We start from the raw sequence: 55227 nt of genomic DNA, 5'->3' as shown, positions 1-55227 counted from the left end.
GCCGAGACGTCGACCGTCACGAGGGAGGGGTTGAGGGCCTTCAGGTCGTCGCGGCCGAAACCGAGCCCGGACAGCGCGCCGGGACGGTAGCCCTGGATGAGGACGTCGGCGGTGGCCGCGAGCTCGCGCAGCGCCGCCCGGCCCTCGGCCGAGCGCAGGTCGAGATGGCAGGACCGCTTGCCGAAACCCATGTCGAGGACCAGGCCGGGCACCTCCGGCACGTGCGCGGCGCCGATGCGCAGGACCTGGGCGCCGTGCGCCGCGAGCGTCCGGGTGGCGACCGGGCCCGCGATCACCCGGGTCAGGTCCAGGACCCGCACGCCCTCCAGCGGGCGCGCCGCCGGTGCGAGCGGCACCACGGGGCCCTCGCCCGTCCGCGTGAGCCGGACCAGCGGCCCGTGCGGGAAGCCCGCCCACGGCGACCGGGTCCGCAGCGCGCCGGCCGCGCCGCCCGCGGCGAGCACCGCCTCCTCGACGGCCACCGCGGGCATCAGCCCGCACGCCGCCGCCACCGAGTCGCGGGTGGGCGCCGTCAGCAGGGCCCGCAGGACCGCGTCCCGGTGATGGTCGAAGTTGCAGTGCAGCCGCACCCAGCCGCCGTCGCCGGTCGCGTAGTCGCCGGAGAGGTCCGCCCACAGGTCGAGCTCGCTGCCCGCGACCTTGAACAGCCGCTCGGAGACGAAGGCCATCCCGACGTGGCCGAGGTCGATCGAGGCCCGCGCGGCGGGGCCGCCGCGCGCCTGCCACAGCCGGGCGGCGGCGGCCGTCGCGGCCCCGACACTCGCACCCGCCATGACGTCGACCCGGAAGACCGAGGGCAGCCCCGCCTTCCCGGTGACCTCCAGGGGCACGGCCGCAATCCCGACGTCCCCCAGCAGGCCCGCGACGCTCTCCTCGATCACACTCCCCACTCAACCCCACCGAACCGGGGCAGTCGAGGTGACGTGCGCCACGGCTTCGCCCTTCACCGGGCGCCACGCCCGGAGGGTGCTGTACGCGAGGGGGAACGCTAACTACGGTCCGCACTCGTGGAGACACTCACTGTTGTGCGGCCGAGATCCGCGGAGGCATCGCCGACCCCGGCCGGGACCATGGCCTGGTGGCCCTATCTGCTGGTCGGAGGGCTGCTCGGGCAGTTCCTGCTGAGACTGCTGCTGTCGGCGGGGCGCACGGTCCCGACGATGATCCCCGACGAGACCGGCTATCTGCTCGCGGGCCGGCTGCTGTCGGGGGGCGCCGCGGGCGACCTTTCGGGACGGACCTTCTACCAGGCCGGGTACGGGCTGTTCATCGCGCCCGTCACCTGGTTCACCTCCGAACCCGACGCGGTGTACCGAAGCGTCATCGGGATCAACGCGCTCCTGGGCGGGGTCCTGTTCCTGCTGATGTTCGGGCTGATGCGGCGCATGGGGCTGGCACGGTGGCCCGCCTACGGCATGGCGCACGCGGGCGCGCTCCTGCCGGGGATGGTGTACTGGTCGCAGTTCGCCTTGAGCGACACGCTCCTGACGGTGGTCGTCACCGGATGGCTGCTGGCCGCCCACTCCTGGCTGAGGTCGGGGCGGGCCGGATACGGGGTCGCGGCCGGGCTGGCCGCCGCCTACGCCTCGGCCGTGCACAGCCGGGGGGCCGCGGTGTTCGCCGTGCACATGGCGCTGGTCTCCCTCGTGCTGTGGCGGCGGAGGCCCGCGCTCGGAAGGTGGGGCGCCGCGGCGCTGGCACCGCTCGCGGCGGCGGCGGCCGGCCGGCTGCTCAACCACTGGGTCGAGGGGAAGATCTATCCGGCGGGGGCGTACTCGTTCCTGGGCTTCGTCGGCGACCGGCTGACCTCACTGTCGGGCTACGCCTGGACGGGGTCCCTGGTCGCGGGGAAGCTCTGGTACCTGTCGGTCTCCGGCTGGGGGCTGTGCACGCTGGGGATCCTCGTGCTGGCGGCCGTCGCGGGGCGTCGCGGGGCGGACTGGGCCGACCGCGTGACGGCCGCCGCCGTGCTCGTGACCACCGCGGTGATCGCCGTGGGGATGTCGATGGCGCTGCCGGACGAGGGGACCATGGGCAACTACGCCTACGGGCGCTACCTGCTGCCGCTGATGCCGGTCCTGTTCGCGGCGGGGGCCACCGCCCTGGTCAAGGCGCCGGTGCCCGTCCTGGGCAGGGCCGTGCTGGGGCTGGCCGCCGCGACGGCCGCCGCGCTCGGGATCGTCTGGCTGTACGCGGGGGACGCCCTGGCCACACGGAGCTACAGCACCTACGACTTCCCCGAGATGGCGTTCCTGAGCGGCGAGTGGGACGGGCTGCCGATGTGGCCGGCGACCTGGACGGCGCTCCTGGTGTTCGGGCTGCTGGTCGCCGCCCGGATCGCCTTCGCCCGGCGCGGGACCGTCGCGGTGTGCGCGGGCGGGCTGTGCGTGCTGTCGATCGTGATGACGGCGGTCGTCGACCGGAAGATCACCGAGCCGTGGAACGGAAGGCTCGCGGAGGCGACCTCGCTGCACACGGTAGGGCTCACCGCGCAGGACCGGGTGGCGATGGTCTATCCGGGCATGCCCTGGCGGATCTGGACCTCGCACGCCTTCCAGGCGCGGAACGGGCTGACCCCCTTCGACCCCGGCTATGCGGGGCCGCCCGCCCCCGGCATCTCACTGATCATCATTCCGTGGGACCAGAAGAGCGATCCCCGCGGGACCTGGCCCGCCAGGAGCCCCGGCTGGTATCTGGCGGCGGTCAAGCCGAGCTACCTGGGCGGCTGGGTGGCCTGGCGGCCCGGTACGGCGGGAGCGCCGGCACGCTGACCGGGCTCCGCCCGTCCGGGACCCGCCGTGTTCCGATCTCGCGTCCTGCCCCTTTGACGCTCCCCGCCGGCAGCCCGCGCACGAAGTGGCGCTGCATGGACAGGAAGACGATGACGGGAATGATGATCGAGACGAAGGCGCCGGCGGTCAGGCGCTGCCACTCGTTCCCGCGGGTGGTGAACGGTTCGGCGGGCGTCACGCCCGAGGTGCGGGCCGCGGTGTCCCGGTGGTCGTCTCGGGACGGCCGCTGACCCCCTCGGACCTGCCCTACGTGGACACCGACAACGCCGGCGGGGCGGAGCTCGCGGTCCGGCACCTGCTGTCGCTGGGACGCCGCCGGATCGCCACGATCGCCGGTCCCCAGGACATGGTCGCGGGAATAGACAGGCTGGCCGGTTATAGGCGCGCTTTGAACGATTCAGACCTGCGTTCTCTCATTACCACCGGGGATTTCACCCGCGATTCGGGACTGGACGCGATGCGTCAGCTTCTGCGTGACGATCCGGAAATCGACGCGGTATTCGCGGCGTCCGATCTGATGGCCCTGGGAGCGTTGCAAGCGCTCCGGGCCGCCGGTCGCAGAGTACCCGAGGACGTCGCCGTGATCGGCTTCGACGACGCTCCCGCGGCGGCCTGCTCCGAGCCCCCGCTGAGCACGGTTCGCCAGCCCATCGCCGCCATGGGCCGGGAACCGGCCCGGATGGTGTTGCGCCTGAGCGCCGGTGAGCCGGTGGAGTCCCCCGTGGTCTTCCCGACCGAATTGGTGCTCCGGGATACCGCCTAGAAAAGGAATCGTCGCCATTCACTTCAGGTAAGTCGTTTTCGCGTAGCCAAGCCATTTCGGGAACATTCCTACAAGCCTTGACCCGAATTGTTTTGCTCGGCACACTCGAAAAGACCCTGAAGGGAGGCGAGATGTCGGAAGAAGATCACGCTACCGAACTCTCCTTCCTGACCAGGCGTTATCCGGACTGGACCATCTGGTTCGGGCCCTCGACGAAACACTGGTGGGCGCTCCCGCCGCGCGACCACGACATCGGCGATTTCGTCGAGGCGGAGACCGTCCAGCACCTCGTCGTCCACATCGAATCGATCCGCACCAAGCCCCCGGCGCACCGGGACGACCCGTCGAGCATCCTCCGGCTCGGCGCGCCCCCGATCCGCCGGGTGCCGTTGGCGACCCGGCCGGGTGACCCTGCAAGGTGACCCGCTGTTCCCCAGCCCGGCCCCGCCGCCCTCGGCTACCTACGACCCCGGAAGAGTGACAGGCGTCCGCATTCACCCTCCAGCACCCTCCGTGTGAGAATGCCTTCGCCCTGGCAACCCCGCCGCTCTTCCGGGGTCGTTCTCGATATCCTGCCGGTCTATGACTTTTCTCAGGGCCGCTGCGGCCGCCTCGCTGGCCCTGACGCTCCTCGCCGGATGCAGTGACGACCCCGCTCCGGTCCCCAAGGTCGACCCGGTCCGCACCGCCGGAGCCGGTGAGGGCGCCGTCAGCCTGGTCGCCCCGTCCGGGCTGGTCGAGGGCGGCGGGATCGACCAGTCCATCGACTGGGTGAAGCCGTTCGAGGAGAAGACCGGCTGCCAGGCCACCGTCCGGCTCGCCGGCAGCGGCCAGGAGGCCTACGACCTGATGGCCAGGGGCGGCTACGACGGCGGGCTCGTGCCCCCGGAGTTCGCCGGGCGCCTGTTCGCCGAGAAGCGGATCGCCGCGATCAACACCCGGCTCGTCTCCGGATTCAAGGGCCTGGACGCCCGTTTCCGGGGCCTGGTGAAGAAGGACGACGCGACCTTCGGCGTCCCGTACGTGTGGGGGGCGAACCTGCTCGCCTACGACCCGGCCCGCACCTCCGCGCCCGGCTCGTGGGGCGCGGTCTTCGACCCGGCCGAGAGCAAGGACTACAAGGGCGAGATCCTCTGGCGGGACTCCCCGCTGACGCTCGGCGACGCCGCCCTCTACCTGAAGGCCCGCAAGCGGTCGCTCAAGATCAAGAATCCGTTCGAGCTGACGGCCGTCCAGCTCGAGGCCGCCGCCGAGCTCCTGCGCAAGCAGCGGCCGAACGTCAGGGAGCTGTGGCGGGAGCCGTCGACCGCGATCGAGGTCTTCACCGCCAAGGACGCCGTGGTCGGCCAGGGCTCGGCCTACGAGGTCGACACCCTGACCCGGGCGGGCCGCCCGCTGACCGCCGCCTCGCCCAAGGAGGGCGAGACCGCCTGGCTGGACTCCTGGACGGTCGCCGCCCAGCCCGCCCACCCCAACTGCATGTACCAGTGGCTCGACTGGACCCTCACCGCCGACGTCCAGGCGCAGGTGGCGTCCTGGGCGGGGGTCGCGCCCGTGAACGAGGAGGCGTGCGGCCTGCTGCGGGCGGGCTTCTGCGCCGCCCACCGGGTCGGCGACCGGGGCTATCTGGAGCGCCTGAACTTCGTCACCCCGCCGATGGTGGACTGTGGGGACGGCGGTAAGTGCGCCGGCTGGACGGAGTGGCAGACGGCCTGGACGACCGTCGTCGGGAAATGAGAAGCGGGTCCGACCGCCCCCAGTCAGACCCGCTTCCGGACGCGCAGGGCGAACATCGCCGCTCGCATCCCTTTTGTGGGAGACGGGGCCCTGAACTAACCCCCCGAAAGCTCAGGGCCCCGTCTTATCCTGTGAGGTTCTCTCACCCCCGGAACAACGCTCTCGGTCAAGAGGACCGTGTCGCGGTTCTCCTCCTTTCTACGTCCCGGAGATTGTGGACGGGGTCTGCCGTCGCCCAAGCATCGGCAAAACCCCGGCGCGTCAGCCCCCGAAGGCGTTCTCGAGGAGGTCGAGACCCTCGTTGAGCAGGTGCTCGGGGATGACGAGCGGCGGCAGGAAGCGCAGGACGTTGCCGTAGGTGCCGGCGGTCAGGACCAGCAGGCCCTGGGCGTGGCAGGCCTTGGCCAGCTCGGCGGTCCTGGCGGGGTCGGGCTCGGTGGTGCCGGGCTTCACGAGCTCGATCGCGATCATCGCGCCCCGGCCGCGGACGTCGCCGATCTCCGGGTGCTTCTCGGCCATCCGCCGCAGGCGCGGCAGCATGATGTCACCGATCTGCCGGGCCCGCTCGACGATCTTCTCGGCGTCCAGGGCGTCGAGGACGGCCAGCGCCGCCTCGCAGGCGATCGGGTTGCCGCCGTAGGTGCCGCCGAGGCCGCCGCCGTGAACGGAGTCCATGAGGTCGGCCCGGCCCGTGACGGCCGCCAGCGGCAGGCCGCCCGCGATGCCCTTCGCGGTGGTGATCAGGTCGGGGACGATGCCCTCGTGCTCGCAGGCGAACAGCCGGCCGGTCCGGCCGAAGCCCGTCTGGATCTCGTCGGCGACGAACAGGATGCCGTTGGCCTTGGCGAACTCCGCGATGGCGGGCAGGAAGCCGGGGGAGGGCTCGATGAAACCGCCCTCGCCGAGGATCGGCTCGACGACCACGGCGGCGACGTTGTGCGCGCCGATCTGCTTGGTGATCTGGTCGATGGCCTGGGCGGCGGTGGCGGGGCCGTCGAGCTCGGAGCGGAACGGGTAGGCCATCGGCATCCGGTACACCTCGGGGGCGTACGGGCCGAAGCCCTCCTTGTACGGCATGTTCTTGGCCGTCAGGGTCATCGTGAGGAGCGTGCGGCCGTGGTAGCCGTGGTCGAACACCACGACGGCCGGGCGCCTGGTCGCGTAACGCGCGATCTTGACGGCGTTCTCGACGGCCTCGGCACCGGAGTTCACCAGGATCGTGCGCTTCTCGTGGTCACCGGGCGTGAGGTGGTTCAGCCGCTCGGCGACCTCCACGTACGCCTCGTACGGGGTGACCATGAAGCAGGTGTGGGTGAACGCCGCCACCTGGTCCTGGACCCGCCGGACGACCTCGGGATGGGCGTTGCCCACGTTGGTCACGGCGATGCCGGACCCGAAGTCGATCAGGCTGTTGCCGTCGACGTCGACGACCACGCCGCCGCCGGCCGCGACCGTGTAGACCGGCAGGACCGATCCCACGCCGGGCGGGACGGCCTTCAGCCTGCGCTCCTGGATCTCCCGGGACCTCGGTCCGGGGATCTCGGTGACGACCTTGCGCTCCTGGGGCAGGCCGGGCCCGCCTTTTCCGCTGCTCATGCTCCTGACGATAGGCGGGGCCCGCATACTGTGGAGGGGTCCACCCCGTACAAATGACTCCGCCCCGATAGGACACTCTGGATGGCTCCCTTCCTGGCCTCGGTGGCGGCCCTTCCCCAGCTCGCGCTGCGGGCGCTGACCCCGGCCCCGCTGGACGTCCCGGTCCGCTGGGTGGCCGTCAGCGAGCTGGCCGATCCGACCCCCTTCCTGGAGGGCGGGGAACTGGTCCTGACCACGGGCATGCGGCTGGAGGACCCGGGGCTGTACGTGGAGCGCCTGGTCGGGCGGAAGGTCGCCGGGCTGGGGTTCGGGATCGGGCTCGGCCACGAGCGGGTTCCCGAGGGGCTGGTCGCGGCGGCCGCCGCGCACGGGCTGCCGCTGCTGGAGGTGCCCAGGCCCACCCCGTTCGTGGCGATCGGCAAGGCCGTCTCCCGGATGCTGGCCGCCGAGCAGTACGAGGACGTCACCCGGGCCTTCCAGGCGCAGCGGGAGCTCACCAGGGCCGCGCTGCGCGGGCCGGAGGCGGTCGTGTCCCGGCTGGCCAGGGAGCTGCGCGGCTGGGCGCTGCTGCTGGACACCGCGGGCGAGGTCCGCACGGCCGCCCCCGCGGCGGCCCGCTCCCGCGCCGGGGAGATCGTCTCCGAGCTGCCCCGGCTGGCCAGCGCCGCCAGCCTCGCGCTGCCGGGGCCGGTCGTGGTGCAGCCGGTCGGCCTCGGGAAGCGGCCGCGCGGCTATCTGGCCGTCGGGACGCCCGAGCAGCTCAGGCCGGTCGCCCACACGATCGTCGGCGCGGCGGTGTCGCTGCTGACCCTGCTGACCGAGGCGCCGCGCGGCGAACGGGAACTGCGGGCGGCGCTGGCGGCGGTGCTGGTGGGGGAGGAGCCGCGCCTGCCCGAGCAGCCCGTCCGGGTGATCAGGTGCGCGGCGGCGGCGCTGGAGGCCCTGGAGGCCGACCCGGCGGGAGACCGCTGCCTCGCCCTGCCCACGGACTCCGGCTGCGTGATCATCGCCCCCGAGGCCGTCGCCGAGCGGGTGATCGCCCTCGCCGCCCCGCTGGGCCCGGCGGGGGTGGGCGATCCCGCCCTGCTCACGGACGTCGCCAGGTCACTGGAGGAGGCCGGACGCGCGTACGCGGCGGCCCGGCGCTCCGGCGGGGTCCGCCGGCACGACGAGCTCCCGGCCCAGGGGCTCCTGGCGCTTCTCGACCAGCCGGCGGCGGCCGACCTCGCGGAGCGGCTGCTGGAACCTCTGGATCCCACCCTGCGTTCCTCACTGCGGGCTTATCTCGAGGCCAATGGTCTCGGCGATCCGGCCGCCCGCGCGCTGGGCGTCCACCGGCACACCCTGAGGCACCGGATGAAGCGCGTCGCGGAGCTCCTGGACCGTGACCTGGACGCCCCCGCCACCCGCGCCGAGCTCTGGATCGCGCTGTCGCTCAGCGCCGGATGAGATTTGTAAAGATCCGTCACGGTTGAGTGTCCGTAGTGTTCGAAATCTTTCGTTCGCGTGACCGTCGCAAGACAATCTTCGCCTGATGTCCGCTTTATTCCGGACCCAAGGGGAGCAAGTGAAGAAACTCGTTGTCCTGACGGCCGTCGCTGGGCTGGGCCTCACCGCCCTGTCGCCCGCCGCCGCCCAGGCACAGTCAAAACCGGCTTCGATCAAGTGGCACGCGTGTGCGGCCGGTACCGGCCTGCCCGACTACAAGGCCGCGTTCCCGACGCTCGCCAAGGTCACCCTCCAGTGCGCGACCATCAAGGTCCCGGTCGACTTCCGGCACCCGCGGGGCAAGAAGCTGACGCTCGCGCTGTCCCGCCTCAAGCACACCGGCAAGGGCAAGGCCCGCCACATGCTGGTCAACCCCGGCGGCCCAGGTGGCACCGGCACCGACTTCGCGATCGCGGTCGCCGGACGCGCCTCGGCCAAGCTCATGGCGAAGTACGACATCGTCGGCTTCGACCCCCGCGGCACCGGCGGCAGCGGGGCGCTGAGCTGCGACTCCCACTACTTCGACCCGGTCCGCCCGGACTACAACCCCAAGACCAAGGCCGACATCCGGTTCTGGCTCTCCAAGAGCAAGGCCTACGCGAAGGCCTGCGGCAAGAAGTACGGCAAGCTGCTCAACCACATCAAGACCGTCGACAACGTCCACGACATGGACGCCATCCGCGGCCGCCTCGGTGACCGGAAGCTCGACTTCTACGGCGCCTCCTACGGCACCTACCTCGGCGCGGTCTACGCGAGCCTCTTCCCGCGCAAGGTCGGCCGGTTCACCCTCGACAGCAACGTCGACCCGCGCGGCGTCTGGTACGACGCCAACCTCGAGCAGGACAAGGCGTTCGACCGCAACCTCAACATCCTGTGGGGCTGGATCGCCAAGCACGACGCCGACTTCCACCTGGGCACGTCCCAGAAGGCCGTCAAGGACCTGTACTACAAGACCCGCACCGAGCTGATCACCAAGCCGGTCGACGTCAAGATCGACGGCGAGCAGGTCAAGGTCGGCCCGGACGAGCTCGACGACACCTGGCTCGGCGCCGGCTACCGCGCCTCCAGCATCCGCTGGACGGACCTGGCCCGCGCCCTCGCCGCCCGCAGCAAGGGCGACGACACCGGCATCGCCACGACCTTCCTGACCTACGGCGCCTCCTCCGAGGACGGCTACCCGGTCTACACCGGCACCCAGTGCACCGACGTGCAGTGGCCCACGAGCTGGAAGAAGTGGCAGGCCGACAACACCAGGCTCGCCAAGAAGTACCCGTTCGAGACCTGGAACAACGCCTGGTACAACGCCCCGTGCCTGTACTGGCCCGCCAAGGCCGGACGCCCCGTCAAGATCACGGCCAAGCGCGGCCTGCCGAAGATCCTGCTCTTCCAGGCCACGCTCGACGCCGCCACCCCGTTCGCCGGCGGCCCGCAGCTGCAGAAGCAGCTCAACGCCAAGCTGATCATCGAGGACGGCGGCCTGACCCACGGCATCGTCCAGCGCGGCAACGCCCCGATCGACGCGGCCTTCGAGGCCTTCATGCTGACCGGCAAGCTGCCCAAGAAGCGCACCACCCACGTCCCGAGCCTCGGCGAGCCCGCCGTCGCCCCGGCCGCGACCGCCCGCACCCAGGGCACCACCCCCGGCGACCTTCTGCTGAAGTAGCCCCCGACGGCGAAGACCCCCGGCACCGCGAGGGCCCGGGGGTCTTCCCCTGTCCGGGAACTCTCGGGAGTGGCCTAGGGCCTGTTTCAAAGCCACCTGCCCTACTACGCGACGTCCAGGCACGCACCTCGGGGGCTTGTCGTCAGTCGCCGGCCACACCAGGCCGACTCCCTCCTCCGCACCCCCGAGGCACGCACCTGGACGCCGCTCGCCACGGGCGCCGACTTCGAAACAGACCCTAGAAGAGCACGCTCGTGAAGGTGTCGACCTCGACGAAGCCGACGCGGTGGTAGGCGGCGCGCGCCCGGGTGTTGAAGTCGTTGACGTACAGCGACACGGTCGGGGCGACCGAGCGGAGCGACTCCTCGACCACCGAGGCCATGCCGAACTCCGACAGGCCCCTGCCCCGCGACTCCGGATGCACCCAGACGCCCTGCACCTGGCAGGCGTAGGGCGTGACCGCGCCGATCTCGGCCTTGAACAGGACCCGGCCGCCCTCGATCCGGGCGAAGGAGCGTCCGGCGCGGATCAGCTCGGCGACCCGCGCCCGGTACAGGACGCCGCCGTCGCCCGCGTTGGGGGAGACGCCGACCTCCTCGGTGAACATCGCCACGCACGCGGGGTACAGGATGTCGAAGTCGTCCATCCGCACCCGGCGGACATAGGGATCGGTCGGGAACGCGGAGGGCTCCGAGGTCGCCATGACGGGCTGGACCTCGCGGATCGCCCGCGGCGGCCCCCAGAACGGCTCCAGCAGGTCCCACATCTCCCGGACGGCCGGCAGCGGCCCGACGATCGAGCTGCACCGCCTGCCCTGGGTCCTGGCACGGTCCCCGAAGGCCCGGACGGCCTCGGGACCGGCGTTGATCGGGATCAGATTGGCCCCGGAGTAGCAGAGCGACTCCAGCCGCCCCTCCCGCCAGAAGCCCCACATCTGCGCGCCGAGCCGGCCCGGGTCGAGCCCGGCCTGGTGGACCCGCGAGCTCACGAACACGTTCCCGACCGGGTCGGAGTCGAGGATCGCGAGGACCTCGTCGCGGTGGCGGTCGTCGAGGACCCGCACCGGGAGCGACCCCAGTATCCGCATCAGTCCCCGCCCGCCATCGAACCCCCGGCCCTCCGCCGCCCAGAAAAGGTACCTCTTAGCCTATGACGAGCGCGACGGCTTCGGCGCGGGCAGGTGCCCGCAGCGCGTGATCCCCTTGCGGGGCAGGGCGCCCGTGCGGAGGTAGGTCCTGACCCTGGCGTCGACACAGGAGTTGCCGCTGAGGCCGATCACATGGGTCCTGCCGCCGTCCTCGACGACCAGCCGCGAGCCGCGCAGCAGCCGGTGCATCTCGAGCCCGCCCGCGTAGGGGGTGGCCGCGTCGCCGGTCGCCTGGAGCAGGAGGATCTTCGTGCGGGCGGTGATCCGGACGGGCTTCCGCGCAGGCACGGGCCAGAAAAGGCAGGGCGCGTTGAACCAGGTGTTCTGCCAGGTGGTGAACGGAGCCCGGCGGTTGATCTTGACGGAGTCGCGCTTCCACCGGGCCCAGCGGCGCGGCCAGCGGGCGTCGGTGCAGCCGACGGCGTTGTAGACGGCGTACTCGTTGTCGTCCTTGGCGGCGATGAAGCGGTGGGCGCCGAGCATGCCGGAGGCGTCGCCGTCACGGCTCCACGCCGACCACACCTCGGCCAGAGTCGGCCACCAGGCGGTCGCGTACCCCCCGACCTGCATGAGGTCGGTGAACTCGTTCCCGGCGAAGGCGCGCAGCGGGTGGGCGTCCAGGGCGCGGCGGGTGGCGTAGAACCTGCGCTCGACGGCCTTGCGGGTCCTGCCCAGGCGGTAGACCCGGTGGTGGCCGGCCGTCCAGGCCAGGAAGGCGGTCACGTTCCGCTGGAAGGCGGTGTCCTGGTCGAGGTTGGCCCGGTACCAGACGCGCGAGGGCCGCACGTTGCTGTCCAGGATCATCCGGCGGACCCGCCGGGGGTACTTCGTGGCGTAGACGGCGCCCAGGTAGGTGCCGTAGGAGCCGCCGTAGTAGTTGATCCGCTGAACGCCGAGGGCGGCCCGGATCCGGTCCAGGTCGCGGGCGGAGTCGAGGGTGGTCATGTGCGCGAGCAGCGCACCGTGCCTGCGGGCGCAGGCGCCGGCGTAGGCGCGGGAGCGCTTCAGCCACCGCCCGCTCGCCTGGTCGTAGGGCGGCCTCCCGGCGGCGAGGTGACGGGGCATGCAGCGCAGGGCCGGACGGCTGGCGCCGACGCCCCGCGGATCGAACCCGATCACGTCGTAGGCCTGGCGCAGGTCGGGGGAGAGGGCCGCGGCCACGTCGAAGGCGAACCTGCGGCCCGAACCGCCGGGACCGCCCGGGTTGACCAGCAGGACGCCCTGGTAGCGGCCGCCGGGAGCGTGCGGGACGCGGGAGACCGCGAGGGTGATCCGCGGTCCGCCGGGCCGGGCGTGGTCGAGGGGCACGCTCACGTTCCTGCACTGCTGGCCGGCGAGCTCGCCGCCGCAGGCCGTCCAGGGGGAGGGCGCCGCGGGGGCCGCGGCGCGGGCCGGGGCCGGGAACAGGGAGGCGAGGAGGGCGGCGGCCAGGGCGAGTCGCATCGGCCGATCATCCCGGTGCGGCGCGCCCCGGAGGGCGCGCCACGGCTCAAGGCAGCACCAAAACTCCCGGGGCCGCCGCTCTCCTCAGGGCGCGGGGTCGGGGCTGCTCGCGCAGACGGCGTCGGGACCGTCGGTGTCCGGCGGCAGATCGCCCTCGTCCAGGTAGGCCGCGATCAGGGCCCGCATGCAGGGGTTGGCGGTCGAGTCGGCGTGGTTGCCGCCGCCCTGCTCGACGGCCAGCCGCGACCGGCCGAACAGCCGGTGCGTCTCGACCGCGCCGGGGTAGGGGGTCGCGGCGTCGTCGGTGGCGGCCGTCAGCAGCATCGCGGTGGACGTGCCGCCGACGCGCGGAGGAGCGCCGCCGGGGGCCGGCCAGAACATGCAGGGAGCGTTGAACCAGGTGTTGGCCCACACGTTGTACCGGTAGCCGCCGCGGTACTGCTTCAGGGCGTCGTAGCGCCAGGTGTCCCAGTCGGTGGGCCAGGCGGCGTCGCGGCACTCGACGGCCAGGTACATCGTGTACTCGTTCGGGCCGGTCGCCGACGGCGGCCCGACCAGCGCCCTCAGGGCGTCCAGGTCGTGCCCGGAGTGCCAGGCGGACAGCCTCTCCGCGATCTTGGCCCAGCTCCAGGAGCCGTATCCGGCCTTCAGGACCGAGTCGTCGAACTCGGACGGGCCGATCCGGCCGACGGGGCCGGTCTTCAGCGCCGCGCGCATCCCGTAGTAGGCGAGCTGGACGCGCCGGGGGGTGTCGCCGAGGCGGAAGCGGGCGTCGTGCCGGGCCACCCAGGCGAAGAAGGCGTCGAAGCGCTTCTCGAAGGCCTTGTTCTGCTCGAGGTTGGCCTCGTACCAGACGTCCGACGGCTTGACCACGCCGTCGAGGACCATCCGCCCCACCCGGTCCGGGAACAGGGTCGTGTAGACCGCGCCGAGGTAGGTGCCGTAGGAGTAGCCGTAGTAGCTGATCTTCTCGACGTTCAGCGCCTCGCGGATCGACTCCATGTCGCGGGCGCTGTTCTCGGTGCTCAGATGCGGCAGCAGGTCTCCGTGCCTGGTCGCGCAGTCGTCGGCGAAGGCCTTCGCGCGGGCCAGCCAGGCCTGCTCGGCGGCGGTGTCCTCGGGCACGTAGTCCGGGCGCGGAGCGTCCGCCGGGTACATGTAGCCGGGATCGCAGGTCACCTGGGGAAGGCTGGAACCCACGCCGCGCGGGTCGAAGCCGATCCAGTCATAGCGGGCGGCCACCCGCGGCGGCAGGGAGGCCGAGGTGCCGGCGGCGGTCGACAGGCCCGATCCGCCGGGCCCGCCCGGGTTGACCAGGATGACGCCCTGGTAGCCGGCGTCGTCGGTGTGCACGAGCCGGCTGACCGCGATGCGGATCTTCCGGCCGCCGGGGTCCCCGTAGTCCAGCGGCACCTCGAGCAGCCCGCAGAGGATCTGCCGCCCGGAGGCCTGCATCGTCGCGCAGGGCTTCCATTCGATGGTTCCGGCCCGCGCGGCGGCGGGCGCCGCCAGCGCCGCGGCCACCAGGGACGCGGTCGCGCTGACCGCAAGTGATCGTTTCCACACAGCCGCTGTTCTACTGCGTGGGAACGATCGAAGGTGGGACGTCAGGAGGTGGTGACCTGCGCGCCGGGGCCGGAGTCGTCGTCCAGGTCGACCTCGATGCCCATCGCTTCGGCGATCTTGAGGGCCTCTTCGATGAGGGTCTCGACGATCTGGTCCTCGGGGACGGTCTTGACGACCTGGCCCTTGACGAAGATCTGGCCCTTGCCGTTGCCGGAGGCGACGCCGAGGTCGGCCTCGCGGGCCTCGCCGGGGCCGTTCACGACGCAGCCCATGACCGCGACCCGCAGCGGGACGGGGAAGCCCTGGAGGCCGGCGGTGACGCGCTCGGCGAGGGTGTAGACGTCGACCTGGGCCCGCCCGCAGGACGGGCAGGAGACGATCTCGAGACCTCGCTCGCGCAGCCCGAGCGACTCCAGGATCTGGTTGCCGACCTTGATCTCCTCGACCGGCGGGGCCGACAGGGAGACCCGGATGGTGTCGCCGATGCCCTGCGACAGCAGCGCCCCGAACGCGACGGCCGACTTGATCGTGCCCTGGAAGGCGGGACCGGCCTCGGTGACGCCCAGGTGCAGCGGGTAGTCGCACTTGGCGGCGAGCTGCCGGTAGGCCTCGATCATCACGACGGGGTCGTTGTGCTTGACCGAGATCTTGATGTCCTGGAAGTCGTGCTCCTCGAACAGCGAGCACTCCCACAGCGCGGACTCGACCAGCGCCTCGGGCGTGGCCTTGCCGTACTTCTCCAGCAGGCGGGCGTCCAGCGAGCCGGCGTTGACGCCGATCCGGATGGGGACGCCCGCGCCCTTCGCGGCCCTGGCGATCTCGCCGACCTTGTCGTCGAACTTCCTGATGTTGCCGGGGTTGACCCGGACGGCCGCGCAGCCCGCGTCGATCGCGGCGAACACGTACTTCGGCTGGAAGTGGATGTCGGCGATGACCGGGATCGGGGACTTCTTCGCGATGGCGGCCAGCGCGTCGGCGTCGTCCTGCGAGGGGCAGGCGACGCGCACGATCTGGCAGCCCGAGGTGGCCAGCTCGGCGATCTGCTGGAGCGTGGCGTTGACGTCGGAGGTGAGCGTGGTCGTCATCGACTGCACGGAGACGGGCGCGTCACCGCCGACCGGGACGGACCCGACCATGATCTGACGGGACTTGCGGCGCGGGGAGACCGTGGGTGTCGCGGGGCGGATCTTCGGCAGACCGAGTTCGACGCTCATGTTCCTTATTGTGTCAGTCTCGCGCGGGTGCTTTCGCGCGCCCACGCGTCCGCGGCCAGCACATCCTCCAGTGTCGGCGTTGCATTCGGGGTGTGTTCTCCCACAATGTCCGCGACGGTGTCGACGATGCCGAGAAAGGGAAGTGTCCCCGCGAGGAAAGCGTCGACGCACTCCTCGTTGGCCGCGTTGTAGACCGCGGGGGCGGTGCCGCCGGCCGCTCCGACCTGCTTGGCGAGCGCGACGGCGGGGAAGGCCTCCTCGTCGAGCGGGAACAGCTCCCAGGTGTGGGCCCTGGTCCAGTCCACGCCGTAGGAGGCGCGCTCCAGGCGTTCGGGCCAGGTGAGGCCGAGGGCGATCGGCAGCCGCATGTCCGGCGGGCTGGCCTGGGCGAGGGTGGAGCCGTCGGTGAACTCGACCATCGAATGGATCACCGACTGCGGGTGGACCATCACGGTGATCTTCTCGAAGGGCACGTCGAACAGCAGGTGCGCCTCGATGACCTCCAGCCCCTTGTTGACGAGGGTGGCGGAATTCACCGTGATGACCGGGCCCATGTCCCAGGTCGGGTGGTTGAGGGCGTCCTCGCGGGTGACGGAGGCGAGTTCGGCGCGGGACCGGCCGCGGAACGGGCCGCCGCTGGCCGTCACGACGAGCCTGCGCACCTCGGCCGCGGTGCCGCCGGCCAGGCACTGGGCCAGGGCGGAGTGCTCGGAGTCGACCGGGACGATCTGCCCCGGCTTGGCCTTGGCCTTGACCAGCGGGCCACCGATGATCAGCGACTCCTTGTTGGCCAGCGCGAGCGTCCTGCCCGCTTCCAGGGCCGCGAGCGTCGAGGCGAGGCCGAGCGCGCCCGTCACGCCGTTCAGGACCACGTCGCAGGGGTGGGCGGCGACGGCCGCGACCGCCTCGGGACCGGCGAGGATCTTGGGGATGCGGTGGTCGCCCCGGGAGTACCCGCGCTTCTGCGCCTCGGCGTAGAAGGCGAGCTGGAGGTCCTGGGCCGCGGTGGCCTTGGCGACGGCCACCACCTCCGGCTGGAAGGTCAGCGCCTGCTCGGCCAGCAGGTCGACCCGGCCTCCGCCCGCGGCGAGCGCCACCACCCGGAACGCGTCCGGGTTCTCGGCGATCACATCGAGGGCCTGCGTACCGATCGACCCGGTCGAGCCGAGTACCACCACGTCTCTCACAATCACATTCTTCCTGTGCGACGTCATGCCCATGCAAGTTCACCAAAAGTAGTCGTGTGCTCACTTCGCGTGCTGCACACTGCTGTTCTCATGGGAACGGACACCTGGTTGACGCGTGTCGCGACCGCGCTGCTGGGGCTGGCGCCGGTCGTGCCCTTCGTGACGTTCACGATCACCGACGCGGTGCCCGCGCGCGTCGTCACCCGGGAGTTCCGGGTGACCAGCACGCGCCAGGTGCTGAGGTACTGGACGCTCGACCGGATGGACAAGGCCGTCACCCGGCCCGTCCGGCTCCACCGGCGGCGCTCTCCGCTGGTCGCGGGCCTGTTCCCGCAGGAGCGCTCGGCGCCGTCCACGCACAGCTCGGGGGAGCTGTGGCCCTCGCGCGGCGCGGTGCGCAAGACCGTGGGCAAGGTGTTCTTCACCATGAACGGCAAGGACTTCCTGTGCTCGGCCGCGACCGTCCGCAGCGCCAGCAGGGACCTGGTCGTGACCGCCGGGCACTGCGCCAAGAACGGCCGGGGCGCCTGGGCCGAGAACTGGATCTTCGTGCCCGGATACCGGGACGGCGGCGGGGCCGACGGCGGGTACACCGCGCGCCGCATGTTCGTGGCCGACCAGTGGTCGAAGTCGGGGGACGACGACTACGACGTGGCGATGGTGGCCGTCGCGCCGACCGACGGCAAGCACGTCGCGGACGTCGTCGGGGCCAATCCGATCGGGTTCGAGCGGCCCCGCGGCCGCCGGGTGTTCGGGTTCGGCTACCCGGCCGGCGGCCGCTACGACGGGGAGCGGCTGGCCTACTGCAGCGGCCGCCCGGCCGGCGACCCGCACGGGGTCACCGACGCCGAGGGCCTGCACTGCGACATGACGCAGGGGTCGAGCGGCGGACCGTGGCTGTCGACCTTCGACCTGTCCACCGGCACGGGCCTCATCACCTCGGTCAGCAGCTTCAAGTACGCCGACGACGACGTCACGATGTACGGCCCCTACTTCGGCGCGGCGATCCGCCGCCTGTACGAGCAGGCGCAGAAGGGCTAGAGATCGAGCCCGGTCAGGACCATGACCTTCTCGTAGGTGTAGTCGGCCATCGTGCTCGCGACGCCCTCGCGGCCGACGCCGGAGTCCTTGACGCCGCCGTAGGGCATCTGGTCGGCGCGGTAGGACGGGACGTCGCCGATGATCACGCCGCCCACCTCGAGTTCGCGCTGCGCCTTGAAGGCGATGTCGAGGCTGCGGGTGAACACCCCGGCCTGGAGGCCGTACCGCGAGGAGTTGACCTTGGCGAAGGCGTCGTCGACCGAGGCCGCCCGCTCGACGATCATGACGGGGCCGAAGACCTCCTCGCAGGAGACCTCGGCGTCGGCGCGGACGCCCGTCAGCACGGTCGGGGCGTAGGTCGCGCCGTCGCGGGCGCCGCCGGTCTCGACGGTGCCGCCCGAGGACTCCACCCAGGCCTCGACGCGCTTGGCGGCGTCCTCGCTGATGAGCGGCCCGACCTGGGTCTTGTCGTCCCACGGGTCGCCGACCACGAGATTTCCGACCGCGTCGACGATCTTCGGCAGGAGCCGGTCGTAGGCGTCGCCGACGGCGTACACGCGCTGGACGGCGATGCAGGACTGGCCCGCCTGGTAGTTGGAGAACAGCGCGGTGCGCCGGGCGGCCCAGTCGAGGTCGGCGTCCTCGCAGACCACGGCCGCGGCGTTGCCGCCGAGCTCCAGCACGACGTGCTTGCGCGGGGCGGCCTGCTGGATCGACCAGCCGACCGGCCCGGAGCCGGTGAAGGAGACGATCGGCAGCCGCTCGTCCTGGACGAGGGCCGCGGCGCGCTCGTTCGGGACGGGCAGGACCGAGAACATGCCCTCGGGCAGCCCGGTCTCGGCCAGCAGTTCGCCCAGGACCAGCGCCGACAGCGGGGTGGCGGGCGCCGGCTTGACCACGACGGGGGCGCCGACGGCGATCGCGGGGGCCACCTTGTGGGCGGTCAGGTTCAGCGGGAAGTTGAACGGCGTGATCGCCAGCACCGGGCCGTGCGGCACGCGCGCGGTGTAGGCCAGGCGGCCCACACCGCCCGGGTCGGTGTCGAGCCGCTGGGCGGCGCCGGACCAGCGCCGGGCCTCCTCGGCGGCGAACCGGAAGACGCTGATCGCGCGGCCGACCTCGCCGCGCGCCCAGAACAGCGGCTTGCCGTTCTCCCCGGTGATCAGCCGGGCGATCTCCTCCTGGCGCTCGGCCAGCCGTCGCGACACGTGCGCGAGGGCCTCGGCCCTGACGTGCAGCGGCAGCGCCGCGGCCTCCTTGCGGACGGCGTGGGCCTTCGCCACGGCCTCCTCGGCCTGCGCCTCGGTGGGCACCGCCGCGGTGCCGACGAGGCGCCCGTCGTAGGGGTGGGTCACGGTGATCTCGTCGTCACCGGTCGCGGGCCGCCCGGCCAGCCAGAAGGGTGTGGCGCTCATGCCCTCACGCTAGCCGGTGCGGTACCCGTGGAACCGCTGTACAGAATGGAAGGCCGGCTATCCAACCAGGCGAGCGAACAGCCGTTCGGAGGTGCCCGCGGGATCGTCGGTCAGTCCGGGATGGACGGGCCCCGGCTGGACGATCGTGCTGCGCGGTGCCGTGAGCCAGCGGAAACGCCGGCCGAGGGAGTCGCCGCCCGCGTGGTCGTCGCCCTTGATGTGGGCCTCGATGCCGCTGAGCGCCCGACGGACGCCCTCGAGGTCCAGCGACGGGCTGAGCGCCTTGAGCCTTTGCTCGTCCACGCCGGGTCGGAACTCCAGGAAGTCGCGCTTCTGGCAGTACAGGACCAGCCCGACGTTGAGGCACTCGCCGCGTTCGAGGTCGGGGATGACCCGGATCACCGCGTACTCGTAGATCACGTGCTCGCCCGCGGTCATGGCAGCCACGTCCTCGGGATCGCGAGACGGGCCTTGAGCTGGGTGAAGTAGGCCGCGCGGACCGCTTCGGGGGAGTCGAATCCCGGCTCGTCGGTCATCCAGAGGTCGGGGATCTCGCCGAGGACCTCGTGCAGCACCGCGTCGGTGATCTTCGGCAGGAGGAGGGACTCCGCGCCGCGCACGTCCTTGGCGTAGGGCTTGAAGACGTGGTCGTCGACGTCGTACTCGCGCGAGACCAGCTTGTCGGCGCTCTTCCAGGCGTGGTGGAAGTACAGGGACGCGCCGTGGTCGATCAGCCAGACCTCCCCGTGCCAGACCAGCATGTTGGGGTTGCGCCAGCTCCGGTCCACGTTGCCGATGAAAGCGTCGAACCACAGGACGCCGGAGGCGAACTCGGCGTCGGGCGTCCAGGCGAGGGGGTCGTAGTTGAGGGCCCCGGGCAGGAAGTCGACGCCCAGGTTCCAGCCGGGGGAGGCGTCGAGCAGGTCCTGGACCTCCTCGTCGGCCTCGTGCCTGGCCATGACCGGGTCGAAGTCGAGCAGGACGAGCCGCGGTACCCGGAACCCGAGGCGCCGGGCGAGCTCGGCCGCGATGATGTCGGCGATCAGAGCCTTGCGGCCCTGCCCCGCACCGGTGAACTTGGCCACGTAGATGCCCAGGTCGGCGGCTTCCACCAACCCGGGCAGCGAACCCCCCTCGCGCAGGGGGGTGACGTAGCGCGTGGCTTTGACGACTGGCAGCACGCCTGCCAGCTTAGAGTTTGAAAAGGACCCTGGTCACATCCGGTCGATGATCTCGCTCGCGAAGCGTTCCATCGTGGCGATCTTGAGGGCGGTGGTGTTCTCGCCGTGCTCGGCCTTCTCCTGCTCGGTGGGGAACCACCAGGGGGCGGCCATGGTGCCGGTGACGCCGCGCTCGTGCCATTTGCGGTAGAGCTCGGCGGACGGTCGCCTGCCGATGGGGGCGACGACCTTGAAGTCGGCCAGGGTGCGGCCGTTGTCCTTGAGGTGCCCCTCGAGCTTGAGCAGGAGTTCTTCGAGTTCCGGCTCGCGGTAGACGCGGTTGCCGATCCAGCCGTCGCCGATCCTGGCCGCGCGCTTCAGCGCGATGTCGGAGTCGCCGCCGATGTAGACCGGGACGGGCTCGGGCGGCACGGGCGCGATGCTGAGCGGCCCGAAGTCGAAGAACGTCCCGTGGTGCTCGACCAGCCCGCCCGCCCAGACCTTCCGCAACGCGGGGATCATCTCGTCGAGGCGTTTCCCGCGGGTGTGGAAGTCCTGGCCGGTCTGGAGGAACTCGTCCTTGCACCAGCCGACGCCCACGCCGAAGCGCACCCGGCCGCCGGAGAAGAACGCCGCGGTCGAGACCTGCTTGGCGACCGTGAAGAAGTCCCTCGCGACCGGGATGAAGACGTTCGGCGCGAAGGTGAGCCGCTCCGTGACGGCCGACAGCGCGCCGATCGTCACGAAGACGTCGGGCCAGTGCGTGTCCGGCTGGTAGGGCGGCGCGCCCGTCTCGCTGTAGGGGTAGTGCGCCTCGTAGTCGGCGTAGAAGATGTGATCGGAGATCGCCATGGTGTCGAAGCCCAGGCGCTCCGCCGCCTTCGCCAGCGGCAGGTAGTCCTGCGCGTCGACGAAGGCGGCACCGAGCCAGAACTCCACGTCTAGTCCTGGAACTCGGGGATGATGTGCTCGGCGAACATCTCGAGGTTGCGCTTGACGGTGTCGAGCGGCAGCACGCCCTGCTGACCCTGCATGAACAGGCCGAACCACTCCAGGTCGGGCATCCGGTCGAGCATCCGCTGGATGCCGCGCTTGACGTCGTCGGGAGTGCCCAGCAGGGCCATCTCGACTTCGTTCATGCGCTTGAAGTCGCCCTTCTCGGCGCTGATCGGCTTGAACTTGTCGTCCTCCTTCTTGCGGAGGACCTCCAGGTAGCCGAACGGGCCGAAGAAGGAGGCGAAGTCCTTCTGCATGCCCTTGCCGAACGTCTCGATGGCCTGCTCCTTGGTGTCGGCCATGCCGACGATCTTCAGGATGCCGGTGTGCTCACCGAGCTTGTAGATCTTGCCGAGCTTGGCGCACTCGTCCTGGTAGAGCTTGGCCTTGGCGGCGTGGTCGTCGGGGTTCGGGGTGAACATCCAGGGGAGGATGCCCTCCTGCGCGGCGCGGATGACCGAGCGGTCGGAGACGGTGAACGGCTGCCACAGCTCCGGGTGCGGGTACTGGTAGGGCTTCGGGCAGACCGAGATGCCCTGGATGACGCCGTTCTCGTCGATCTCGCCGGGGGCGCCGAACTTCTTGGTCCACTCCTGCGCCGGCCAGCCCTCGATGCCCTCGAAGGGGTTGGGGACCTGGTAGTCCAGGACGTCCGACTTGTAGCGGAGCAGGTCCTCCGACCACGCCAGCTTCATGATCTTCAGGATCTCGCCGAAGACGTCGAAGTTGCGGTTGTCGGTGGCCGAGCCGTCCGAACGGGCCGCGACGGCGTTCCAGCGCTGGCCCAGCACCTGCATCCAGCGGTTCTGGTAGCCGCGGGCCACGCCCAGGCGCAGCCGGCCCTTGGAGAAGTGGTCCAGGAGGGCGACGTCCTCGGCGGCGCGGATCGGGTCCCAGGCGGGGAGCACGATGCCGAGCGGGGCGAGCAGGATGCGCTCGGTGCGGGCCGCCAGGTCCGTCAGGAACATCAGGGGGTTGACCGAGAACTCGAAGCCCTCCGAGTGGAAGTGGTGCTCGGTCATCATCAGCGCGTCGAAGCCGGTCTGGTCGGCGAGGACGGCGATCTCCCGGATCTCGTCCAGCAGGTTCTGGTACGACTCCACGTCGCGCCCGATGGGCCGCTTGGCGACCGCGTTCTCCTCGGCGGCCCATCCGGAACCGGGGATCTGCGGGTTGAGGAAGATCGAAAACTTCACGGGAGAACCTTTCGGGAAAGGACACGGCCAAGCCAGGTCGATAGGACGTGGACGAACTCTGCGGGGCGTTCCTCGTGCAACCGGTGGCCGTTGCCGGGGAAGACGTGGACTTCGGCCTTGAGGACCTCCCGCTCCCACTCCGCGTTGCCGGCGTCGGCCCAGAAGGCCAGGACGGGCTGGGTGCGGCGGGACAGGTACGCCTCGGACTGGGGGCGCACGCCGAACTGGCCCTCGTCGACGAACAGGGCGCCGAAGCACTGGGCGAGCACGTGGATCGGGGTCCCCAGAAGCTTGCGGACGTGCCACTGCGGGATGTGCGGCGGCGTCGCCGGGGTGTAGAGCGTGGAGTCCATGGCGAGCGCGGTCTTGTGGCCGTCGGGGCCGTTGAGCGCCTCGGCCATCTTCGGCATGAACGCGCCGATGTCCTCGCGCAGCGCGTAGCCGGGATCGACGACGACGACCGCGTCGACCCGCTCGGGGTGCTCGATCGCCATGATGCTCACGACCTGGCCGCCGAGGGAGTGGCCGACGGCGCTGACGACGGGGATCGCGAGATGGTCGAGGAGGCGGACGAGGTCGGCGGCCATCGCGCGCGGGACGTTGCCGGTCGCGGGGACGGAGGAGTAGCCGTGGCCGCGCAGGTCGGGCGCGACCACGCGGAACTTCCCGGCCAGCGCGGGGATGTGCCAGATCCAGTCGTGGGAGTCGGCTCCCATGCCGTGGACCAGCAGGAGCACGGGGGCGTCCCGGGGACCGTCGTCGGTGAAGAACAGGTCGACTTCACCCAGGTCGGCGTGGGGCATCCGGCGTCATCCTCCTCTCGGTTTCGCGAACAAGCGCACGCTACATCAATATAGTGAAACCGAGCAATCGCTTGGTCGAGTCGACCGCCGGAAGGTGAGGCAGCACACATGCGCCTGGGGATCACGATGTTCGCCACGGACCGGACCATGGCCGCGCACGAACTGGCCGTCGCGGCGGAGGAGCGCGGATTCGCCTCGCTCTACCTGCCCGAGCACACCCACATCCCGGTCTCGCGGGCCACTCCCGCGCCCGCGACGCACGAGGCGTCGGGGGCGGAGCCGGGGATGCTGCGCGGGGTGAACGGCGACGAGACGCTGCCGGAGTCCTACGCCCGCGCCCTCGACCCGTTCGTGGCGCTGGCCGCCGCCGCCGCGGTGACGTCCACGATCACGCTGGGCACCGGGGTCGCGCTGATCGCCCAGCGGGAGCCGCTCGTCACGGCCAAGGCGATCGCCTCGCTCCAGCACCTGTCCGGCGGCCGGTTCGTGCTGGGGATCGGCTACGGCTGGAACGTGGAGGAGGCCGCCGACCACGGGGTGCGGTGGAGCCTGCGGCGCGATCTGGTGCGCGAGAACGTCCTCGCGATGCGCGCCCTGTGGACCGACGAGGTCGCCTCCTTCAAGGGCGAGCACGTCGGTTTCGAGCCGAGCTGGTCCTGGCCCAAGGCGTCGGTGCCGGTGCTGCTCGGCGGGGTGGGCGGCCCGAGACTGCTCGCGGCGATCGCCGAGTTCGGCGACGGCTGGATGCCGGTCGGCGGCGCGGGCATGCGCGAGACCCTCCCGAAGCTCGCCGCCGCCTACGAGGCCGCGGGCCGCGACCCCTCGACGGCCCGCATCGTCCCCTTCGGCACCCTCCCGAACGCCGCCAAGCTCGAGTACTACGCCACCCTGGGCGTCGAGGAGGTCGTCCTGCGCGTCAACGGCGGCCCTCGCGAGGAGATCCTCGCGACCCTGGACGCCTACACGGCCTTCCTGTGACCTAGGGATGGACGTCGCGGGCGAAGGCGACGTGGGTGCCGTTGAGGTCGGCCGAGAGGGTGACGGTCGCGGTGCCCTGGTTCGGGGTGAAGTAGTAGCGGACCGTGCCCTGGCCGGCCGGGATGACGAGCTCCTGCGCCGGGATCAGGTCGGGGCGTGAGCTCTTGAGGGTGACCTTGACACCGCCGGCGGGGGCGGGCCGGTTGATGTCGAGGTTGCCCTCGTACTGCCTGCCGGGGACGCAGAAGTCGGCGTGCACGTTGAGGTGGGAGACCTGGGGCGGGCCCTCGGGCACGGCGGTGACGCGCAGCGGCCTCTTGAGGATCTGCCCGCCGTAGGCCGCCGCGATCCTGGCGGTCACGAGCGCGGCCGTGGGCGTCGTCGCGATGTCGAAGGTGCCGGTGGTGAGGCCCGCGGGGACGAACGCCGTCGGGTGCACGAACGTGGCGTGCCCGTCGGAGGAGGCCAGCTTGATCGTGGCTCCGCCCTTGGGCGCGGGCTTGTTGAGCGTCGCGGTGCCGAGGATCTCGCCCGCGCCGCCGACGGTCGTCCCGACCACGAGGGTCACCTTCGCGAGGTGGACGGCGGCGAGTTTCGGAGTGAGGGTCAGCGGGCGCTTGATCAGCCTGCCGCCGAACTTGGCGGCGACCACCCCGGTCCCGGTCCTGCCGATCTTCTTGGTGGTGATCGGGAAGCGGGCGGTCGTGCGGCCCGCGGGGACCTTCACGAAGCCGGGCACCCTGATGTAGGCGCGGCTGCGGGCGGCGAGCCTGACCCTCGCGCCGCCCTTGGGCGCCTTGGCGGTCAGCCGGACCACGCCGTAGGTCGCGCCGCCGCCGGTGAGCCGGGTCCTGGCCAGCTTCAGGGCGGCCAGGCGCGGCGCGGCCTTGAAGTGGGCGGCGACCAGCAGCCGGTCCAGGTGGGTGTGCTCGCCCGCCGACTCGACGGCGTACCCGGTGGTCGCCGCCAGCGTCAGCGCGAGCGCTCCGCCGACGGCCGCTCTTCTGATCCGCCGTGTCACCATGGTCCTCCGCCCGATAGGTCCGTTACCCGCCGCCGGATATTAGCGCCGGGCCGGGCACGGACGTCACACGGTCTTCGGAACTTCTCCCGGGCCTCAGGTGGCGGGGAAGATGAACATCGCGGTGGCCTCGATGGTCACCCGGCCGTCGGGGCCGGTGATCGTCGCGTCGGCCCAGGTCTTGCGGCCCTCGTTGCGGACGGTCCTGGCCGTGACGACCAGCGGGACGCCGTGCGGGGTCGGGCGGCGGTAGCGCAGGTCCAGGGTCGCGGTCATGCCGGGCGTGCCGTTGGCCGCGGCGGCGGCGCCGAGGACATGGTCGAGGATCAGCGCGCTGACCCCGCCGTGGACGAAGGTCGGCGGGCCCTCGTAGACGTCGGTGAGCGTGAACTCGGCGTGGACGCTGCCGTCCTCCAGCGTCACGACGTCGATCGGCGGGGCGATCGCGTTGAGCACCCCGGTGACGGGCGAGCCGAGCGCCTTGACCATCCCGTTGACGCCGAGCCTGGCCGCCGGAGGCCGGTTGCGCCGGGCGGTGTTGAGCCGCTCGGTGAGGGCCGCGACCGCGGCGGCGGCCTCCCGCAGCTCCGTCTCGGGGACCTCGGTGTGGATCACCGCCTCGATCAGGGCCCGCACCTCGTCGGCGAGCGCGGCCTGCGGCGCGATCTCGAGCTCGCTCAGCTCCCGGCGGTCCCCCGCGAACACGCCCTCCATCGCCGCCCTGGCACCCGACATTCGCGTTCTCCCTGCTCGCCCGGATAACTAGAATTTGATTCTAGTCAGCCCAGATAGGCGGCCCGGACGGCGGGGTCGTCCCTGACCTCGGCCGGTTCGCCCTCGGCGATGACCCTGCCGAGGTCGAGGACGACGATGCGGTCGCAGGTGTCCATCACGAAGCTCACGTCGTGCTCGACGAGCAGGACGGTCGCCTCGACCCCCGCCAGGACCTCGGCGAACAGCGCGGCCTGGGCGGCGTCCAGGCCGGAGGTGGGCTCGTCCAGGAGCAGGACCGAAGGGGCGTCGACGATGGCGCGGGCCAGCTCGACCAGCCGGCGCCGGCCGATCGGCAGCTCGGCCGCGTAGAGGGCGGCGAGCTCGGCGATGCCGCATCTGGCGAGCGCCTCCAGGGCGAGGTCGCGGCGGGCGCGCTCCCGGCGGCGGCGGGTCGGCAGCGCCAGCAGGTCGGCGGCGAGGCCGCCGCCCCCGCCGTGCCATTCGAGCGCGGTCAGCACGTTCTCCAGGACCGTGAGCCGGCCGAAGACCTGCGGACGCTGGAAGGTGCGGGCGAGTCCCGCCCGGGAACGCTTCACCGCGCCGGCGGCCGTGACGTCGTCGGGGCCGATCCGGACACTGCCGCCGTTCGGCTTGCGCAGCCCGGTGATGACGTCGAACAGGGTGGTCTTGCCCGCCCCGTTCGGGCCGATCACCCCGACGGTGCTGCCGGTGGCGACGTCGAAGGAGACGCCGGACAGGGCGTGCACCCCGCCGAAGCGGACGCTCACGTCCTGCACTGAGAGGCTCATGCGGTTCCTCCGATGCCGAGGTAGGCGGCGGTGAGCTGGTCGGCGTCGACCTCCGAGCGGGGGCCCGTCCAGGTGATGCGGCCCTGGCCCATGTAGGCGACGGTGTCGGCGTACTCCAGGACCTCCTTGGCCTTCTCCTCGACGATCAGCAGGGCGACGCCGCGTGAGCGCAGCTCTCCGAACAGCTCGAAGATCTGCTGGACGACCATCGGCGCCAGGCCGAGGGACGGCTCGTCGGCGATGAGGACGCGCGGCGGCCGGATCAGGGCGGGGGCGAGGGCGAGGATCTGCTGCTCCCCGCCCGACAGCGAACCGGCCGCGACATCCCTGCGGGCGGCCAGGTGCTCGAACCGCTCGTAGACGGCCGCCCGGTCGGCGGCGCCGGGCAGCCAGGTCGTGAGGTTCTCCTCGACCGTCAGGCCGGGGAAGATCCCGCGTCCCTCGGGGGCCAGGAAGATCGCCTCACGGGAGCGCCGGTGCGAGGGGGTCGCGGTGATGTCGTCACCGTCGAGGACGACCCGTCCGGAGAGGGGGGAGACCGCGCCGACCGAGACCGCGCAGGCCGTCGACTTGCCCGCGCCGTTCGCGCCGAGCAGCGCGACGATCTCGCCCGAGCGCACCGAGAGGTTCACCCCGCGCAGCACGGTCGCGTCGCCGTATCCCGCGGTGACGTTCCGCAGGGCGAGGACGGATTCCTCCGCCGCGACGGGCAGGTCACCCGCCTCGCCCGCGGGAGGTTCCTTCCGGTGCCGGCGGCGGTGACGCTGCTCGGCGAACTGGGCGAGGACGCCGTCGGGGTGCTTGGCGAGGATCATGCCGCCGAGCCCGAACAGGACCGCCTCGACATGGGCGGAGCTGGTCACGTGCGAGAGGATCTCGTGCGACAGGCCCATGATCAGGCCGGCCACGACGGCGCCGCCGACCCGCCGTACGCCCTGGAGGACGATCACGGCCAGCCAGACGAAGCCCAGGTTCACCCGCAGGTCACTGGCGAAGATCTGGCCCGCGAAGGTCGCGTACAGGACTCCGCCGAGCCCGGCGATGGCCGAGGCGACCGCGAACAGCGTCAGCTTGGTGCGCACCGCGGACACCCCGATGACCTGGGCGGCCGTCGGCGCCGACCGCACGGCCAGCACCGCCCGTCCCGAGGGGGATCGTTCCAGGTTGCGGATCAGCAGGGCGACGATCGCGATCAGGTCCAGCAGCAGGATGATCCGGACCCGGGGGTCGTTGGTGTCGGTCGAGCCGATCGCGATGGCGGGGAACTTCCAGCCGAGCGTGCCGTTGCTGAAGGCGTCGATCTGGAACAGCACCTGGTCGGCGAGCAGGCCGAGCGCGAGCGTCGCCAGCGCCAGCACCTTGCCGCCCAGCCGCAGCGCGGGCAGCGCCACGACCAGCCCGGCGGCGACCGCGGCGAGCATCCCGGCCACGACCGCCAGCGGGAACGGCAGCCCCTCGCCGATCACGAGCCCGGCGGTGAGCGCGGCCAGGGCGGCGAACGAGGCCTGGGCCAGGTTGACCATCCCGCCGATGCCGGTCATGACCACGAACGAGCAGAAGATCAGGGACAGCACGAGGCCCGAGGCGACGAGCCCGGCCCAGTAGTCGTCGGCGAAGAACAGGACCCAGACGAGGCCGGCGGCACCGGAGACCGTCCAGGGCAGGATCCGGCGCCAGCGCGGCAGGTCGGCGAGGTGGTCGGGCGGGGGAGCGTCCTCGGCGATGGAGCCGGCCAGCCGCGAGCGCGACCGGTTGAGGAACACCAGCCCGGCCAGCAGGAGGATCGCCGGGACGGCCGTGCGCAGGCCCGTCACCTCCTCGGCGAAGTCGGCGTACCCGGCCACCAGGTTCTGGACGACGCCGAGCGCGAGTCCGGCGGCGAACGTCACGGGGATGGAGCGCAGCCGGCCGAAGACCGAGGCGGCGGCGGCCGCGAACAGCAGGACCGTGAAGGCGGTCTGGTCGAGGCCGAGCGCGGGCACCGCCAGGACGCCGGCGAGCGAGGCCAGCACCGAGCTGAGCATCCACGCCTGGGCGGAGGCGGCGTCGGCGTCGATGCCGCGCCAGGTGGCCAGCGAGCGGGAGTCGACGCACGCGCGCATCCGCAGGCCGAGCGGGGTGTGCCGCATGACGACCCAGAGCCCCGCGGCGGCGGCGACGGCGAAGCCGAAGACGACGAGCTGGTCGGAGTCGATGCGGACGCCCGCCAGCGGCTCCCAGGTCCCGGCGGGCTGCGGCCCGAGTCCCCGCGCCGAGGCGCCCTCGGTGACGGCGGGCAGGTCGAACAGCTCGACCAGCCACAGCCCGAGGGCGGGCAGGGCGATGGTCAGGCCGATCGTCGCGACGATCTGCGGGGTCTCGCCCGCGGTCGCCAGGCCGCGGAACATCAGGCGGTGCAGCGCGTAGCCCAGCAGCGGGGCGAAGACGCCGACGGTCACGAGAGCGGCCGGCCAGGCGGCCCAGCCCGCTCCGCTGGTCAGCTCGAAGTACAGCAGGGCGGCGACGAAGCCGATGGCCCCGTGCGCGAAGTTGAACACTCCGGTGGCGGCGTAGGACAGGGTCAGGCCGGAACCGAGGAGCGCGAAGATCGCCCCGGTCACCAGCCCGCTCAGCACGTAGCCCGCGAGTTCTGTCAAGGCTCATTCTCCAGAAGCGGGAAGCGCCGCCCGTCTCCGGAGGAAGAGGACGGGCGGCGCGGAGGGGATCGCTCTTGCTGCGGCCGCTACTGCTTCAGGGCCACGTTGTCGGTGCACTTGAGGTGCTGGGCGACCACGAACTGACCGTCCTTGAGCTGGACGAGCGCGCCGCAGCCGTTGGGCTCGGTCTTGTCCTTCGGGTAGTCGATCTTGCCGAAGCCGGGGTTCTCGTAGGTGAAGGTGCTCGCGGCGGTGAGGAAGGAGGTGCGGGTCAGGTCCTTGCCGGCCTTCTCGGCGACCTTCAGGAAGATGTCCGCGGTCCAGTAGCCGATCGCGACGTGCTGGGTCAGCTTGGCGCTCGGGTCGACCTTCTGGATGTCGGCCTTCATCTGGACGACCTCCTTGGCGTCGGACTCGAACGGCTCGAACTGCGGAGCCGTCAGGACGCCCTCGAGCCCGGCCTTGATCGCCGGGTCGGCGAGGACGCTCGGGTCGTAGCTGGTCGCGTCGGAGATCGCGCCCTTGTAGCCCGCCTTGCGCAGCGCGCCGAACAGCCCGGCGTTGAGCTTGGCGCCCGCCATGATCGAGACCACGACGTCGGGGGCCTTGCCGTCGTTCGCCTTCATGATCTTGTTGACGTAGGGGAGCCAGTCCTGCGGGGGAGCGGTCGCCGGGATGGCGGCGGAGGTGCCCGCGAGCTTGAACCCGGCCGCGCTGAACGACTGGCCGATGGTGCCGACGCCGTACTTGGAGGCCGAGGAGTCGGTGCCCTGGATGAAGGCCGACTTGCCGTCCGCGCCGCCGATCTGGGCGGCGACCTGGTTGCCCCACCAGGTCTGGGTGCCCGCTCCGGGCTTGGGCGCCAGGCAGCCGTTGTAGCCGAAGCCGGTCTTGGTGCCGCACCACTGGGTGCCGGTCGCCCAGCCGAACCACGGGACGTTCTGCTGCTCCAGGAAGGCGGCCCCGCCGAACTGGGGGGAGCTCACCGGCACGAGCGCGAAGACCTTGTCCTTCTGCACGAGCTTGGTGGCGACCGTGGTGCCCTTGGCCGGGTCCATGTTGTCGTCCTCGGCACCGACGAAGTCGATCTTGCGTCCGTTGACGCCGCCCTCGGCGTTGGCCCGCTCGAAGCGCGCCTTGGCGCCGAGCTCGGCTCCGCCGGTGGAGTAGCCGGTGGCGCTGGTCTTCACCAGGACGCCGCCGACCTTGATGGAGGTGTCGGTGACGCCGTCGCTGCCGGAGCCCGACGAGCCGCCCTTGTTCTCGGTCGTGCCGCAGGCGGCGGCCAGAGCGACGGCGGCGAGAGCCGCCGCTATCCGTGTTGTCTTGCGCATGGGGGGTGGCTCCAGTGATTCGACGTGATACTGAAACTAGCGCTCGCTTGGGTGGACTGTAAGTACGCGTTTCCCTGCACGTCAACGTGCTGAGACCATTCTGTGATCACTGGAGCGACAACCCTCCCCTCGTGTACCAAGCAAGTGCTTGGTGGTAGTTTTCCGTCATGACGACTATGCGCGCGGCCGTGCTGCGGGAGTTCGGCTCCCCGCTGGAGATCCTCAACGTCGACGTCGAGGAGCCCAGGGCCGGTGAGGTGCTGGTGAAGATCGCGGCGTCCGGGATCTGCGGATCGGACCTGAAGGCGCTCGACGGCAAGAGCCCCGTCGTCCGGCAGCTCCCGGTCATCCCCGGCCACGAGAGCGCGGGCGTGGTCGAGGCGGTCGGTCCCGGCGTCACCGGGGTGAAGAGCGGTGACCATGTCATCGTGGCGATGAACGGCCCCTGCGGCCGGTGCCGGAACTGCTCGCGCGGCAAGGCCTTCCTGTGCAGCGGGCCCGGCCGGATGTCGGCGATCATGGGCACGATGCGCGACGGCACGACCCGGCTGTCCCTCGACGGCGAGGGCGTCCGGCCCTACATCGGGATCGGGTCGTTCGCCGAGTACGCCGTCGTCAGCGAGGCGATGTGCGTCAAGGTCGCGGGCGACGCGCCGCTCGACCTGCTCTCCCTGACGGCCTGCGGCGTCGTGACCGGCGTCGGAGCGGTGATCAACACCGCCCAGGTCGAGCGCGGTTCCAGCGTGCTGGTGGTCGGCGCGGGCGGCGTGGGGCTCAACGTGATCCAGGGCGCGGTCCTGGCCGGTGCGACGACCATCATCGCGGCCGACGTGGTGGAGTCGAAGCTGGAGCTGGCCAAGGAGTTCGGCGCGACCCACACGATCATGTCGGAGGACCTGCCCAAGCAGGTCGGCGCGATCGTGCGCGGCGGCGTCGACTACGCCTTCGACGTCACCGGGAACGTCAGCGTGCTGACGGCCGCGTTCAACTCCACCCAGGGCGGCGGGACGACCGTCATGGTCGGCAGCCCGTCGGCGAAGGAGCTGACGATCGCGCCGCAGACCCTGTTCGGGTCGCGCAGGCTGATGGGCACCCAGGGCGGCGACGCCGTCCCGGCCAGGGACCTGCCGCTGCTGGTCGACCTGTACCGGCGCGGACGGCTCAACCTGGACGGCCTCGTGAGCGAGCGGGTGCCGCTGGAGAAGGTCAACGAGGCGGTGGAACACGTGAAGTCCGGCGCGGTCGCCCGATCTGTGATCGTGTTCGACTGATGAGAGATCTGAACGGGAAGGTCGCGGTCGTCACCGGGGCCGGGAGCGGGATCGGCCGGGCTCTGGCCGTCCGGTTCGCCGCCGAGGGCATGAGGGTCGCGCTGGCCGACGTCGAGCAGGACGCGCTCATGGGGACCGCGGCCCTGGTCGACGGCGAGGTCATGACCAAGGTCGTGGACGTCGGGGAGGAGAAGGAGGTCCAGGCCTTCGCGGACGCCGTCTTCGACACCTACGGCGCCGTCCACGTGCTGTGCAACAACGCGGGCGTCTTCGCCGGCGGTGAGCTCTGGTCGCGGCCCGTCGCCGACTTCGAGTGGGTGTTCCGGGTCAACCTGTGGGGCGTCCTGCACGGCATCCGCGCGTTCGTGCCCCGCATGATCGCCCAGGACTCCGAGGGCCACATCGTGAACACCGCGTCGGTCGCGGGCCTGTTCGCGGCGCCCTTCTCCGGGCCGTACACGATCTCCAAGTTCGCGGCCTACGGGGCGACCGAGAGCCTCGCGCACGAGCTGGCGATGAACGGATCGAAGCTGAGGGTGTCCGTGCTGTGCCCCGGCGGCGTCGCCACCAGGATCGACGAGTCCGAGCGCAACCGCCCGCACGAGCTCAAGGCCGAGAAGACCCCCGACCAGGAGTTCATCGACCAGGTCATCACCGACACGGTCACGGCGGGGATCCCGCCGGAGGACGTCGCGGCCGCGGTCGTCGCGGCGATCGCCGAGGAGCGCTTCCTGATCCTCACGCATCCCCAGTACGGTCCCGGCCTGCTCCAGCAGGCCGAGGCGCTGGTCGCGGGCGGGTTGCCGCAGCTTCCCGACTTCGAGCAGCGATAATCGACGCGACCGGTCCGGGGAATCTGACCTTCCCCGGACCGGCCACCGGCCGGGCCCGTCAGGCCTGGACCGGCTCGAGGCTGAACCGCCGGCGCTCGGGATCGATGTTCACGATCCGGACCGTCACGCGCGTGCCGACCGGCCACGCCTGCTGGTACGCGAGCCCGTGGACGCCCTCTTCGGACTCGACGAACGAACCGAACGGCACCTCCTGGACGACGACGCCGTCGATGACGTCACCGACGGAGCGGCGTCCGATGAATTCCTGCCAACCCATGTCTCTCACCTCCTCCCGTCACGAGTGGCTTTCTCAGCGCTTCTCATGACGGGGGCGGCGGGCCTCTCGCCCGCCCGGTGATCAAACGAGGGCCGGGTACCCGTTCTGTGCACGGCGCGTGGCCGACCCGGCAGTCATGGCGTCCACGTTAGCCGATCTTCGTGACGCCGGTAAGCCTTAGCCCCGGATTAAGCGCCGCTTAAGCACCGCACCGGACGCGCCGGGGAGCCCTAACGTCTCGGGCATGCTCCGTCCTCCGAGTGCCCGCGGCCGCACCGCCGCCCCGCCGGCCACCAGCCTGCTCGCCGCCGCCCTGCTGGCCACCGCTCTGTTCGCCACGGCCCTGTTCGCCCCCGCCGCCCCCGCTCAGGCCGCGGCGCGGGTGCCGTTCGCGCCCTACGTGGACGCGAGCCTGTATCCGCCGTTCCCGCTCGCCTCGGTCGCCAAGAAGACCGGGGTCAGGCAGTTCACCCTGGCGTTCGTGCTGTCCGGCGGGGGCTGCGCCCCGACGTGGGGCGGGGTGGCGGGGCCCAACGCCGTAGCGAAGAAGATCGGGGCGCTGCGGAAGCTGGGCGGGGACGTCCGGGTCTCCTTCGGCGGGGCCGCCGGGTCCGAACTGGCCCTGGCGTGCGGCTCGGTCCCCGCGCTGACGGCCGCCTACGAGAAGGTCGTCCGCGCCTACAAGCTCACCAAGGCCGACTTCGACGTCGAGGGGGCCGCGCTCCCGGACGCCGCGGCCAACGACCGGCGGGCCAAGGCCGTCAGGGCGCTCCAGAAGAAGCACCCGAAGCTCGACGTCTCCTTCACGCTGCCCGTCCTGCCGTCCGGGCTCACCGCCGACGGCGTCGCCTTCCTGAGGAACCTCAAGAAGAACAAGGTCAGGGTCGGCGCGATCAACATCATGGCCATGGACTACGGGGACGGCGCCGCCCCGGCTCCGAAGGGACGGATGGGCGACTACGCGATCAAGGCGGCCCGGTCGGCGCAGAAGCAGATCAGGAAGGTCTTCAAGGTCTCCGACGCGACCGCGTGGCGGCATCTGGCCGTCACCCCGATGATCGGGGTCAACGACGTGGCGAGCGAGGTGTTCACCACGGCCGACGCGCGCAAGCTGCGGGCCTTCGCCCGGCAGAAGCGGTTCGCGTGGCTGTCGATGTGGTCCGCGGCCCGGGACAGGGCGTGTCCCGGCGGCCCGAAGGCCTACGCCGATCCTGCCTGCAGCTCGATCGCCCAGGCGCCGTACGCGTTCATGCGGGCGCTCAGGTGAACTGCTGACCGCCGTTGACGTCGAGGGTGGCGCCGGTCGTGGCCTGCGCCAGGTCGCTCGCGAGGAAGATGACGGCCCTGGCCACGTCCTCCTCGGTGGCGATGCGGCGCAGGGCCATCGCCTCGGTGTCGCGGGAGTGGATGTCCTCGAAGGTGACGCCCTCGTCGGCCGCGCGGGTGCGCATCCAGTCGGTGAGGACGTCGCTGGCGATCCAGCCGGGGGCCACGCAGTTGACCCGGACGCCGTGCGGGCCCAGCTCGTCGGCGAGGCAGTGCGACAGCAGATGGACGCCCGCCTTGCCCGCCGCGTAGTCGCTGCGGCCGGCGTACCCGACGCGCGACGACATCGAGGTGAGGTTGACGATCGAGCCGGAGCCCCGGGCGACCATGTAGGGCGCGACGTACCGGCAGGCCAGGAGCGTGCCGTAGGTGGCGATGTCGACGACCTCCCGCCACCGGGCCAGGTAGGCGGGGTCCATGTCGAGCACGTTCTTGCGATGGGTGCCGGGGAAGGCCGCGTTGACCAGGACGTCGATCCGCCCGAAGGTCGCGTGGACGGTCTCCGCCAGATGCTGCACCTGCCCGGCGTCGGTGACGTCGGTGGGGACGGCCAGGGCCCCCGACTCCGCGGCGATGACCTCCAGGGCCGAGGCCGTGCGGGCGGCGACGGCCACCTTGGCGCCCTGCTCGGCCATCAGCCGGGCCAGGGTGCGGCCCAGACCGGGGCCCGCTCCTGTGACGATCGCGACCTTGTCTCTCAGCACGGCGCAACTGTACCAAGCGATTGCTTGTTTGGTAGCGTGCGGGTGTGGATCTCACCTTCACCCCCGCCCAGCAGGCACTCCGTGCCGAGGTACGGGAGTGGCTGGCGGCCAACGTGCCCGGCCGGCTGCCCTCCATGGACACCGAGGAGGGCTTCGCCCTGCACCGGGAGTGGGAGGCGAAACTCGCCGCCGCCCGGCTGAGCGTCATCTCCTGGCCGGAGGAGTTCGGCGGCCGCGGCGCGGACATCGTCGACTGGCTGGTCTTCGAGGAGGAGTACTGGGCGTCCGGTGCTCCCGGCCGCGTCAGCCAGAACGGCATCTTCCTGCTCGCGCCGACGATCCTGGCCTACGGGACCTCCGAGCAGAAGGCGCGGTTCCTGCCGAAGATGGCGCGCGGCGAGGAGATCTGGGCGCAGGCCTGGTCGGAGCCCGAGGCGGGCAGCGACCTGGCGTCCCTGCGGGCGACGGCCACCCGGGCCGACGGCGGCTGGCGGCTCAACGGGCAGAAGACCTGGAGCTCCCGCGCGGTCTTCGCGCACTGGGGGTTCGGCCTGTTCCGCTCCGACCCGGAGTCCCAGCGCCACCACGGCCTCACCTACTACCTGTTCCCCCTGGACGCCCCCGGCGTCACCGTCCGGCCGATCGCCCAGCTCGACGGCGAGGCCGGTTTCGCCGAGATCTTCTTCGACGACGTCTTCGTCCCCGACGACCAGGTCCTCGGCGAGATCGGCAAGGGCTGGCCCGTCGCGATGGCCACCACCAGCTCCGAGCGCGGCCTCACCCTGCGCAGCCCCGGGCGCTTCCTGGCCGTCGCCGACCGGCTGCTCGCCCTCGCGAAGGACTCCGCCGACCGGACGCTCCAGGACGCGGCCGTCCAGGCCTGGCTCGACGCCGACGCCTACCGGCTGCACACCTGGGCCGCGGTCGCCCGCCTCCAGGAGGGAGTCGAGCTGGGGCCGTCCTCCTCGTTGATGAAGGTCTTCTGGTCCGAGCTCGACCTGAGGCTGCACGAGATCGCCCTCGACCTGCGCGGCCCCGACGCCGCCCTCGCCGATCCCTGGCTGGACGGCTTCCTCTTCGCCCTCGCCGGCCCGATCTACGCGGGCACGAACGAGATCCAGCGCAACATCATCGCCGAACGCGTACTGGGGATGCCCCGATGAGATTCGCCTTCACCTCCGACCAGCGGCTGCTGGCCGCGACCGTCGCCGAGACCCTGCAGAAGGCGTGCCCGCCCTCCCTGGTGCGGGCCGCCAGGACCGATCCGGAGATCCGGCGCGGCGAGGCCTGGGCCGCGCTCGCCGAACTCGGCCTGCTCGGGGCGACCGTCCCCGAGTCCGCGGGCGGCCTGGGGTTCACCCCGCTCGACACCGTGCTGGCCTGGGAGGAGATCGGGCGTGCCTGTGTTCCGGGACCGCTGGTCGAGACGGCCGTGGTCGCGCCGCTGCTCGCCGGAGGGGAGTGGCCGGCGCGGATCGCCGCGGGGCGGGCCGCGGTCTCGGTCCGGTGCCTCGAGAACCCGTATCTGCTGGACGCGGACGTCGCCGACCTCCTGCTGCTGCCCGAGGCGGGGACGCCCGGGCTGACGGAGCTCCGGTCGGGCGACGCCACGCGACGGCTGTTCTCCGCCGCGGGGGAGACCGCCTCGGCCGGGACCGCGGCCGACCACGCGGCGGTGGCCGTCGCGGCGCAGCTCCTCGGCCTGTCCCGGTGGCTGACCGCGACGGCCGTCGCCTACGCCGGGCAGCGCCGCCAGTTCGGCAAGGTCATCGGCACCTTCCAGGCGCTCAAGCACCAGCTCGCGAACGTGGCCATCAAGGTCGAGTTCGCGACCCCGGTCGTCCACCGGGCCGCCTACTCCCTGACCCACGATCTGCCGACGGCGGGGCGCGACGCCTCGGCGGCCAAGGTCGCCGCGGGCGAGGCCGCCCACCTCGCGGCGCGGACCGCCCTCCAGGTCCACGGCGGGATCGGCTACACCGACGAGCTCGACCTGTTCCTGTGGCTGTCGCGGGTGTGGGCGCTGCGCGCCTCGTGGGGCGACGAGCGGCTGCACCGGGCCCGGATCCGAGAGGCCCTGCTCGCGTGAGCGTCACCGTCGCCACCGACGTCGGCGGGACCTTCACCGACGTGGTCCTCGCGGAGGACGGCGGCCGCGTCCACGCGCTCAAGGTGCTGACGACCCCGGCGGATCCGGCGGAGGGACTCCTGCACGGGGTGGCGGAGGTCCTGGCCCGCGCGGGCGCGGACCCGGGCGAGGTCACCCGGTTCGTCCACGCGACGACGCTGGCGACCAACGTCATCCTGGAGCGGCGCGGGGTGCCGGTCGCGTTCGTGACGACCCGCGGGTTCCGCTCGATGCTGGCGCTCGGGCGCCAGGCCCGGGTGGAGGAGGAGCGGTTCGACCTCGCCTTCGCCCCGGTCGAGCCGCCCGTCCCGCTGCCGAGCACGTTCGCCGTGCCGGAGCGCGTCGCCGCGGACGGCCGGATCCTCGAACCGCTGGACGAGGCCGCCGCGACCGTCACCGCCGGGGAGATCGCCGGGCTCGGCGTCGCCGCGGTCGCGGTCTGCCTGCTGCACTCCTACGCCAACCCGGCGAACGAACGGCGGCTCGGCGAGCTGCTGCGCGAGCGCCTCGGCCCGGACGTGCCCGTGGTGCTCTCCAGCGACGTCTGGCCCGAGCTCGGCGAGTACGAGCGGGCCACCACGACCCTGATGTCGGCCTATGTCGGGCCGGTCATGGCCTCCTACCTGCGCGACCTGGAGGCGCGGCTGCGCGGGATCGGCGTGGCGGCCCCGGTCCAGGTCATGGAGTCCGCGGGCGGGGTGCTGCCGGCGGCGCTGGCCGCCGACCGCGCGGTCTACACGATCGAGTCGGGCCCCGCCGCCGGGGTGATCGCCGCGGCCCACGCCGGGCGCACCCGCGGCCTCGCCGACCTGATCTCCTTCGACATGGGCGGGACGACCGCCAAGGCCGGCCTGGTCAGGGGCGGCAAGCCGGGCATCACCCACGAGTTCCAGGTCGGCGGCAAGGGCAGCTTCGGCGGGCGCAGGCCGGGAACCGGGGTCCCCATCAAGATCCCGGCGATCGACCTCGCCGAGGTGGGCTCGGGCGGCGGTTCCATCGCGAGCGTCGTCGACGGGACGCTCCGCGTCGGCCCCCGCTCGGCCGGGGCCGATCCGGGACCCGCCTGCTACGGGCGCGGCGGCGAGGAGCCGACCGTCACCGACGCCAACCTCGTGCTCGGCTACCTGTCGGCGGAGGAGTTCGCCTTCCCGCTCTCCCTCGCCCGCGCCGAGGCCGCGATCGAGCGGGTGGCGGGCCCGCTCGGCGTCGACGTCGTCACGGCCGCGACCGCGATCCACGACATCGCCAACGCCCAGATGGGCTCGGCCGTCCACGTGGTGACGGTCCGGCGCGGCATCGACCCGCGCGGGCACACCCTCGTCGCGCTCGGCGGGGCCGCGCCCACGCACGCCGCGCGGCTCGCCGGGCTGTTCGGGATCGGGCGGGTGCTGATGCCGCCGCACTGCGGGGTCGGCTCGGCGGCCGGGCTCCTGCACGCCGAGCTCGCGGTCGAGCGGGCCAGGACCTTCCTGGCCCCGGTCGGCGATCTGACGTCCTGCTCGGCGAGCTCCGCGACCCTGACCGCGCTCGCCGCCCTGCTCACCGAGCTGGAGGCCGCCGCCCGCGCCGACCTCTCGCTGACCGGCGAGGCCGTGGTCGCCCGGTCGGTCGGGGTCCGCTTCACCGGGCAGGCCCACGCCTTCCCGATCGGGCTGCCGCCGGGACCCGTCACGCCCGAGCTGCTCGGCCGGGTCGCCGAGGAGTTCTACAAGCGCTACCACGAGGCCTACGGCATCGCCCTGCGCGATCCCGCCGAGGTCACCACCGCGCGGGTCAGGGTCTCGCTGCGCGGCGGCACCGCCGCCTGGCGCCCCGCGGACGACCGAGGCGGCCCGGCCCGCTCCCGGACGATCTGGCTGGACGGCGCCCCGCACACCGTTCCCGTGTTCGACCGGGCCACCCGGCCCGTCGGGGAGGCCGCCGCGGGCCCGTGCGTCATCGCCGAGCCCGACTGCTCGCTGCTCGTCCCGCCCGGCTGGACCGCCACCGTCGACGCGCAGGGCGCCGTCCTGCTGGAGCGCACATGAACGAGGACCTGACGGCCGAGATCCTGCGCAACGCGCTGTGCGTCGCCGCCGAGGAGGCGTCGATCGTCGTGGTGCGGTCGGCGTACTCGACCTTCATCGTGGAGGGCGCCGACGCCGCCGCGGCCGTCCTCGACGCCCGCGGCAGGCTCATCGCCCACTCCACCTCCACCGCGATCATCCAGTGCGCCTCCCTGCGCAGCGCGCTGCCGTTCGTGATCCGCCAGTTCCCCCTGGACGCCATGCGCCCCGGCGACGTCTACCTGACCAACGACGTCTACCGGGGCGGCATCCACGCCAACGACCTGCTGGTGTTCCGGCCGGTCTTCGTGGACGGCGCCGCCCGCTACTTCACCGGGACGCTCATCCACGTCGCCGACCTGTCGGGGATCTCGGCGGGCGGGATGGCCTCCGACGCCACCGACGTGTTCCTGGAGGGCGTCCAGCTCCCGCCGGTCAAGATCGCCACCGCCGGCGGCCTCGTGGACGATCTGGTCCGGCTGCTGGCCGCCAACTCCCGCACCCCCGATCGGCTGACCGGCGATCTGCGCGCCCTCATCGCGGGGGCGAACGTGGCCGCCCGGCGGCTGGAGGAGCTGATCGACGACCGGTTCGAGGCGGGCGTCGAGGAGTACCTGCGGCACACCGAGGAGCGGATGCGGGCGTCGCTGCGGGAGATCCCCGACGGCCGCTACGAGGGCGAGTACACCCTCGACGACGGGCTGACGGTCCGGGTGGCCGTCACTCTCGACGGCGGCTCCGCCGAGATCGACTTCGAGGGCACCGACGAGCAGGTCGCGCTGCCCGTCAACTCCGGCTTCTCCCAGACGCTCGGCGGCGTCATGTACGCGATCCGCTGCTACGTCGATCCCGGGCTGCCCCTCAACGAGGGCTGCTTCGCCCCGCTGGAGGTGCGCCTTCCGGCCGGGACCCTGGTCCACTGCACGCCCCCGTTCCCCGGCGGCGGCCGGTTCGGCACCGTCGCCGCCGCCGAGGAGGCGATCTTCGCCGCCCTGACGCTGGCCCTGCCGGGGCGGGGCGTCGCGGCGTCGGGGATCCTCCAGGGCTTCAGCGTCAGCGGGGCGGCCCGGCCGTGGCTGCACATGTCGTTCGACCTCGGCGGCATGGGCGCCAGCGCCGACCGCGACGGCCCCGACGCCACCGGGGCCCTGTTCGGCGGCGGGCGCAACATCATCCCCCAGGTCGAGCCGATCGAGGCCAGGCTGCCGGTCAGGATCGAGGCGGTCGAGCTGATCCCCGGTTCCGGCGGCGCGGGAGAGCACCGCGGTGGCCTCGGCACCAGGACCGTGCTCCGGATGCTGGAGGACGCCAGGATCGACACCCGCGGCGACCGCCTGCACCGGCCGCCGCCCGGCGCCGCCGGAGGGGAGCCCGGACGGGCGGGAGGCTACTTCAGGGAGCGCCTGGACGGCGTCAGGGAGCCGCTGGGCACCAAGGCCACCCGGCAGCCGCTCCAGGCCGGTGAGGCGTTCATCCTCGAGACCTCGGGAGGCGGCGGCTACGGCCCGCCCTCCCGCCGGTCCGAGGCGGCACGTGCCAAGGACATCGCGGACGGGAGAACCACATGAGATTCGGCGTGCCCCTCGGGCTGGTGCATCCGGGCGTCTGGAAGGACCTGACGGTCGAGGCCGACCGCCTCGGCTTCGAGTCGGTCTGGATGCCCGAGCACCTCGTCTTCGCCACCGACCTGTCCACCGCCGCCTACCCGGGCACCAGCGACCCCGGCATCAACCCGGTGACGCCCCTGTTCGACGCCGTCGGCTACCTGTGCGCGCTGGCGGCCGTCACGGAGCGGATCCGGCTGGGGACGGCCGTCTACCTGTTCGGCCTGCGCCATCCGCTGATCACCGCCCGCGCCTTCGCCACGCTCGACCAGCTCTCGGGCGGACGGGTGACCGTCGGCGTCGGCAGCGGCTGGTACGAGGGGGAGTGGCTGGCGGCCGGGGTGGACTTCAGGACCAGGGGCTCCCGCCTCGACGAGGCCATCGACATCGCCCGGAGGCTGTGGAGCGAGCCCGTGGTGGCCCACGAGGGACGGCACTTCACCCTCCCGGAGGTGGCGTTCGAGCCCAAGCCCGTCCAGGAGCGGATCCCCGTCATCGTCGGCGGCGAGTCCGACGCGGCCCTGCGGCGCGCGGCCCGCAACGACGGCTGGATCTCCATGCCGCAGAACCTGAAGACCATCCGGCCCCGCCTGGAAAGGCTCAGGGAACTGCGCGGAGAGACGCCGGGGCCGTTCGAGATCACGGTGCACGCCTATGAACTCGAAGGCCCCGGCGAGATCGCCGAATGGGAGGAACTCGGCGTCCACCGGCTCATCGTCAGGCCCTGGACCAGGACCCGCGACGCGCTGCCGAAGCTCGCCGAGTTCGCCCGCGACTATGGGATCTGACTACGGGATCTAGCGTCTGCGGCCGCCGATGGGGCGCCGCCAGGACAGGCCGGTGCCGGGGATGCGGAAGGTCATCTGCTTCCGGCCGTCGGCGGTCTTGGTGTAGCGGGCGCCCTTGCCGCCGACGCTGTGGCCCACACCCGACTTCGACATATTGAAACGGAACGGGCCGAATTTAATGGACTTGCGGAAACCCCAACCCATTGTGGTTCCTCCTACGCTCTGGGAACCGTGGAATGCCCCGAAAACAGGCTTTATAACTCCTGCCGGTATTCGAACAGCTGGACCTCGGGCGGGTGCTGGTACCAGGTGACGATCACCGAGGAGCTCTTGGCCGTGGCGGTGATGAAGTCGACCCGCAGCTCGTAGGTGTTCGTCGTGGTCCTGACCTGGTAGCCCTCGTTCGGGTAGGCGCTGAACACCGAGGCGGAGCTCGCGCCGATGATGAGCGTCGCCCGGCCGCCGATCGTCTTGTAGCTCTTCGCGACGCCGGACGGGACCGGCCGCCGGGTCTGCGGCGGAGTGCTCGGCCGGGGGGTCTTCCCGCTCTTCGACGGCCGGGGCGTCTCGCCGGGCCCGGGGGTCGCCGAGGGGGAGGGGGTCGTGGGCGGCGGGCCGGACGGGAGGGCGGTCATCGGCGGCGGGCTCTCGGTGCTCACCGGGTCGACGGCGATCGCCACCGGCGACGGCCTGCTGAAGGCCGCGTCGCGCAGGACGGGGCTGACCGCGAGCCAGGAGACCGTGACCGCGCAGGCCGTCGCGGCCGCCCAGACGGTCCCATAGGTCAGCTTGCGTCGCATCCGCGTATTCTGCCGCAATGGCGACAGTTCTGGTGGTCGAAGACGACGCGATGGTCCGGGCGGCGCTGATCCGCGATCTCACCTCCCGGGCCCATGTCGTGCGCAGCGCCGGCACCGCGCTCGACGCCCTCCGCGAGGTCGCCCAGTCCCCGCCCGACGTGGTCATCCTCGATCTCGGCCTGCCCGACCTGGACGGCGCCGAGGTGCTGCGGATGCTCCGCGGCCTCACCGACGTCCCGGTGATCATCGCGACGGCCCGCGACGACGAGACGGAGATCGTCAAGCTGCTCAACGCCGGGGCCGACGACTTCCTGGCCAAGCCGTTCTCCGGGGAGCACCTCGCGGCGCGGATGTCGGCGGTGCTGCGGCGCAGCGGCCGGGTCGCCCCGGCGGCGCTGGTCGTCGGCGGCCTCCGGATCGACCTCGACCAGCGCGAGGCCCACCTCGAGGGGGCGCCGCTGGAGCTGACCCGCCGCGAGTTCGACCTGCTGGCCTACCTGGCGGCCTCGCCCGGCCGGGTCGTGGCCCGGCGCGAGCTGCTCACCGAGGTCTGGCAGCAGGCCTACGGCGACGACCAGACGATCGACGTCCATCTGTCCTGGCTGCGGCGCAAGCTCGGCGAGACCGCCTCCCGGCCGCGGTACATCCACACCGTCCGCGGTGTCGGGGTGAAGCTCCAGGCCCCCCAGTGAGGCGCACGCTGCTGTGGGTGTCGCTGGCCGTCACCTCGATGGTCGCGCTGGCCTTCCTGATCCCGCTCGGCCTGGTCGTCCAGGAGATCGCCAGGGACAAGGCCCTCGTGGACGCCGAGCGCCAGGCCGCCGCGATCGGGCCCGCGCTGGCCATCACCACCGACCGGACGACCCTGGAGAAGGCGCTCGCCGCGACCCCGGCCGGCGCGGACGGCCGGATGAGCCTGCACCTGCCCGACGGGGCGCTGATCGGCCCCGGCAAGGCCGCGGTCCCGGTCGGCGACGCCGCGACGCGGGCCAGGACCGTCCGGATCGGCGGCGGGTACGTCCTGTTCCAGCCGGTCGCGCTCGGCCAGGACCGGACCGCCGTCATCGAGGTGGTCGTGGCGGCGGGCGACCTCGAACGGGGCGTCCACCGGGCCTGGGCGATCATGTCGCTGGTGGCGCTGGCCCTCGTGCTGGCCTCGGTGGCGGTCGCCGACCGGCTCGGCGCCCGGGTCGTGCGGTCCTCGCAGCGGCTCGCCTCGGCCGCCGGCGCGCTCGGCTCCGGAGACCTGAACGTGCGCGTCCACCCCGACGGCCCGCCCGAACTGGTCGAGGCGGGGCAGGCCTTCAACAGCATGGCCGACCGGGTCGTCACCCTGCTCGCCGCCGAGCGCGAGATGGCCGCCGACGTCTCCCACCGGCTGCGCACCCCCCTGGCGGCGCTGCGGCTGAACGCCGGGGCCCTCGGCGAGGGGCCCGTCGCCGACCAGACCCGGCAGGCCGTCGACCAGCTCGAACGCGAGGTCGACAAGATCATCAGAACGGTCAGGGACGGCGGCCGCCGCGGCGTGTGCGACGCGTCCGAGGTGCTGCGCGACCGGGTGGAGTTCTGGTCGGTCCTGGCCGAGGACCACGCCAGGCCCTGGACGCTCACCGGCGCCGAGTCCACCGTCGAGGTCGCCGTGGAGCGCGGTGATCTGGCCGCCGCGGTCGACGCGCTGCTCGGCAACGTCTTCCGGCACACCCCCGAGGGATCGGCGTTCGCGGTCACCCTCCACCAGGGCCGCGACTCGGTCGCCGTGTTCGTCGCCGACTCAGGACCCGGCATCCCCGACCCGAAACTGGCGCTCGCCCGCGGCTCCAGCGGCAGGGGCTCGACCGGCCTCGGCCTCGACATCGCCCGCCGCCTCGCCGAGTCCACCGGCGGCCATCTGCGCGTCGACCGCTCCGACCTGCTCGGCGGCGCCCAGATCCAGCTCTGGCTCAAATCGTCCTGACAAAAGTCAGGCCGATGGGAACCCTCGGGTTCGCACCCGCGTTGCGGGGGTAGTGGGGGCTTGACGAGCGGGCCGGAACCCAGGGGTGGGGTACCGGCCCGCTCTCTCCATGTCAGGAGCCGGGCGTCAGGAGCCGGGCGTCAGGAGCCGGCGAGGGCGCCCTGAAGGAGCAGGCGGAGAGCGTCGGCGGTGCCCGTGCCGCTGGCGTCGCCGGTGGCCAGGCGGCGCACGGCCAGGCCGTAGAGCAGCGCGACGACCGTGGGCGCGTAGCGCGCCGGATCGGGTACCCCGAGCCCCTCCAGGACGACCAGGGCGAGCCGGTCGTAGGCGTCGACCGAGCGGATCGCGGCGACCCGCATCTCGGGATCGCGGCTGGCGTGCAGGTGCAGTTCCAGGTTGGCGACGTGCTCCGTGGCGTTGGTGAGGGCCGCGATGGTCCGCTCGACCTCCTCGGCGGCCTGGTCGGGGGCGAGGCCCGCGTCGGCCAGGTTCAGCACGATCGCGGTGATCCGGTCGATCTCGGCGTCGACGAAACGGTTGAGCGACTCGCGCAGCAGATCGGTCTGGTTGGCGAAGTGGTAGGTCAGCGTGCCGAGGGAGACCCCCGCGGCGGTGGCGACGCTGCGGTTGGTGACGGCGCCGATGCCCTTCTCGCCGATGAGGCGGAGGGTGGCGTCAAGGATGCGCTCGCGTGCGTCGTTCATCGTGCCCCATCTTCCCAAATCTTCCCCGGCAGCATATCGTTCGTTCGAACGAACGACTAGCGGCGGAGTGTGGACGTGTTCGAGGGTCTGGTGGAGCAGGCGCGCCTGGCGGCGTCGGGAGAGGCGAGCTCGAAGGAGCTGGTCGAGGCGTCCCTGGCGCGGATCGACGAGGCCGACGGCAGGGTCGGGGCCTTCCGGGTGGTCCGCCACGAGGCGGCCAGGGCCGAGGCCGCGGAGGCCGACAGGCGGATCGCGGCGGGGGAGCGGCTGCCGCTGCTGGGCGTCCCGGTCGCCATCAAGGACGACACCGACATCACCGGGGAGACGACCCCGTTCGCGGTCCTGGGCGACCATGTCCCGGCCGTCCGCGACGCGGAGCTGGTCACGAAGCTGCGCGCCGCCGGAGCGATCGTCGTCGGCAAGACCAGGACCTGCGAGATCGGCCTGTGGCCGTTCAGCGAGTCGCCCGGTTTCGGCGCCTCCCGCAACCCCTGGAGCCTCGGCCACACCCCCGGCGGCTCCTCGGGCGGCTCGTCGGCGGCGGTCGCCGCGGGCATGGTCCCGGCCGCCGTCGGCTCCGACGGCGCCGGCTCGATCCGCATCCCCGCCGCGTGGAGCAACCTCGTCGGCATCAAGCCGCAGCGCGGCCGCGTCTCGGGGTACCCGCACACCGACCCCTTCAACGGCCTGACGGTCTGGGGCCCGCTGACGCGCACCGTCGAGGACGCCGCCCTGCTCCTGGACGTCCTCACCGGCAGCCACCCCGACGACGCCTACCGGCTCGACCGGCCCAGGACCCCCTTCGCCGACGCCGCCGCCCGCGACCCCGGCAGGCTCCGCATCGCGATCTCCTTCAAGACGGCCTTCGGCGTGCCCAACCCGATCGACCCGGAGATCCGCCGGGCCGTCGAGCGGATCGGGCGCCTGCTCACCGATCTCGGCCACAAGGTCTTCCCCGCCGACCCCGACTACGGGCCCGTCGCCCTCGGCCTGGTCCCGCGCGGGACGTCGGGCGTCGCGGACTGGCTCGACTCGATCCCCGGAGCCCGTCCGGAGAAGCGCACCGAGTTCGAGGCGAAGATCGGCCGCACGGTCGGCAAGCGGCTCCTGCCGCTGGCCAGGCGCATGGACCCCTACCTGCGGCACCGGGTGGGGCGGATCTTCCAGTACGCCGACGTCGTGCTCACCCCCACGACCGCGCAGTTCCCGCACCGGGTGGGCGAGTTCGACGGCGCCGGATACCAGCGCACCCAGTCGGGCGTGGCGGCCTCCTGCCCGCTGGCCTGGCCGTGGAACGTCCTCGGCTGGCCGGGGATGAGCGTCCCCGCCGGGTTCTCGGCCTCCGGGCTGCCGATCGGCGCCCAGCTCCTGGCGCACGACAGCGAGGAGGCCAAACTCATCTCCCTCGCCGCCCAGCTCCAGGCCGCCGAGCGCTGGCACGACCTGAAGCCGGTCCTCTAGCTAGAGGAGCGTGGCGAGCTCGGTGGCCTCTCCCGCGAGGGCGGCGTAGCGGCCGTCGAGCTCGATCAGGTCGCGGTGCGCACCCTGCTCGACGATCCTGCCGTGGTCCAGGACGACGATCTGGTCGGCGTCGCGGATGGTCGACAGGCGGTGGGCGATCGTGATGGTGGTGCGGCCCTCGGACAGGGCGTCGAGGGCCGTCTGGACCTCGCGCTCGGTGCCGTTGTCCAGGGCGCTCGTGGCCTCGTCGAGGACGAGCACCGGCGGGTCGCGCAGGATGGTGCGGGCGATCGCCAGGCGCTGCTTCTCACCGCCGGAGAAGCGGTGGCCGCGTTCGCCGACCATCGTGTCGTAGCCGTCGGGGAGCGCCGCGATGTGGTCGTGGATCCGGGCCGCGCGGGCGGCGCGCTCCAGCTCCTCGTCCGTGGCGTCCGGCTTGGCGAAGCGCAGGTTCTCGGCGATGGAGGCGTGGAAGAGGTAGGTCTCCTGGGAGACCACGCCGACGGTCTCGGCGAGGGCGGCGAACGACAGGTCGCGCACGTCGATCCCGTCGATGGTCACCCGGCCCTCGGTGACGTCGTAGAGGCGCGGCACCAGGTAGCTGAGGGTGGTCTTGCCGGAGCCGGTCGCGCCGACCACGGCCAGGCTGCTGCCGGCCGGGACGTCGAGGGTGAGGCCGTCGATGGCCTTGGCGTCCGGTCCGTAGGCGAAGGTGACGTCCTCGAAACGGACCCGGCCCTCGACCCGGTCCAGGGTCCTGGGGCTCGCGGGCTCGTCGACGTCGGGCGTCAGGTCGAGGTACTCGAAGATGCGGCCGAACAGGGCGCTGGAGGTCTGCAGGTCGACGCCCGTCGACAGCAGCTGCATCAGCGGCCGGAACAGCCCGCCCTGGAGCGTGGTGAAGGCGATCAGGGTGCCGACCGTCACGAGCGGGTTCCCCTGCGAGACGGCCACGCCGGCGGCCCAGTAGATGATCGCCGGCATCGCCGACATGATCAGCTGGATGTTGGACATCCGCCAGCGGCCCGCCATGCTCGACCGGATCTCGAGGTCGACGAGGTCGGCGGACTCCCGGGAGAAGTCGTCGGTCAGCGAGCGCGAGCGGCCCATCGTGCGGCCGAGCAGGATCCCGCTCACCGACAGCGACTCCTCGACCATCGCCGACATCCGGGCGAGCTGCTTCTGCCGCCGGGAGGTGATCTTCTTGCGCTGACGGCCGACCTTCCTGCTGACCAGCACGAACATCGGCAGCATGACCAGCGAGACGATCGTGAGCCGCCAGTCGAGGGCGACCATGGCGACGAGCGTCGCGGTGACGGTCGTCAGGTTCGACACCAGCGAGGTCGCGGTAGAGGTGACGGTCGACTGCATCCCGCCGATGTCGTTGGCGATCCGCGACTGGACCTCACCGGTCCTGGTCCGGGTGAAGAAGGCCAGCGACATGCGCTGCATGTGCCCGTAGACCGACGAGCGCAGGTCGTGCATGACCTTCTGGCCCACCGAGGTCGACAGGTAGGTCTGGAAGACCGAGGAGACGTTGGTGATGACGGCCACCGCCAGCATCCCGGCCACGAGCAGGCTGAGCAGCCCGACGCGGCCCTCGGGGAGCGCGGTGTCGATCACTTCGCGGAGCAGGAACGGGGAGGCCACCGAGACCAGGGACGACAGCCCGACCAGCGCGGCGACGATCATCAGGCGGCCCCGGTAGGGGCGGAACAGGCGCAGGATCCTGCGCAGCTGGGGCTTCTCGGATCTTTTCTTGATCTTCTTCTGGGCGGTCATCGGTGCCTCCCTCTCTGTCGTGGACATCCGCTCTAACTGAGCTTGGCTCACAGTTATTCCCGCGGACGATGAGCTAGGCTCGGTATGTGGAACCAGCCCAGCTCGCCGATCTTCTGATGCGGGCCGCCCGGCGCATCCGGCACGGCCAGTCCGACGCGCTCGCGCCCCTCGGGCTCAACCCGTCGCAGGCCAGGGCCCTGCGGGTGGTGCTGCGGGCCGAGGCGCCGCTGCGCATGTCCGACCTGGCGGCCAGGCTGGGGATCGTCCCCCGGTCGGCGACGACCATCGTCGACGCCCTGGAGGCGGCGGAGCTCCTCACCCGGGTGCCCGACCCGGCCAACCGGCGCTCGACCCTTCTGCGGCCGACGCCGCGGGCGCTGGAGGTCGGGGAGGCGTTGCGGGCGGCCCGGAGGGAGGCCGCCGAGGCGCTGTTCACCCGGCTCGACGAGGGGCAGCGGGCGGAGCTGGGCGAACTGCTCACCCTTCTGGCGGAGGAGAGCTGATCCAGGCCGCGGCCCGCCGGTCCCGCGCGACCCTGGCCCGCAGCCGCGCCCGATGGTGGCCGCCGAGGCGCCGCCGCCGCAGCCTGGCGCCCAGGGCCCGCTCCGACAGGGCGGGCGGCAGCAGGATCTCCCCGGGCGGCGGCCCGTAGCGGTCGGCGTGCAGCCGCCACGTCGTGAGGAAGCGCCACACCTCCTCGAACCCCTCGGGGTCGAGCGCCCCGAGCCACAGCTTGCGGTACTGCGCCACGAAGAAGGAGCGCTCGGTCTCGGGGAGGTCGCGCAGGATGGCCGACGGATCGTAGGGGTTCATGGACGCAGCGTAATCAGCCGCTCGCCTCCCTGAGCGCGCTTCGCGACAGCCGGTCCGCGCTCCGCGTGGTCTCCGGCAGCCGGTAGGACGGGCTGAGCTCCAGCACCCGCCGGGCGGCCGCCGGGAGGTCGATGAGATGCCCGGAGGAGACGTAGACCGGTCTGATCCCGTCCTGGGTGCGCACGGTCCGTCCCACGGTCTCGCCCTCGTGGACGAGCGGGGTCCACGAGCCGCGCTCCCGGCCCGGCTCGACGTGCTCCCCGACGAGGAAGGTCTTCCCGACCCCCATCGACGGAACGCCGGTGAGGATCCCGAGATGGCAGGCCAGCCCGAACCGGCGCGGATGGGCGAGCCCGTGACCGTCGCAGACCAGCAGGTCCGGGACCGTCTCCAGGGCGCGCAGCGCGTCGAGCAGCGCGGGCAGCTCACGGAAGGCGAACAGTCCCGGGACGTAGGGGAAGACGGGCCGGTCCACCACCACGGAGGACTCCACGACCTCCAGGCTCGAGGCGTCCAGGACCGTGACGGCCGCCGCGATCAGATCGTCCCCGTAGGCCACGTCGAGCCCCGCCACGAGCCGCGGCTCCCGCCCGTCCCCCTCGGCCCGCACCAGCCCCCGCAAGTCCTCCTGAACCTTCTCGGCCTCTTCGGCGCTCCGGGGCCAGACCACCTCCGCGATCTCCATGTCCGCAGGCTAGCCCGCCGCCGGTAGGGTTGGCGCATGTCTTGGATGCCGCCGGCCGTCGCCGAACTGTCCGCAGAGGTCCACGAGAACACCGGCATCACGCCGGGAGTGGAGCGCGTCGGCTCAGAGCTGTGGCGCATGACCATCGAGAACGAGCGCGTGAAGAACGTCATCGACTTCAAGCGCACGTCGGGCGCCCGCTGGGTGTGGAAGAAGTCGATCCTCACCGTCGACGGCGAGCCGTTCCCGCCGCGCGACACGCACGCCGAGTTCTACGACCTCTTCCTCAACACCGACGCCGTGCTCGAGCGCCTCGGCGCCGAGGAGGAGCCCGAGCACGCCGGTCACGGCCACGGGCACGGCCACGGTCACTGACCGCGGATGAGCGAAGGACCGCGGGCCGCTTCGGGCGGCCCGCGGTCCTTCGCGCTGAGTCTCAGTAACCGGGGCCGGTGATCATGCCGCCGTCGACGAGGACCTCCGAGCCGGTGCAGTAGGAGGAGTCGTCGGAGGCCAGGAACGTCACCAGGCCCGAGACCTCCTTGGACTTGCCGAGGCGGCCCAGGGGCAGGGCGGCCATGAACGCGTCGGCCTTCGGCGCGGCGTTGGCCACGATGTCGGGGTCGAGCGACATGGCGGTGAAGATCCCGCCCGGGTGGATGCTGTTGACGCGGATGTTGTCCTTGCCGAGCTCGCGCGCCGCGGTCTTGGTGAGGCCGCGGACGCCGAACTTGCTGGCGCTGTAGGCCGAGAACCCGGCCGCCGAGACGAAGCCCTCGGTGGAGCTGACGTTGATGATGCTGCCGCCGCCCGCGGCGCGCATCGGCGCCGTCACCGCCTTGATGCCCAGCCACTGGCCGATCAGGTTGACGTTGATCACCAGCTGCATCTCGGCGAGGGTCATCTCCTCGATGGTCTTCACCTTGATGATCCCGGCGTTGTTGACCAGCACGTCGAGCTTGCCGAACGTGCTGACGGCCAGGTCCACGGCGGCGGCCCAGTCGGCCTCGCTGGTGACGTCCATCCGGAGGAACACGGCGTCCCCGCCGAGTTCGGCGGCGAGCTTGGCGCCCTCCTCCTCGAGCAGGTCGCCGAAGACGACCTTCGCGCCCTCGGCGACGAAGCGCTTCACATGGGACTTGCCCATGCCGCGAGCGCCGCCGGTGACCAGTGCGACCTTGCCGTCAAGCTGACCCATCATCGACTCCAAATACTCGTCTTGCCCGCCGAGATGGCCACGGCTGCGGCTTCCATGTTCCGGTAGACCGGGACGCCGGCGGCACGTGCCGTGGCGCGGACCTGCTCCTCGACGCCCGCGGGGGCGCATTCGCCGTTGCGGGTCACGAGGGTGATTCGGGTGGACGGCACCGCGGCCTGCAGCGCGCCGACGGCCGCGACATAGGCCAGCAGCGGCTCGACGCTGTCACCGTAGGTGAAGAAGCTCTGCACGTTCACGTGCGTCACCACGTCGGCGTAGGGGCGGTGCTCCAGGATCTCCTGGACGGCCGTGGACACCAGCGTCGGGTTGCCGCGCGGCCCGACCGGGATCTCCAGCGGGTTGGCGATGGAGGTGCCCGCGCCGAGGCCGAGCGCCTTCAGCGGCGCGGTGGCGGTCTCCGGCAGCGCGCCGAGCAGCAGCCCGGCGGCGTCGAACACGTCGGCGGCGAGGACGCTGGCCCCGCCGGACGGCCCGATGACCAGGACGTCCCGGTCGTCGGGGACGGTCCGCCCGCCGTGCAGGTCGAAGAAGTCCAGGACGCCGATCAGATCGTCCTGGCTGGTCACGATCGAAAGCCCGGTCTGGCGGGCGAGCGCCTGCCACACCCGGCCGTCGGAGATCATCCCGCCGGTGTGCGAGGCCGCGGCGGCCCTGCCCTGGTCGCTGCGGCCGCCGATGAGGGCGACGACCGGCTTCCCGGACGCCCCGAGCGCCTCGTACAGCGCCCGTCCGTCGCGCGGATCCTCCAGGTAGAGGCCGATCGCGGAGGTCTCGTCGTCGCCGGCGAAGAAGGTGAGGAGCTCGGCCGGGCTGACGTCCAGGCTGTTGCCGACCGTCGCGACCCTCGCGTACCGCAGGCCGCGGGCCTCGCCGACCTTGATGACCTCGCCCGCGAGCCCGCCGGACTGGGAGACCACGCTGATCCGCCCGGAGGAGCCCGCCTTGCCGCCGATGAAGGTCTGGCCGCCGGCGGGGGAGTAGACGCCCATGCAGTTGGGGCCGAGGAGCCGGGTGCCCTCGGGGATCGCGGCCTTCAGCGCCGCCTCGGCGGCATCGTCACCGGTCTCGCGGAAGCCGCCGCTCATGACCTGCACGAACGGGATGCCCGCCGCCTGGGACAGGACCTCGGCGCACTGCCCGGCGGGGACGGCGACCAGCGCGTAGTCGACGTCGGCCTCGGCGAGCGACGGCACGCACGGCACCCCGTCGATCTCGGCCGCCGTCGGATGCACCGCGTACAGCTCGCCCTTGAAAACCTGCTGGTAGAAGCCCAGGAACATGTTCCCGAAGTTGGGCCGCTTGGTGGAGGCGCCGACGACCGCGATGGCCCTCGGAGCGAACAGTGCGTCGAATGTCACCTTCGGGTTAGCCGCCTCGTGCGTCTCCTCTTGCAGCGGGGGGACGATGCCGGCGCGGCTCGTCCCCTCGCTCCGTCCGGCGGGGGCCGGCTCGATGAGACGGGCGTCGACGGCCACGGCCCCGGTGGGCGAGCAGATGACGGGGTTGAGCTCGAACTCCGCGAACTCCCGGGTGGCCAGGGCCTCCCCGACCGACAGCATGGTCTTCACCAGGGCGGCCCGGTCGATGCCGGGCTTTCCGCGGAAGCCGTCCAGGAGGGCCTGACCGCGCAGTTCGGCGAGCATGTCGTAGGCGTCGTGCTCGGTGATCGGCAGCAGCCGCAGCGCCGTGTCGTGCAGGACCTCGGTCCACACGCCGCCGAGGCCGACCAGCAGGACCGGGCCGAACGCGGGGTCGCGGACCGCACCGATGATCACCTCGACGCCCGGCGCGGACTGCTCCTCGACCAGGATCCCCTCGGCGTCGGTGAGCCTGCCCAGCATCTCCGCGGCGGCCTCCGCCGCTCCGGCCGCCGAGCCCAGCCCGAGCCGCACGGCCCCGGCGTCGCTCTTGTGGAGCAACCCGGGCCCGTACGCCTTGACGACCAGCGGCGGGGTGAGCCGCCCGGCCGCGGCTTCCACGTCGCCGCCGGCCGGAACGGTGACCCCGTTCGGCACGGCGACGCCGAACTCGGAGATCCATGCCTTGACGGCATGCTCAGGAACGAAGCTCATGTGCTCTTCTCAGCTAGGCCGTCTCTGACGGGGCGCGTGTCCGGCTAGTCCAGGGCGGAGGCGTGGGCGTCGCGGATGCCGCGGCGCAGGAGCTTGCCGGGGCCGCCGGAGCCGTCGGTGGTGTGCGGGAGGGACTCCGCGACGACGACCGCGTCGGGCACCTGGTGGGCGGGGAGCGTCTCGGCGAGGGCCGCCCGGACGCTCTCGGCGTCGAGCGTGGCACCGGCCCGTGCGACGACGGCCAGCAGGATCTTCTGCTCGGAGGCCTCCGCGCCCTCGACGTGCGCGGGAACACCGACCGCCCCGGCCTCGGCGACGCCGTCGACCTCGACGGCCTTCTCCTCGACCTGCGCTGGCTGCGACCACTGGCCGCCCTTGAGGATGGCGTCGTCGCGCCGGCCCAGGACCGACAGCACGCCGTCCCCGGACAGGACGCCGAGGTCGCCGCCGATGAACCAGCCGTCCTTGAGGGACTCGGCGGTCTTGGCGGGCAGCCCGTCGTAACCGGAGGTGACGTTCGGCCCGGACAGGTTGATCTCGCCGACCTCGCCGACCAGCCGGTCGCCGTCGGGGCCGGTGACCTTGACGGCGCAGCCCAGGCGGGCCCGCCCGGACGCGGTGATCGGCTGGGAGCCGTCGTCCTGCCGCCCGAAGACGGTGTAAGGCGCCTCTGTCTGGCCGTAGTAGGAGTAGATGGCGGCCTCGGGGAAACGGGCCTTGATCTTGTCGCGGACGGCCGGGAGCAGCGGCTCGCCGCCCAGGATGATCGCCCGCAGCGACGACAGGTCGGCCTTCTCGTGGTCGTCGTTGCCGAGGAGGGCGGAGAAGAACGACGGGATCAGCGAGACATGGGTGACCTTCTCGCGCGGCACCACGTTGAGGAAGTTCGCCGGGCCCCAGTCCTGCTCCAGCACGAGCTTCTGGCCCGCGTAGAAGGTCGGGCCGACGAGGGCGGGGAAGCCGATGCCCCAGATGATCGCGCCCGTCCCGGTGACGGAGTTCTCGGTGGTCTCCACGTTCGTCCAGATCTGGGCGACCGACAGCGCGGAGAAGTGGGAGTGCCGGACGGGCTTGGGAAGCCCGGTCGTGCCCGAGGTGTAGAAGAGGGCGAGCAGGTCGTTGCCGTGGCCGCCGTAGGGGGGCTCCTCCTCGGAGGCGCCGTCGGTGGCGAGGTCGGCGACGTCGATCCAGACCTTCACGCCGGGCAGGTTCGGCTTCACCGCGTCGATGAGGCCCTGCACGGAGGAGTCGTAGATGAACACGGTCGCCTCGGAGCCGTCCACGACGGCCTGGAGGGTGTCGGCCGGCCAGTACGGGTTGAGCGCCGAGACGATCGAGCCGATCTTCATCTGCGCCAGGTAGACGCGCGCCACCGCGAGCGTCTCGTTGACGAGCGACGCGACCCGGGTGCCGGGTGCGACGCCCGCCGCGAGCAGCGCGTGGGCGACCCTGTTGACCTCGCGGTTCAGCTCGTCGTAGGTGAAGGACTGGGTGCCGCAGTAGGTCAGCGCCACCTTGTCCGGTGTGCGCAGGGCGTTCGCCGTGAGGATCGCGTAGGCGTAGTTGGAGAACGGGGAGTTCGTCATTGAAGGTCTCCTACCTCTGGACGGGGGCGTACACGACGAACGGGTTTCCGGCCGGATCCCGGAGGACGGCGCGGATCTCGTGCGGGCCCTCTTCGGCCGCGCGGAGGACCTCCGCGCCCGCGGCGACGAGCCGGTCGACCGCGGCGGCGACGTCCTCGACCTTGAAGGAGGCGGCGGGCGCTCCCACCAGGTCCTCCTCCTCGCCGGCGATCGCGAAGGTGACGCCGCCGCCGTCCAGGGCGGCGAAGCGGGTGCCGTCGGCGAACTTCACCTTCAGGCCGAGGCCCTCGGTGTAGAACGCGACGGCCTTCGCGACGTCCTCGGCGGGGTACATGACGTTGCCGACCTTCGGGCTGAAGGACTCGGTCATAGGGCTCTCCATTGGGGGACCGGCCCGAAGCCGGGAAGCTCGTCGAAGCACACCTGGACCTCCATGCCGATCCGGGGCTCCTCCG

The 55227-nt window shown here is 72.1% G+C and carries 52 protein-coding genes and 1 pseudogene (2 of these 53 cut by a window edge); 21 read left to right on the top strand and 32 right to left on the bottom strand.

From position 1 onward, the window contains the following. Positions 1–902, bottom strand: partial view of a CoA transferase gene (locus ABD785_RS03470; protein ID WP_344822006.1) — the 5' portion only. It extends 433 nt beyond the left edge of the window; only the first 902 of its 1335 coding nucleotides appear in the window; the start codon lies at positions 900–902; its stop codon lies off the left edge, out of view. A gap of 144 nt (positions 903–1046) precedes the next feature. Here ABD785_RS03470 and ABD785_RS03465 point away from each other — a divergent pair, with 144 nt between their 5' ends. Continuing rightward, the gene (locus ABD785_RS03465) at positions 1047–2792 is read left to right on the top strand and encodes a hypothetical protein (protein ID WP_344822005.1); all 1746 of its coding nucleotides are present in this window, start codon (positions 1047–1049) and stop codon (positions 2790–2792) included. 49 nt (positions 2793–2841) lie between these two features. Here ABD785_RS03465 and ABD785_RS03460 read toward each other — a convergent pair. Next, positions 2842–2982 (bottom strand): annotated as a pseudogene (locus tag ABD785_RS03460) (carbohydrate ABC transporter permease); the annotation flags it as partial. A gap of 36 nt (positions 2983–3018) precedes the next feature. Between ABD785_RS03460 and ABD785_RS03455 the strand changes: the two are divergent. From ABD785_RS03455 to ABD785_RS03445, 3 genes are all read left to right on the top strand, one after another. After that, positions 3019–3576 (top strand): substrate-binding domain-containing protein, encoded by a 558-nt coding sequence (locus tag ABD785_RS03455; RefSeq protein WP_344822004.1) that lies wholly within the window; start codon positions 3019–3021, stop codon positions 3574–3576. A 131-nt stretch (positions 3577–3707) separates the two neighbouring features. After that, the gene (locus tag ABD785_RS03450) at positions 3708–3998 is read left to right on the top strand and encodes a hypothetical protein (protein WP_344822002.1); all 291 of its coding nucleotides are present in this window, start codon (positions 3708–3710) and stop codon (positions 3996–3998) included. 160 nt (positions 3999–4158) lie between these two features. After that, on the top strand, positions 4159–5313 hold the full coding sequence (locus tag ABD785_RS03445) for an extracellular solute-binding protein (RefSeq protein WP_344822000.1): 1155 nt from the start codon (positions 4159–4161) through the stop codon (positions 5311–5313). 261 nt (positions 5314–5574) lie between these two features. On the opposite strand, the gene gabT is transcribed toward ABD785_RS03445, so the two are convergent. Beyond that, the gene (gene gabT, locus ABD785_RS03440; RefSeq protein WP_344821998.1) at positions 5575–6909 is read right to left on the bottom strand and encodes a 4-aminobutyrate--2-oxoglutarate transaminase; all 1335 of its coding nucleotides are present in this window, start codon (positions 6907–6909) and stop codon (positions 5575–5577) included. 81 nt (positions 6910–6990) lie between these two features. On the opposite strand from gabT, the gene ABD785_RS03435 reads away from it, so the two are divergent. Together ABD785_RS03435 and ABD785_RS03430 are read left to right on the top strand one after the other, a co-directional pair. Beyond that, positions 6991–8358: a PucR family transcriptional regulator gene (locus tag ABD785_RS03435; protein WP_344821996.1), complete on the top strand. Its 1368-nt coding sequence runs from the start codon at positions 6991–6993 to the stop codon at positions 8356–8358. 118 nt (positions 8359–8476) lie between these two features. After that, positions 8477–10060: an alpha/beta hydrolase gene (locus ABD785_RS03430; RefSeq protein ID WP_344821994.1), complete on the top strand. Its 1584-nt coding sequence runs from the start codon at positions 8477–8479 to the stop codon at positions 10058–10060. Between the two features lie 238 nt (positions 10061–10298). Here the strand turns inward: ABD785_RS03430 and ABD785_RS03425 are convergent, their stop codons facing one another. From ABD785_RS03425 to dxr, 5 genes are all read right to left on the bottom strand, one after another. After that, positions 10299–11141 (bottom strand): GNAT family N-acetyltransferase, encoded by an 843-nt coding sequence (locus ABD785_RS03425; RefSeq protein WP_344822878.1) that lies wholly within the window; start codon positions 11139–11141, stop codon positions 10299–10301. A gap of 66 nt (positions 11142–11207) precedes the next feature. Then, positions 11208–12650 (bottom strand): alpha/beta hydrolase, encoded by a 1443-nt coding sequence (locus tag ABD785_RS03420; RefSeq protein WP_344821992.1) that lies wholly within the window; start codon positions 12648–12650, stop codon positions 11208–11210. Between the two features lie 84 nt (positions 12651–12734). Beyond that, complete coding sequence (locus tag ABD785_RS03415) at positions 12735–14216, bottom strand: alpha/beta hydrolase (RefSeq protein WP_344821990.1); 1482 nt, start codon at positions 14214–14216, stop codon at positions 12735–12737. A 41-nt stretch (positions 14217–14257) separates the two neighbouring features. After that, positions 14258–15430, bottom strand: a complete 1173-nt coding sequence (gene ispG, locus ABD785_RS03410) for a flavodoxin-dependent (E)-4-hydroxy-3-methylbut-2-enyl-diphosphate synthase (protein ID WP_344821988.1) — start codon at positions 15428–15430, stop codon at positions 14258–14260. Positions 15431–15435: 5 nt separating this feature from the next. Next, positions 15436–16650 (bottom strand): 1-deoxy-D-xylulose-5-phosphate reductoisomerase, encoded by a 1215-nt coding sequence (gene dxr, locus ABD785_RS03405; RefSeq protein ID WP_425547723.1) that lies wholly within the window; start codon positions 16648–16650, stop codon positions 15436–15438. 75 nt (positions 16651–16725) lie between these two features. On the opposite strand from dxr, the gene ABD785_RS03400 reads away from it, so the two are divergent. Then, positions 16726–17658 carry a trypsin-like serine peptidase gene (locus ABD785_RS03400; RefSeq protein WP_344821984.1) on the top strand — a complete coding sequence of 311 codons (933 nt, stop codon included), beginning with the start codon at positions 16726–16728 and terminating at the stop codon, positions 17656–17658. On the opposite strand, the gene ABD785_RS03395 is transcribed toward ABD785_RS03400, so the two are convergent. From ABD785_RS03395 to ABD785_RS03370, 6 genes are read right to left on the bottom strand one after another with little or no spacing between them, the layout of a single operon-like run. Then, positions 17655–19073 carry an aldehyde dehydrogenase family protein gene (locus tag ABD785_RS03395; RefSeq protein WP_344821982.1) on the bottom strand — a complete coding sequence of 473 codons (1419 nt, stop codon included), beginning with the start codon at positions 19071–19073 and terminating at the stop codon, positions 17655–17657. The two genes, ABD785_RS03400 and ABD785_RS03395, sit on opposite strands and share 4 nt — an antisense overlap. Before the next feature lie 57 nt (positions 19074–19130). After that, the gene (locus tag ABD785_RS03390) at positions 19131–19511 is read right to left on the bottom strand and encodes a DUF3037 domain-containing protein (protein WP_344822876.1); all 381 of its coding nucleotides are present in this window, start codon (positions 19509–19511) and stop codon (positions 19131–19133) included. Continuing rightward, positions 19508–20254 carry a HipA family kinase gene (locus ABD785_RS03385; protein WP_344821980.1) on the bottom strand — a complete coding sequence of 249 codons (747 nt, stop codon included), beginning with the start codon at positions 20252–20254 and terminating at the stop codon, positions 19508–19510. Before ABD785_RS03385 ends, ABD785_RS03390 begins: the two co-directional genes overlap by 4 nt. A gap of 33 nt (positions 20255–20287) precedes the next feature. Further along, positions 20288–21172, bottom strand: coding sequence for a TIGR03619 family F420-dependent LLM class oxidoreductase (locus ABD785_RS03380; protein ID WP_344821978.1), 885 nt, complete (start codon positions 21170–21172; stop codon positions 20288–20290). A 2-nt stretch (positions 21173–21174) separates the two neighbouring features. Then, positions 21175–22425 (bottom strand): LLM class flavin-dependent oxidoreductase, encoded by a 1251-nt coding sequence (locus ABD785_RS03375; RefSeq protein ID WP_344821976.1) that lies wholly within the window; start codon positions 22423–22425, stop codon positions 21175–21177. Next, entirely contained in the window at positions 22422–23228 is an 807-nt protein-coding gene (locus tag ABD785_RS03370) for an alpha/beta fold hydrolase (protein WP_344821974.1), read from the bottom strand. The genes ABD785_RS03375 and ABD785_RS03370 overlap by 4 nt, the downstream gene beginning before the upstream one ends. A gap of 108 nt (positions 23229–23336) precedes the next feature. Between ABD785_RS03370 and ABD785_RS03365 the strand changes: the two genes are divergently transcribed. Then, entirely contained in the window at positions 23337–24206 is an 870-nt protein-coding gene (locus ABD785_RS03365; protein WP_344821972.1) for a TIGR03619 family F420-dependent LLM class oxidoreductase, read from the top strand. 1 nt (position 24207) lies between these two features. Here the strand turns inward: ABD785_RS03365 and ABD785_RS03360 are convergent, their stop codons facing one another. The 5 genes from ABD785_RS03360 to ABD785_RS03340 all read right to left on the bottom strand — a co-directional run bounded on the left by ABD785_RS03360 (position 24208) and on the right by ABD785_RS03340 (position 30720). Then, complete coding sequence (locus ABD785_RS03360; protein WP_344821970.1) at positions 24208–25230, bottom strand: hypothetical protein; 1023 nt, start codon at positions 25228–25230, stop codon at positions 24208–24210. A gap of 93 nt (positions 25231–25323) precedes the next feature. Further along, on the bottom strand, positions 25324–25962 hold the full coding sequence (locus ABD785_RS03355) for a PaaI family thioesterase (RefSeq protein ID WP_344821968.1): 639 nt from the start codon (positions 25960–25962) through the stop codon (positions 25324–25326). A 44-nt stretch (positions 25963–26006) separates the two neighbouring features. Next, positions 26007–26750, bottom strand: a complete 744-nt coding sequence (locus ABD785_RS03350) for an ABC transporter ATP-binding protein (protein WP_344821966.1) — start codon at positions 26748–26750, stop codon at positions 26007–26009. Then, a complete protein-coding gene (locus tag ABD785_RS03345; RefSeq protein ID WP_344821964.1) occupies positions 26747–29386 on the bottom strand; it encodes an ABC transporter permease subunit in 2640 nt (879 codons plus the stop codon). Before ABD785_RS03345 ends, ABD785_RS03350 begins: the two co-directional genes overlap by 4 nt. Positions 29387–29472: 86 nt before the next feature. After that, positions 29473–30720 carry an ABC transporter substrate-binding protein gene (locus ABD785_RS03340; protein ID WP_344821962.1) on the bottom strand — a complete coding sequence of 416 codons (1248 nt, stop codon included), beginning with the start codon at positions 30718–30720 and terminating at the stop codon, positions 29473–29475. Between the two features lie 167 nt (positions 30721–30887). Here ABD785_RS03340 and ABD785_RS03335 point away from each other — a divergent pair, with 167 nt between their 5' ends. Further along, positions 30888–31991, top strand: coding sequence for an alcohol dehydrogenase catalytic domain-containing protein (locus ABD785_RS03335; RefSeq protein ID WP_344821960.1), 1104 nt, complete (start codon positions 30888–30890; stop codon positions 31989–31991). Further along, positions 31991–32824 carry an SDR family NAD(P)-dependent oxidoreductase gene (locus ABD785_RS03330; RefSeq protein ID WP_344821958.1) on the top strand — a complete coding sequence of 278 codons (834 nt, stop codon included), beginning with the start codon at positions 31991–31993 and terminating at the stop codon, positions 32822–32824. Before ABD785_RS03335 ends, ABD785_RS03330 begins: the two co-directional genes overlap by 1 nt. Before the next feature lie 58 nt (positions 32825–32882). On the opposite strand, the gene ABD785_RS03325 is transcribed toward ABD785_RS03330, so the two are convergent. After that, complete coding sequence (locus ABD785_RS03325) at positions 32883–33101, bottom strand: hypothetical protein (RefSeq protein ID WP_344821956.1); 219 nt, start codon at positions 33099–33101, stop codon at positions 32883–32885. Positions 33102–33345: 244 nt separating this feature from the next. Here ABD785_RS03325 and ABD785_RS03320 point away from each other — a divergent pair, with 244 nt between their 5' ends. Next, positions 33346–34368 (top strand): chitinase, encoded by a 1023-nt coding sequence (locus ABD785_RS03320; RefSeq protein WP_344821954.1) that lies wholly within the window; start codon positions 33346–33348, stop codon positions 34366–34368. Here ABD785_RS03320 and ABD785_RS03315 read toward each other — a convergent pair. Beyond that, positions 34361–35131 carry an SDR family oxidoreductase gene (locus tag ABD785_RS03315; RefSeq protein WP_344821952.1) on the bottom strand — a complete coding sequence of 257 codons (771 nt, stop codon included), beginning with the start codon at positions 35129–35131 and terminating at the stop codon, positions 34361–34363. The two genes, ABD785_RS03320 and ABD785_RS03315, sit on opposite strands and share 8 nt — an antisense overlap. A gap of 44 nt (positions 35132–35175) precedes the next feature. On the opposite strand from ABD785_RS03315, the gene ABD785_RS03310 reads away from it, so the two are divergent. Genes ABD785_RS03310 through ABD785_RS03290 form a run of 5 tightly spaced genes read left to right on the top strand, consistent with a single transcriptional unit; the run spans position 35176 to position 41696 of the window. Then, positions 35176–36294 (top strand): acyl-CoA dehydrogenase family protein, encoded by a 1119-nt coding sequence (locus tag ABD785_RS03310; protein ID WP_344821950.1) that lies wholly within the window; start codon positions 35176–35178, stop codon positions 36292–36294. Next, a complete protein-coding gene (locus ABD785_RS03305) occupies positions 36291–37220 on the top strand; it encodes an acyl-CoA dehydrogenase family protein (RefSeq protein ID WP_344821948.1) in 930 nt (309 codons plus the stop codon). Before ABD785_RS03310 ends, ABD785_RS03305 begins: the two co-directional genes overlap by 4 nt. Further along, complete coding sequence (locus ABD785_RS03300) at positions 37217–39286, top strand: hydantoinase/oxoprolinase family protein (protein WP_344821946.1); 2070 nt, start codon at positions 37217–37219, stop codon at positions 39284–39286. The genes ABD785_RS03305 and ABD785_RS03300 overlap by 4 nt, the downstream gene beginning before the upstream one ends. Then, a complete protein-coding gene (locus ABD785_RS03295; RefSeq protein ID WP_344821944.1) occupies positions 39283–40872 on the top strand; it encodes a hydantoinase B/oxoprolinase family protein in 1590 nt (529 codons plus the stop codon). The genes ABD785_RS03300 and ABD785_RS03295 overlap by 4 nt, the downstream gene beginning before the upstream one ends. Then, positions 40869–41696: a TIGR03619 family F420-dependent LLM class oxidoreductase gene (locus ABD785_RS03290; protein ID WP_344821942.1), complete on the top strand. Its 828-nt coding sequence runs from the start codon at positions 40869–40871 to the stop codon at positions 41694–41696. Before ABD785_RS03295 ends, ABD785_RS03290 begins: the two co-directional genes overlap by 4 nt. A gap of 9 nt (positions 41697–41705) precedes the next feature. Here the strand turns inward: ABD785_RS03290 and ABD785_RS03285 are convergent, their stop codons facing one another. Next, the gene (locus ABD785_RS03285; RefSeq protein ID WP_344821940.1) at positions 41706–41900 is read right to left on the bottom strand and encodes a DUF4236 domain-containing protein; all 195 of its coding nucleotides are present in this window, start codon (positions 41898–41900) and stop codon (positions 41706–41708) included. Positions 41901–41950: 50 nt separating this feature from the next. Further along, entirely contained in the window at positions 41951–42496 is a 546-nt protein-coding gene (locus tag ABD785_RS03280) for a hypothetical protein (RefSeq protein ID WP_344821938.1), read from the bottom strand. 17 nt (positions 42497–42513) lie between these two features. On the opposite strand from ABD785_RS03280, the gene ABD785_RS03275 reads away from it, so the two are divergent. Beyond that, positions 42514–43188: a response regulator transcription factor gene (locus ABD785_RS03275; protein ID WP_344821936.1), complete on the top strand. Its 675-nt coding sequence runs from the start codon at positions 42514–42516 to the stop codon at positions 43186–43188. Next, the gene (locus ABD785_RS03270; RefSeq protein ID WP_344821934.1) at positions 43185–44450 is read left to right on the top strand and encodes a sensor histidine kinase; all 1266 of its coding nucleotides are present in this window, start codon (positions 43185–43187) and stop codon (positions 44448–44450) included. Before ABD785_RS03275 ends, ABD785_RS03270 begins: the two co-directional genes overlap by 4 nt. A gap of 140 nt (positions 44451–44590) precedes the next feature. On the opposite strand, the gene ABD785_RS03265 is transcribed toward ABD785_RS03270, so the two are convergent. Then, complete coding sequence (locus ABD785_RS03265) at positions 44591–45154, bottom strand: TetR/AcrR family transcriptional regulator (RefSeq protein WP_344821932.1); 564 nt, start codon at positions 45152–45154, stop codon at positions 44591–44593. 75 nt (positions 45155–45229) lie between these two features. Between ABD785_RS03265 and ABD785_RS03260 the strand changes: the two genes are divergently transcribed. After that, complete coding sequence (locus tag ABD785_RS03260; RefSeq protein WP_344821930.1) at positions 45230–46615, top strand: amidase; 1386 nt, start codon at positions 45230–45232, stop codon at positions 46613–46615. On the opposite strand, the gene ABD785_RS03255 is transcribed toward ABD785_RS03260, so the two are convergent. After that, entirely contained in the window at positions 46616–48397 is a 1782-nt protein-coding gene (locus ABD785_RS03255; protein WP_344821928.1) for an ABC transporter ATP-binding protein, read from the bottom strand. 86 nt (positions 48398–48483) lie between these two features. Here ABD785_RS03255 and ABD785_RS03250 point away from each other — a divergent pair, with 86 nt between their 5' ends. Beyond that, positions 48484–48900: a MarR family winged helix-turn-helix transcriptional regulator gene (locus tag ABD785_RS03250; protein WP_344821926.1), complete on the top strand. Its 417-nt coding sequence runs from the start codon at positions 48484–48486 to the stop codon at positions 48898–48900. Here the strand turns inward: ABD785_RS03250 and ABD785_RS03245 are convergent. Both ABD785_RS03245 and nfi read right to left on the bottom strand, forming a co-directional pair. Then, entirely contained in the window at positions 48875–49210 is a 336-nt protein-coding gene (locus tag ABD785_RS03245) for a hypothetical protein (protein ID WP_344821924.1), read from the bottom strand. The genes ABD785_RS03250 and ABD785_RS03245 overlap by 26 nt on opposite strands. Before the next feature lie 13 nt (positions 49211–49223). Continuing rightward, a complete protein-coding gene (nfi, locus tag ABD785_RS03240; protein WP_344821922.1) occupies positions 49224–49895 on the bottom strand; it encodes a deoxyribonuclease V in 672 nt (223 codons plus the stop codon). Positions 49896–49931: 36 nt separating this feature from the next. On the opposite strand from nfi, the gene ABD785_RS03235 reads away from it, so the two are divergent. Continuing rightward, complete coding sequence (locus ABD785_RS03235; RefSeq protein ID WP_344821920.1) at positions 49932–50270, top strand: hypothetical protein; 339 nt, start codon at positions 49932–49934, stop codon at positions 50268–50270. A gap of 61 nt (positions 50271–50331) precedes the next feature. Here the strand turns inward: ABD785_RS03235 and ABD785_RS03230 are convergent, their stop codons facing one another. The 5 genes in view from ABD785_RS03230 to ABD785_RS03210 are tightly spaced (at most 44 nt apart) and all read right to left on the bottom strand, a layout consistent with a single transcriptional unit that may run on beyond the window. Beyond that, the gene (locus ABD785_RS03230; RefSeq protein WP_425547722.1) at positions 50332–51096 is read right to left on the bottom strand and encodes a glucose 1-dehydrogenase; all 765 of its coding nucleotides are present in this window, start codon (positions 51094–51096) and stop codon (positions 50332–50334) included. Beyond that, positions 51093–53186 carry an acetate--CoA ligase family protein gene (locus tag ABD785_RS03225; RefSeq protein ID WP_344821918.1) on the bottom strand — a complete coding sequence of 698 codons (2094 nt, stop codon included), beginning with the start codon at positions 53184–53186 and terminating at the stop codon, positions 51093–51095. The genes ABD785_RS03230 and ABD785_RS03225 overlap by 4 nt, the downstream gene beginning before the upstream one ends. A 44-nt stretch (positions 53187–53230) precedes the next feature. Continuing rightward, the gene (locus tag ABD785_RS03220) at positions 53231–54772 is read right to left on the bottom strand and encodes a class I adenylate-forming enzyme family protein (protein WP_344821916.1); all 1542 of its coding nucleotides are present in this window, start codon (positions 54770–54772) and stop codon (positions 53231–53233) included. 10 nt (positions 54773–54782) lie between these two features. Beyond that, a complete protein-coding gene (locus ABD785_RS03215) occupies positions 54783–55142 on the bottom strand; it encodes a VOC family protein (protein WP_344821914.1) in 360 nt (119 codons plus the stop codon). After that, positions 55139–55227: the 3' portion of a Zn-ribbon domain-containing OB-fold protein gene (locus ABD785_RS03210; RefSeq protein WP_344822872.1), read on the bottom strand. 130 nt of this gene lie beyond the right edge of the window; the window shows 89 of its 219 coding nt (coding positions 131–219); the start codon falls outside the window, past its right edge; it ends in the stop codon at positions 55139–55141. Before ABD785_RS03210 ends, ABD785_RS03215 begins: the two co-directional genes overlap by 4 nt.

This window comes from Actinocorallia longicatena (assembly GCF_039534125.1).
GTDB lineage: Bacteria > Actinomycetota > Actinomycetes > Streptosporangiales > Streptosporangiaceae > Actinocorallia > Actinocorallia longicatena.
The sequence above is the reverse complement of the archived record's forward strand: the minus strand, read 5'-3'. Positions and strand labels throughout refer to the sequence as shown.

What these genes read in the sequence shown, in the direction of transcription:
- ABD785_RS03325 (WP_344821956.1), bottom strand. Translation starts at nt 33,101, where the DNA reads ATGGGTTGGCAGGAATTCATCGGACGCCGCTCCGTCGGTGACGTCATC.
- ABD785_RS03275 (WP_344821936.1), top strand. Translation starts at nt 42,514, where the DNA reads ATGGCGACAGTTCTGGTGGTCGAAGACGACGCGATGGTCCGGGCGGCG.
- ABD785_RS03295 (WP_344821944.1), top strand. Translation starts at nt 39,283, where the DNA reads ATGAACGAGGACCTGACGGCCGAGATCCTGCGCAACGCGCTGTGCGTC.
- ABD785_RS03220 (WP_344821916.1), bottom strand. Translation starts at nt 54,772, where the DNA reads ATGACGAACTCCCCGTTCTCCAACTACGCCTACGCGATCCTCACGGCG.
- ABD785_RS03265 (WP_344821932.1), bottom strand. Translation starts at nt 45,154, where the DNA reads ATGAACGACGCACGCGAGCGCATCCTTGACGCCACCCTCCGCCTCATC.
- ABD785_RS03280 (WP_344821938.1), bottom strand. Translation starts at nt 42,496, where the DNA reads ATGCGACGCAAGCTGACCTATGGGACCGTCTGGGCGGCCGCGACGGCC.
- ABD785_RS03390 (WP_344822876.1), bottom strand. Translation starts at nt 19,511, where the DNA reads ATGACCGCGGGCGAGCACGTGATCTACGAGTACGCGGTGATCCGGGTC.
- ABD785_RS03445 (WP_344822000.1), top strand. Translation starts at nt 4,159, where the DNA reads ATGACTTTTCTCAGGGCCGCTGCGGCCGCCTCGCTGGCCCTGACGCTC.
- ABD785_RS03395 (WP_344821982.1), bottom strand. Translation starts at nt 19,073, where the DNA reads ATGAGCGCCACACCCTTCTGGCTGGCCGGGCGGCCCGCGACCGGTGAC.
- ABD785_RS03370 (WP_344821974.1), bottom strand. Translation starts at nt 23,228, where the DNA reads ATGCCCCACGCCGACCTGGGTGAAGTCGACCTGTTCTTCACCGACGAC.
- nfi (WP_344821922.1), bottom strand. Translation starts at nt 49,895, where the DNA reads ATGGAGATCGCGGAGGTGGTCTGGCCCCGGAGCGCCGAAGAGGCCGAG.
- ABD785_RS03255 (WP_344821928.1), bottom strand. Translation starts at nt 48,397, where the DNA reads ATGACCGCCCAGAAGAAGATCAAGAAAAGATCCGAGAAGCCCCAGCTG.
- ABD785_RS03245 (WP_344821924.1), bottom strand. Translation starts at nt 49,210, where the DNA reads ATGAACCCCTACGATCCGTCGGCCATCCTGCGCGACCTCCCCGAGACC.
- ABD785_RS03290 (WP_344821942.1), top strand. Translation starts at nt 40,869, where the DNA reads ATGAGATTCGGCGTGCCCCTCGGGCTGGTGCATCCGGGCGTCTGGAAG.
- gabT (WP_344821998.1), bottom strand. Translation starts at nt 6,909, where the DNA reads ATGAGCAGCGGAAAAGGCGGGCCCGGCCTGCCCCAGGAGCGCAAGGTC.
- ABD785_RS03335 (WP_344821960.1), top strand. Translation starts at nt 30,888, where the DNA reads ATGACGACTATGCGCGCGGCCGTGCTGCGGGAGTTCGGCTCCCCGCTG.
- ABD785_RS03365 (WP_344821972.1), top strand. Translation starts at nt 23,337, where the DNA reads ATGCGCCTGGGGATCACGATGTTCGCCACGGACCGGACCATGGCCGCG.
- ABD785_RS03285 (WP_344821940.1), bottom strand. Translation starts at nt 41,900, where the DNA reads ATGGGTTGGGGTTTCCGCAAGTCCATTAAATTCGGCCCGTTCCGTTTC.
- ABD785_RS03340 (WP_344821962.1), bottom strand. Translation starts at nt 30,720, where the DNA reads ATGCGCAAGACAACACGGATAGCGGCGGCTCTCGCCGCCGTCGCTCTG.
- ABD785_RS03355 (WP_344821968.1), bottom strand. Translation starts at nt 25,962, where the DNA reads ATGTCGGGTGCCAGGGCGGCGATGGAGGGCGTGTTCGCGGGGGACCGC.
- ABD785_RS03350 (WP_344821966.1), bottom strand. Translation starts at nt 26,750, where the DNA reads ATGAGCCTCTCAGTGCAGGACGTGAGCGTCCGCTTCGGCGGGGTGCAC.
- ABD785_RS03435 (WP_344821996.1), top strand. Translation starts at nt 6,991, where the DNA reads ATGGCTCCCTTCCTGGCCTCGGTGGCGGCCCTTCCCCAGCTCGCGCTG.
- ABD785_RS03230 (WP_425547722.1), bottom strand. Translation starts at nt 51,096, where the DNA reads ATGATGGGTCAGCTTGACGGCAAGGTCGCACTGGTCACCGGCGGCGCT.
- dxr (WP_425547723.1), bottom strand. Translation starts at nt 16,650, where the DNA reads ATGGGCATGACGTCGCACAGGAAGAATGTGATTGTGAGAGACGTGGTG.
- ABD785_RS03330 (WP_344821958.1), top strand. Translation starts at nt 31,991, where the DNA reads ATGAGAGATCTGAACGGGAAGGTCGCGGTCGTCACCGGGGCCGGGAGC.
- ABD785_RS03235 (WP_344821920.1), top strand. Translation starts at nt 49,932, where the DNA reads ATGTCTTGGATGCCGCCGGCCGTCGCCGAACTGTCCGCAGAGGTCCAC.
- ABD785_RS03420 (WP_344821992.1), bottom strand. Translation starts at nt 12,650, where the DNA reads ATGCGACTCGCCCTGGCCGCCGCCCTCCTCGCCTCCCTGTTCCCGGCC.
- ABD785_RS03215 (WP_344821914.1), bottom strand. Translation starts at nt 55,142, where the DNA reads ATGACCGAGTCCTTCAGCCCGAAGGTCGGCAACGTCATGTACCCCGCC.
- ABD785_RS03225 (WP_344821918.1), bottom strand. Translation starts at nt 53,186, where the DNA reads ATGAGCTTCGTTCCTGAGCATGCCGTCAAGGCATGGATCTCCGAGTTC.
- ispG (WP_344821988.1), bottom strand. Translation starts at nt 15,430, where the DNA reads ATGAGCGTCGAACTCGGTCTGCCGAAGATCCGCCCCGCGACACCCACG.
- ABD785_RS03450 (WP_344822002.1), top strand. Translation starts at nt 3,708, where the DNA reads ATGTCGGAAGAAGATCACGCTACCGAACTCTCCTTCCTGACCAGGCGT.
- ABD785_RS03320 (WP_344821954.1), top strand. Translation starts at nt 33,346, where the DNA reads ATGCTCCGTCCTCCGAGTGCCCGCGGCCGCACCGCCGCCCCGCCGGCC.
- ABD785_RS03360 (WP_344821970.1), bottom strand. Translation starts at nt 25,230, where the DNA reads ATGGTGACACGGCGGATCAGAAGAGCGGCCGTCGGCGGAGCGCTCGCG.
- ABD785_RS03305 (WP_344821948.1), top strand. Translation starts at nt 36,291, where the DNA reads ATGAGATTCGCCTTCACCTCCGACCAGCGGCTGCTGGCCGCGACCGTC.